At 65.5% G+C, this 56,564-nt stretch carries 47 protein-coding genes; 19 read left to right on the top strand and 28 right to left on the bottom strand.

The window, feature by feature from the left end; all coding sequences use genetic code 11:
- From AB4Z48_RS33945 to aspA, 4 genes are all read right to left on the bottom strand, one after another.
- The coding region (locus tag AB4Z48_RS33945; protein WP_441622186.1) for a biotin/lipoyl-containing protein at positions 1-820 on the bottom strand (820 nt) is incomplete at its 3' end.
- Positions 821-840: 20 nt separating this feature from the next.
- On the bottom strand, positions 841-3,534 hold the full coding sequence (gene aceE / locus AB4Z48_RS33940; protein ID WP_441622185.1) for a pyruvate dehydrogenase (acetyl-transferring), homodimeric type: 2,694 nt from the start codon (positions 3,532-3,534) through the stop codon (positions 841-843).
- A gap of 188 nt (positions 3,535-3,722) precedes the next feature.
- Complete coding sequence (locus AB4Z48_RS33935; RefSeq protein WP_441622183.1) at positions 3,723-5,063, bottom strand: dicarboxylate/amino acid:cation symporter; 1,341 nt, start codon at positions 5,061-5,063, stop codon at positions 3,723-3,725.
- A 119-nt stretch (positions 5,064-5,182) separates the two neighbouring features.
- Positions 5,183-6,610, bottom strand: a complete 1,428-nt coding sequence (aspA, locus tag AB4Z48_RS33930) for an aspartate ammonia-lyase (RefSeq protein ID WP_441622181.1) — start codon at positions 6,608-6,610, stop codon at positions 5,183-5,185.
- Between the two features lie 337 nt (positions 6,611-6,947).
- Between aspA and AB4Z48_RS33925 the strand changes: the two genes are divergently transcribed.
- On the top strand, positions 6,948-8,069 hold the full coding sequence (locus AB4Z48_RS33925) for an asparaginase (RefSeq protein ID WP_441622179.1): 1,122 nt from the start codon (positions 6,948-6,950) through the stop codon (positions 8,067-8,069).
- A gap of 202 nt (positions 8,070-8,271) precedes the next feature.
- On the top strand, positions 8,272-9,234 hold the full coding sequence (locus AB4Z48_RS33920) for a LysR substrate-binding domain-containing protein (protein WP_441622177.1): 963 nt from the start codon (positions 8,272-8,274) through the stop codon (positions 9,232-9,234).
- Positions 9,235-9,299: 65 nt separating this feature from the next.
- Here AB4Z48_RS33920 and AB4Z48_RS33915 read toward each other — a convergent pair whose 3' ends face one another.
- The 3 genes from AB4Z48_RS33915 to AB4Z48_RS33905 form a co-directional block, all read right to left on the bottom strand.
- Positions 9,300-9,584 (bottom strand): DUF883 family protein, encoded by a 285-nt coding sequence (locus AB4Z48_RS33915; RefSeq protein ID WP_441622175.1) that lies wholly within the window; start codon positions 9,582-9,584, stop codon positions 9,300-9,302.
- A gap of 180 nt (positions 9,585-9,764) precedes the next feature.
- Positions 9,765-11,216 carry an NAD-dependent succinate-semialdehyde dehydrogenase gene (locus AB4Z48_RS33910; RefSeq protein ID WP_441622173.1) on the bottom strand — a complete coding sequence of 484 codons (1,452 nt, stop codon included), beginning with the start codon at positions 11,214-11,216 and terminating at the stop codon, positions 9,765-9,767.
- 23 nt (positions 11,217-11,239) lie between these two features.
- Positions 11,240-12,514, bottom strand: a complete 1,275-nt coding sequence (locus AB4Z48_RS33905) for a 4-aminobutyrate--2-oxoglutarate transaminase (RefSeq protein WP_441622172.1) — start codon at positions 12,512-12,514, stop codon at positions 11,240-11,242.
- A gap of 167 nt (positions 12,515-12,681) precedes the next feature.
- On the opposite strand from AB4Z48_RS33905, the gene pdxR (AB4Z48_RS33900) reads away from it, so the two are divergent.
- Together pdxR (AB4Z48_RS33900) and AB4Z48_RS33895 are read left to right on the top strand one after the other, a co-directional pair.
- Positions 12,682-14,184, top strand: a complete 1,503-nt coding sequence (gene pdxR / locus AB4Z48_RS33900) for a MocR-like pyridoxine biosynthesis transcription factor PdxR (protein ID WP_441622170.1) — start codon at positions 12,682-12,684, stop codon at positions 14,182-14,184.
- Positions 14,185-14,669: 485 nt separating this feature from the next.
- Positions 14,670-15,713 carry a rod shape-determining protein gene (locus AB4Z48_RS33895; protein ID WP_441622168.1) on the top strand — a complete coding sequence of 348 codons (1,044 nt, stop codon included), beginning with the start codon at positions 14,670-14,672 and terminating at the stop codon, positions 15,711-15,713.
- Between the two features lie 102 nt (positions 15,714-15,815).
- On the opposite strand, the gene ggt is transcribed toward AB4Z48_RS33895, so the two are convergent.
- Together ggt and AB4Z48_RS33885 are read right to left on the bottom strand one after the other, a co-directional pair.
- Positions 15,816-17,681 carry a gamma-glutamyltransferase gene (gene ggt, locus AB4Z48_RS33890; protein WP_441622166.1) on the bottom strand — a complete coding sequence of 622 codons (1,866 nt, stop codon included), beginning with the start codon at positions 17,679-17,681 and terminating at the stop codon, positions 15,816-15,818.
- A gap of 29 nt (positions 17,682-17,710) precedes the next feature.
- A complete protein-coding gene (locus AB4Z48_RS33885; protein ID WP_441622164.1) occupies positions 17,711-18,559 on the bottom strand; it encodes a MurR/RpiR family transcriptional regulator in 849 nt (282 codons plus the stop codon).
- Between the two features lie 306 nt (positions 18,560-18,865).
- Here AB4Z48_RS33885 and pdxR (AB4Z48_RS33880) point away from each other — a divergent pair, with 306 nt between their 5' ends.
- The 3 genes from pdxR (AB4Z48_RS33880) (at position 18,866) to AB4Z48_RS33870 (ending at position 22,033) form a co-directional block, all read left to right on the top strand.
- Complete coding sequence (pdxR, locus tag AB4Z48_RS33880; protein ID WP_441622162.1) at positions 18,866-20,368, top strand: MocR-like pyridoxine biosynthesis transcription factor PdxR; 1,503 nt, start codon at positions 18,866-18,868, stop codon at positions 20,366-20,368.
- A gap of 406 nt (positions 20,369-20,774) precedes the next feature.
- Positions 20,775-21,671, top strand: coding sequence for an alpha/beta hydrolase (locus tag AB4Z48_RS33875; protein WP_441622161.1), 897 nt, complete (start codon positions 20,775-20,777; stop codon positions 21,669-21,671).
- Positions 21,672-21,712: 41 nt separating this feature from the next.
- Positions 21,713-22,033: a hypothetical protein gene (locus tag AB4Z48_RS33870; RefSeq protein ID WP_441622158.1), complete on the top strand. Its 321-nt coding sequence runs from the start codon at positions 21,713-21,715 to the stop codon at positions 22,031-22,033.
- A gap of 41 nt (positions 22,034-22,074) precedes the next feature.
- Here AB4Z48_RS33870 and AB4Z48_RS33865 read toward each other — a convergent pair whose 3' ends face one another.
- The 4 genes from AB4Z48_RS33865 to AB4Z48_RS33850 all read right to left on the bottom strand — a co-directional run bounded on the left by AB4Z48_RS33865 (position 22,075) and on the right by AB4Z48_RS33850 (position 27,451).
- On the bottom strand, positions 22,075-23,064 hold the full coding sequence (locus tag AB4Z48_RS33865; protein ID WP_441622190.1) for an SLAC1 anion channel family protein: 990 nt from the start codon (positions 23,062-23,064) through the stop codon (positions 22,075-22,077).
- Between the two features lie 243 nt (positions 23,065-23,307).
- The gene (locus AB4Z48_RS33860) at positions 23,308-24,318 is read right to left on the bottom strand and encodes a GlxA family transcriptional regulator (protein WP_441622156.1); all 1,011 of its coding nucleotides are present in this window, start codon (positions 24,316-24,318) and stop codon (positions 23,308-23,310) included.
- A 135-nt stretch (positions 24,319-24,453) separates the two neighbouring features.
- A complete protein-coding gene (locus AB4Z48_RS33855; RefSeq protein ID WP_441622154.1) occupies positions 24,454-26,415 on the bottom strand; it encodes a hypothetical protein in 1,962 nt (653 codons plus the stop codon).
- Positions 26,357-27,451, bottom strand: a complete 1,095-nt coding sequence (locus tag AB4Z48_RS33850) for an AAA family ATPase (RefSeq protein WP_441622152.1) — start codon at positions 27,449-27,451, stop codon at positions 26,357-26,359. Before AB4Z48_RS33850 ends, AB4Z48_RS33855 begins: the two co-directional genes overlap by 59 nt.
- A 499-nt stretch (positions 27,452-27,950) precedes the next feature.
- Between AB4Z48_RS33850 and AB4Z48_RS33845 the strand changes: the two genes are divergently transcribed.
- The 3 genes from AB4Z48_RS33845 to AB4Z48_RS33835 all read left to right on the top strand — a co-directional run bounded on the left by AB4Z48_RS33845 (position 27,951) and on the right by AB4Z48_RS33835 (position 30,667).
- Positions 27,951-28,799: a helix-turn-helix domain-containing protein gene (locus AB4Z48_RS33845; RefSeq protein ID WP_441622150.1), complete on the top strand. Its 849-nt coding sequence runs from the start codon at positions 27,951-27,953 to the stop codon at positions 28,797-28,799.
- A 247-nt stretch (positions 28,800-29,046) separates the two neighbouring features.
- Entirely contained in the window at positions 29,047-29,367 is a 321-nt protein-coding gene (locus AB4Z48_RS33840; RefSeq protein ID WP_441622148.1) for a helix-turn-helix domain-containing protein, read from the top strand.
- A complete protein-coding gene (locus tag AB4Z48_RS33835) occupies positions 29,360-30,667 on the top strand; it encodes a HipA domain-containing protein (protein ID WP_441622146.1) in 1,308 nt (435 codons plus the stop codon). The genes AB4Z48_RS33840 and AB4Z48_RS33835 overlap by 8 nt, the downstream gene beginning before the upstream one ends.
- Before the next feature lie 265 nt (positions 30,668-30,932).
- Here the strand turns inward: AB4Z48_RS33835 and AB4Z48_RS33830 are convergent, their stop codons facing one another.
- Positions 30,933-31,850: a LysR family transcriptional regulator gene (locus AB4Z48_RS33830; RefSeq protein ID WP_441622144.1), complete on the bottom strand. Its 918-nt coding sequence runs from the start codon at positions 31,848-31,850 to the stop codon at positions 30,933-30,935.
- Positions 31,851-31,964: 114 nt separating this feature from the next.
- On the opposite strand from AB4Z48_RS33830, the gene AB4Z48_RS33825 reads away from it, so the two are divergent.
- From AB4Z48_RS33825 to AB4Z48_RS33810, 4 genes are read left to right on the top strand one after another with little or no spacing between them, the layout of a single operon-like run.
- Positions 31,965-32,849, top strand: a complete 885-nt coding sequence (locus AB4Z48_RS33825) for a TauD/TfdA dioxygenase family protein (protein WP_441622142.1) — start codon at positions 31,965-31,967, stop codon at positions 32,847-32,849.
- A gap of 11 nt (positions 32,850-32,860) precedes the next feature.
- The gene (locus AB4Z48_RS33820) at positions 32,861-34,015 is read left to right on the top strand and encodes a mandelate racemase/muconate lactonizing enzyme family protein (RefSeq protein ID WP_441622140.1); all 1,155 of its coding nucleotides are present in this window, start codon (positions 32,861-32,863) and stop codon (positions 34,013-34,015) included.
- Between the two features lie 59 nt (positions 34,016-34,074).
- Positions 34,075-35,061, top strand: a complete 987-nt coding sequence (locus AB4Z48_RS33815; protein WP_441622138.1) for a Bug family tripartite tricarboxylate transporter substrate binding protein — start codon at positions 34,075-34,077, stop codon at positions 35,059-35,061.
- 39 nt (positions 35,062-35,100) lie between these two features.
- Positions 35,101-36,093: a Bug family tripartite tricarboxylate transporter substrate binding protein gene (locus tag AB4Z48_RS33810; RefSeq protein ID WP_441622137.1), complete on the top strand. Its 993-nt coding sequence runs from the start codon at positions 35,101-35,103 to the stop codon at positions 36,091-36,093.
- 64 nt (positions 36,094-36,157) lie between these two features.
- Here AB4Z48_RS33810 and AB4Z48_RS33805 read toward each other — a convergent pair whose 3' ends face one another.
- The gene (locus AB4Z48_RS33805) at positions 36,158-36,385 is read right to left on the bottom strand and encodes a hypothetical protein (RefSeq protein WP_441622136.1); all 228 of its coding nucleotides are present in this window, start codon (positions 36,383-36,385) and stop codon (positions 36,158-36,160) included.
- Between the two features lie 665 nt (positions 36,386-37,050).
- Between AB4Z48_RS33805 and AB4Z48_RS33800 the strand changes: the two genes are divergently transcribed.
- Positions 37,051-38,316 (top strand): amidohydrolase, encoded by a 1,266-nt coding sequence (locus AB4Z48_RS33800; protein ID WP_441622135.1) that lies wholly within the window; start codon positions 37,051-37,053, stop codon positions 38,314-38,316.
- Positions 38,313-38,942 carry a trimeric intracellular cation channel family protein gene (locus AB4Z48_RS33795; RefSeq protein WP_441622133.1) on the top strand — a complete coding sequence of 210 codons (630 nt, stop codon included), beginning with the start codon at positions 38,313-38,315 and terminating at the stop codon, positions 38,940-38,942. Before AB4Z48_RS33800 ends, AB4Z48_RS33795 begins: the two co-directional genes overlap by 4 nt.
- A 98-nt stretch (positions 38,943-39,040) precedes the next feature.
- On the opposite strand, the gene AB4Z48_RS33790 is transcribed toward AB4Z48_RS33795, so the two are convergent.
- On the bottom strand, positions 39,041-39,502 hold the full coding sequence (locus tag AB4Z48_RS33790; RefSeq protein ID WP_441622131.1) for a DUF6130 family protein: 462 nt from the start codon (positions 39,500-39,502) through the stop codon (positions 39,041-39,043).
- Positions 39,503-39,947: 445 nt separating this feature from the next.
- Entirely contained in the window at positions 39,948-40,412 is a 465-nt protein-coding gene (locus AB4Z48_RS33785) for a RidA family protein (protein ID WP_441622129.1), read from the bottom strand.
- A 481-nt stretch (positions 40,413-40,893) separates the two neighbouring features.
- Here AB4Z48_RS33785 and AB4Z48_RS33780 point away from each other — a divergent pair, with 481 nt between their 5' ends.
- A complete protein-coding gene (locus AB4Z48_RS33780) occupies positions 40,894-41,343 on the top strand; it encodes an organic hydroperoxide resistance protein (protein WP_441622127.1) in 450 nt (149 codons plus the stop codon).
- Positions 41,344-41,454: 111 nt separating this feature from the next.
- On the opposite strand, the gene AB4Z48_RS33775 is transcribed toward AB4Z48_RS33780, so the two are convergent.
- The 4 genes from AB4Z48_RS33775 to AB4Z48_RS33760 all read right to left on the bottom strand — a co-directional run bounded on the left by AB4Z48_RS33775 (position 41,455) and on the right by AB4Z48_RS33760 (position 47,114).
- Positions 41,455-43,650 carry an acetate--CoA ligase family protein gene (locus tag AB4Z48_RS33775; protein WP_441622125.1) on the bottom strand — a complete coding sequence of 732 codons (2,196 nt, stop codon included), beginning with the start codon at positions 43,648-43,650 and terminating at the stop codon, positions 41,455-41,457.
- Positions 43,651-43,688: 38 nt separating this feature from the next.
- Positions 43,689-44,687, bottom strand: coding sequence for a Bug family tripartite tricarboxylate transporter substrate binding protein (locus AB4Z48_RS33770; RefSeq protein WP_441622123.1), 999 nt, complete (start codon positions 44,685-44,687; stop codon positions 43,689-43,691).
- Positions 44,688-44,775: 88 nt separating this feature from the next.
- Positions 44,776-45,885, bottom strand: a complete 1,110-nt coding sequence (locus AB4Z48_RS33765) for an NAD(P)H-dependent flavin oxidoreductase (RefSeq protein ID WP_441622121.1) — start codon at positions 45,883-45,885, stop codon at positions 44,776-44,778.
- Positions 45,885-47,114, bottom strand: coding sequence for an acyl-CoA dehydrogenase family protein (locus tag AB4Z48_RS33760; RefSeq protein ID WP_441622119.1), 1,230 nt, complete (start codon positions 47,112-47,114; stop codon positions 45,885-45,887). Before AB4Z48_RS33760 ends, AB4Z48_RS33765 begins: the two co-directional genes overlap by 1 nt.
- 150 nt (positions 47,115-47,264) lie before the next feature.
- Between AB4Z48_RS33760 and AB4Z48_RS33755 the strand changes: the two genes are divergently transcribed.
- A complete protein-coding gene (locus AB4Z48_RS33755; protein WP_441622117.1) occupies positions 47,265-48,224 on the top strand; it encodes a LysR family transcriptional regulator in 960 nt (319 codons plus the stop codon).
- 237 nt (positions 48,225-48,461) lie between these two features.
- Here AB4Z48_RS33755 and AB4Z48_RS33750 read toward each other — a convergent pair whose 3' ends face one another.
- The 7 genes from AB4Z48_RS33750 to AB4Z48_RS33720 all read right to left on the bottom strand — a co-directional run bounded on the left by AB4Z48_RS33750 (position 48,462) and on the right by AB4Z48_RS33720 (position 55,895).
- Entirely contained in the window at positions 48,462-50,312 is a 1,851-nt protein-coding gene (locus tag AB4Z48_RS33750; RefSeq protein ID WP_441622115.1) for a family 2A encapsulin nanocompartment cargo protein cysteine desulfurase, read from the bottom strand.
- Positions 50,287-51,219, bottom strand: a complete 933-nt coding sequence (locus tag AB4Z48_RS33745) for a family 2A encapsulin nanocompartment shell protein (protein ID WP_441622113.1) — start codon at positions 51,217-51,219, stop codon at positions 50,287-50,289. Before AB4Z48_RS33745 ends, AB4Z48_RS33750 begins: the two co-directional genes overlap by 26 nt.
- A 121-nt stretch (positions 51,220-51,340) precedes the next feature.
- Positions 51,341-51,604 carry a helix-turn-helix domain-containing protein gene (locus AB4Z48_RS33740; protein ID WP_441622111.1) on the bottom strand — a complete coding sequence of 88 codons (264 nt, stop codon included), beginning with the start codon at positions 51,602-51,604 and terminating at the stop codon, positions 51,341-51,343.
- A complete protein-coding gene (epsC, locus tag AB4Z48_RS33735; RefSeq protein WP_441622109.1) occupies positions 51,601-52,536 on the bottom strand; it encodes a serine O-acetyltransferase EpsC in 936 nt (311 codons plus the stop codon). The genes AB4Z48_RS33740 and epsC overlap by 4 nt, the downstream gene beginning before the upstream one ends.
- A 35-nt stretch (positions 52,537-52,571) precedes the next feature.
- Positions 52,572-53,039: a rhodanese-like domain-containing protein gene (locus AB4Z48_RS33730; RefSeq protein ID WP_441622107.1), complete on the bottom strand. Its 468-nt coding sequence runs from the start codon at positions 53,037-53,039 to the stop codon at positions 52,572-52,574.
- A 618-nt stretch (positions 53,040-53,657) separates the two neighbouring features.
- On the bottom strand, positions 53,658-55,475 hold the full coding sequence (locus AB4Z48_RS33725) for an alkaline phosphatase D family protein (protein WP_441622105.1): 1,818 nt from the start codon (positions 55,473-55,475) through the stop codon (positions 53,658-53,660).
- 132 nt (positions 55,476-55,607) lie between these two features.
- Positions 55,608-55,895, bottom strand: a complete 288-nt coding sequence (locus AB4Z48_RS33720; protein WP_441622103.1) for a DUF3303 domain-containing protein — start codon at positions 55,893-55,895, stop codon at positions 55,608-55,610.
- A 510-nt stretch (positions 55,896-56,405) separates the two neighbouring features.
- Between AB4Z48_RS33720 and AB4Z48_RS33715 the strand changes: the two genes are divergently transcribed.
- Positions 56,406-56,564, top strand: a 159-nt coding sequence (locus AB4Z48_RS33715; RefSeq protein ID WP_441622188.1) for a biotin carboxylase N-terminal domain-containing protein, incomplete at its 3' end; no start/stop codon positions are given.

The raw sequence follows: 56,564 nt of genomic DNA, 5'->3' as shown, positions 1-56,564 counted from the left end.
GGCGGGCGAAGGCCTCTACGTCGGCGCGCAGGATGCGGCCGTGCTCGCCGCTGCCGCGCACCTTGCCCAGGTCCACGCCGGTCTCGCGGGCGAGCTTGCGCACCGCCGGGCTGGCGTAGGCAAGGGCAAAAGCGGCTTCGTCGACGCCACCGGATGCGGCAGCGGCGGTGGTAGTGGCAGCGGTAGCGGCGCCAGCGGGCGCGGCAGTAGCTGCAAGCGCGGCTGCCACGGCGGGGGCTGCGCCCGTCGCCGCCGGCGCATCGCCGGTGGCCAGCGCCATGATGATGCTGCCTTCGCTGACGGTATCGCCCACCTCCACGCGGATCTCCCGCACCACGCCGCCCAGCGGGGCCGGCACGTCCATGGTGGCCTTGTCGGACTCCAGCGACAGCAGCGCATCCTCGGCCTTCACGGTATCGCCGACCTTGACGAAGATCTCGATCACCGGGATGTCCTTGAAGTCGCCGATGTCGGGAATGCGCACTTCGGCCAGCCCGGCCGGCGCGCTGACCGGGGCGGGCGGCGCGCTCACGCTGGGCTTGGCCGCTTCCGCCGGCGCGGCGGCGGCAGTGCCGGCCCCGGCGCCTTCGAATTGCATCAGCACGCTGCCTTCGCTGACGGCATCGCCCAGCTTGACGTGGATCTGCTTGACCACGCCGCCGTGCGGCGCGGGCACTTCCATGGTGGCCTTGTCCGACTCCAGCGAGACGAGCGGGTCCTCGGCCTTGACCAGGTCTCCCACCTTGACGAACAGCTCGATCACCGGCACGTCCTTGAAGTCGCCGATGTCGGGCACCTTGATTTCAATGGCTTGGTTCATTGTCTTTATTCCTTCGCCTCTCAGACCGTCCACGGCGCTGCGCGCTCGCTATCCACCCCGTATCTGGCAATGGCCTCGGCCACCACCGCGGGCTTGATCGCGCCGTCATCGCTCAGCGCCTTGAGCGCGGCCACGGCCACGTGGTAGCGGTCCACCTCGAAGAAGCTGCGCAGCTTGGCGCGGTAGTCGCTGCGGCCAAAGCCATCGGTGCCGAGCACCACGTAGCGGCGCCCGGCGGCGTGCACGTATTCGCGCACCTGGTCGGCGTAGTTGCGCATGTAGTCGGTGGAGGCGATCACCGGGCCGTCATGGCCCGCCAGGCTCGCCTCGACCCAGCTCTTGCGGCGCGGCTCGGTGGGGTGCAGCAGGTTCCAGCGTTCCGTGGCCATGCCGTCGCGGCGCAGCTCGTTGTAGCTGGGGGCGCTCCAGATGTCGGCGGTGACGTTGAAGTCCGCCTTCAGCAGTTCGGCCGCCGCGATCACCTCGCGCAGGATGGTGCCGCTGCCCATCAGTTGCACGCGCAGCCCGCCCTTGCCGGCCTTGCCGCCGTCCTTGAGCAGGTACAGGCCCTTGAGGATGCCTTCCTCGGTGCCGGCGCCGGCGCCCGCTTCGGCCAGCCCCGGGTGCGTGTAGTTCTCGTTCATCAGGGTGATGTAGTAGTACACATCCTCCTGCTGCTCGTACATGCGGCGCATGCCCTCGCGCACGATGGTCACCACTTCATAGGCGAAGGTAGGGTCGTAGGAGACACAGTTCGGGATGGTGCCGGCGATGATGTGGCTATGGCCGTCCTCGTGCTGCAAGCCTTCGCCGTTGAGCGTGGTGCGCCCGGCGGTGCCGCCCAGCAGGAAGCCGCGCGCGCGGATATCGCCCGCCAGCCACGCCAGGTCGCCCACCCGCTGCAGCCCGAACATCGAGTAGTAGATGTAGAACGGGATCATCGGCACGTTGCTCGTGCTGTACGAGGTCGCGGCCACAATCCAGCTGGACATCGCGCCGCCTTCGTTGATCCCTTCCTGCAACACCTGGCCGTCCTTGGACTCGCGGTAGTACATCAGCTGGTCGGCATCCTGCGGCTTGTAGAGCTGGCCGACCGACGAATAGATGCCGAGCTGGCGGAACATGCCTTCCATGCCGAAGGTGCGCGATTCATCGGGCACGATGGGCACCACATGCTTGCCAATGGCCTTGTCCCTGACCAGCGTGCCCAGCATCTGCACGAAGGCCATGGTGGTGGAGATCTCGCGCTCGCCGGTGCTGTCCAGCAGGCGCTGGAAATTGGACAGCGGCGGGATCTCCAGCGAGGCGGACTTGCTGCGGCGTGCCGGCAGGTAGCCGCCCAGCGCCGCGCGCCGGGCGCGCAGGTACTGCATCTCCGGGCTGTCCTCGGCCGGCTTGATAAAGGGCACGTCGGCCAGCTGGTCGTCGCTGACCGGAATCTGGAAGCGGTCGCGGAAGCCGCGCAGGGCGTCCTGCGTCATCTTCTTGGCCTGGTGGGCAATCATCTGGCCTTCGCCGGATTCGCCCATGCCATAGCCCTTGACCGTCTTGGCCAGGATCAGCGTCGGCTCGCCGGTGTGCTTCACGGCCGCCGCGTAGGCGGCAAACACCTTCTCGGGATCGTGGCCGCCGCGCGTGAGGCCCCAGATTTCCTCGTCGCTCATGTCGGCGACCAGCGCCTTGAGCTCCTCGTACTTGCCAAAGAAGTGCTCGCGCACATAGGCGCCGCTCTTGCTCTTGAAATCCTGGTACTCGCCGTCGACGCATTCTTCCATGCGCTTTAGCAGCAGGCCGCTCTTGTCCCTGGCCAGCAGCTTGTCCCAGCCTCCACCCCAGACCACCTTGATCACGTTCCAGCCGGCGCCGCGGAAGACCGATTCCAGCTCCTGGATGATCTTGCCGTTGCCGCGCACCGGGCCGTCCAGCCGTTGCAGGTTGCAGTTGATGACAAAGATCAGGTTGTCCAGCCGCTCGCGGCCGGCCAGCGAGATCGCGCCCAGCGATTCGGGTTCGTCCATCTCGCCGTCGCCCATGAAGGCCCAGACCTTGCGCGCCGCCGTGTCCGCCAGGCCGCGGCCTTGCAGGTACTTGAGGAAGCGCGCCTGGTAGATCGACATCAGCGGCCCCAGGCCCATCGACACGGTGGGGAACTGCCAGAAGTCCGGCATCAGCCAGGGGTGCGGGTAGGAGGACAGCCCGGTGCCGCCGGTCTCCTGGCGGTAGCCCAGCAACTGCTGCTCGGTGAGCCGCCCTTCGACAAAGGCGCGGGCATAGATGCCCGGCGCGCTGTGGCCCTGGATGTAGAGCAGGTCGCCGCCATGGGTGTCGGTGGGCGCGTGCCAGAAGTGGCCAAAGCCAATGTCGTAGAGCGTGGCCGCCGACTGGAAGCTGGCGATGTGGCCACCCAGCTCCGACGATTCCTTGTTGGCGCGCAGGATGATCGCCATGGCGTTCCAGCGGATGATCGAGCGCAGGCGATGCTCGATGGCGCGGTCGCCGGTCGATTGCGCTTCGTCCTTGGGGGCGATGGTGTTGCGGTAGCCCGTGGTCAGGGAGCGCGGCACATAGAGGCCATCGCGTCGCGCCTCGTCCACCAGCGTATTGACCAGCTGGTTGGCGCGCTCGGCTCCGCGGTGCTGGGTCACCGCTTGCAAGGACTCAAGCCATTCCGCGGTCTCGATAGGATCGAGATCGCCCGCTTCTCGTGCGCTCATAGTGTCTCCACGTGTTCTGTTTTGGTTGTGTCAGGTGCTGCAGTGGCAGAGCTATTCAGCAAGAGATGTGCCACGGCAAGCGCGGGGATGCGGGTTACGCAAGTGATTGATTGGAAAGGAATCCCGCCGTGGCAGTCCGGCTGCCCGGTCGGGAATCCATATTCAGGCGGGGTGATCGTTATGAGATTTCATGCGGGGGTGTCAGGGAATACCCGCGCCTGGACGGCCCGGGGTTGTAGCGACGGCGCCTCGGTAATGTCCTCGGCCTCCAGGGCCCCCGCGGCATCGGGGTCCTGCGCGGCGCCAAGCTCACCTTCCCATTTGGCAACGACGGCCGTGGCGATGCTGTTGCCGATGACGTTGGTGGCGGTGCGGCCCATGTCGAGGAACTGGTCGATGCCCAGGATCAGCAGCAGGCCGGCTTCCGGCAGGTTGAACATCGGCAGGGTCGCCGCCACCACCACGATGGAGGCACGGGGCACGCCGGCAATGCCTTTGCTGGTGACCATGAGCACCAGCAGCATGGTGATCTGCTGGGTCAGGCTCATCTGGATGTTGTAGGCCTGGGCGATGAACAGCGCGGCGAATGCCTGGTACATCATCGAGCCGTCGAGGTTGAACGAGTAGCCCAGCGGCAGCACGAAGCCGGTCACCTTGTTGGGCACCCCGAACTTCTCCATCTGCTCCATGGTCTTGGGGTAGGCCGCCTCGCTGCTGGCGGTGGAGAACGCCAGGATCGTCGGCTCGCGGATCAGCTTGAGCAGCGTGAACACCCGGGTGCCCAGGAACAGGTAGCCCGCCGCGGTCAGCACCAGCCACAGCACCAGCAAGCCCAGGTAGAAGCCGCCGATGAACTTGCCGTAGGTAAACAGCACGCCAATGCCCTGCACCGTGATGGCGGCGGCGACGGCGGCAAACACGCCGAGCGGCGCGAAGCGCATCACGAAGTCGGTGACGCGCAGCATGATCGCCACCAGTTCCTCGATCGACGCCACCAGGTGATGGCCCACCTTGCCCTTGAACGACGCAATGGCAAAGCCGAAGAACAGCGAGAACACCAGGATCTGCAGGATCTCGTTCTGCGCCATCGCCTCGAACACGCTCTTGGGGAAGACGTGCGTGATGAAGTCCTTCAGGTTCAGCGTGGAGGTCTTGAGGTTGGTGGCCGCGCCGATTTCGGGCAGTGGCAGGTTCAGTGCATGCCCGGGCTGCAGCAGGTCCACGAAGAACATGCCGAGCAGCAGCGATATCAGCGACGCGGTGATGAACCAGCCGAGCGCCTTGATGCCGATGCGGCCCACGGCGCTGGCGTCTTTCATGCCGGCGATGCCCGCCACCAGCGTGCCAAACACCAGCGGCGCGATGATCATCTTGATCAGCCGCAGGAAGACGTCGGTGACGATGGAGAAGTAGCTGGCAATCTCCTTGGCCATGGCCGCATCGGGCACGAGGCGGTTGCAGAGATAGCCGGTGACGATGCCCAGGACCATGGCGATCATGATCCGGGTTGTGAGCTTGTTTGCCTTCATTGTGCGTTGTCTCCAGCAGTTGCGGCCAGATCCTGGTCTGACCGTCGGAATCGGGGCAGGGCGGGGGCGGTGGGGCCGGTGGGGCCTTGCCTGGCGCCGGACACGCCTTGCCCCCCGGATCAGCGCGCGCGGGGCGCCAGGCTCAGCTGGGTCGGCTGCGTCAGCACTTCCGGGCGCAGGATCTGGTCCAGTTCCTCCCGGGTCAGCAAGCCCTTTTGCAGCACGATCTCGTACACGCTGCCGCCGGTGGCATGGGCCTCCTGCGCCACGGCGGTGGCGTTGGCATAGCCGATGTACGGGTTCAGGGCGGTCACGATGCCGATGGAGTTCTCGACCGTGGCCCGCAGGCGCTCTTCGTTGGCGGTGATGCCGTTGACGCAGCGTTCGGCCAGCGTCAGGCAGCCGTTGCGCAGATGGCTCACGCTCTTGAACAGGCTGTGCGCGATGATCGGCTCGAAGGCGTTGAGTTGCAGCTGGCCGGCTTCGGCCGCGAAGCTGACCGTGATGTCGTTGCCGATGACCTCGAACGCGATCTGGTTGACCACCTCCGGGATGACGGGGTTCACCTTGCCGGGCATGATGCTGGAGCCTGCCTGCATGGCCGGCAGGTTGATCTCGCCCAGCCCGGCGCGCGGGCCGCTGGACAGCAGCCGCAGGTCGTTGCAGGTCTTGGAGAGCTTGACCGCCACGCGCTTGAGCACGCCGGAGAGCTGCACAAAGGCGCCGCAATCCTGCGTGGCCTCGATCAGGTTCGGCGCGGTCATCAGCGGAATGCCGGTGATCTCCTTGAGCCGCTTGAGGATCAGCGGCGCGTAGTCCGGGTGCGCGGTGATGCCCGTGCCGATGGCGGTGGCGCCCATGTTGATCTCGCAGATCAGCAGGGCCGCTTCGCGCAGCCGCTCCTCGTCCTCGCCGAGCATCACGGCGTAGGTGCTGAACTCCTGGCCCAGCGTCATCGGCACGGCGTCCTGCAACTGGGTGCGGCCCATCTTCAGGACATGCCTGAACTCTTCGGCCTTGCGCTCGAAGGCGCGCCGCAGCACACCCATGGCATCCACCAGGCCCAGGATGCCGAACCAGGTGGCGACCTTGAGCGCCGACGGGTAGACGTCGTTGGTGCTCTGGCCGATGTTGACCTGCTCGTTCGGGTGCAGGTACTGGTACTCGCCCTTGTTGTGTCCCAGCAGTTCGAGCGCGCGGTTGGCGATGACCTCGTTCGCGTTCATGTTGGTCGAGGTGCCCGCGCCGCCCTGGATCACGTCGACGACGAACTGGTCGTGCAGCTTGCCCCCGAGCAGTTCCGCGCAGGCCGCCACGATGGCGTCGCAGCGGGGCTCGTCGAGCAGGCCCAGTTCATGGTTGGCCAGCGCGGCCGCCTGCTTGATGTAGGCCAGGGCCTTGATGAGCTCGGGGTAGATGGAGATGGGGGTGCCGGTGATCGGAAAGTTCTCTACCGCGCGCAGGGTGTGCACACCGTAGTAGACGTCCGCCGGGACCTCGCGATCGCCCAGCAGGTCATGTTCGGTTCTAAAGGTTCGAGCGGTCATTGCATTGCGCCTCGCAAATTTGCATCAGGGAGGACCCGACTCTAGATAAACCGCCGACAGGTGGCGACTATGATGCGAATTTGTCATGGCATGGCGCGAAATACTCATGCGGCACGCTATCGGCAAGGCGCCACGAGGGGCTGGAGAGCGGCAGGCGGGCCGGGATCGCCGGACGATGATTTTTCCGCATATTTCGCTGCGAATTTTGCATCGACGTATCAGGGCTTATACGGATCCGGGCGCTTTTTGGTTGCCGTATCATCGCCCGCTCATCACCTGTCGTCACCATTTGGCGGGCACTCGCCGAGCGCCTGATATCCACCGCATGGAGAAAACCATGAAGCGTTTTGCACGTCTTAATACTCTCAGCGCCTTGCTGCTTGCCGCCAGCCTGACCACCGGCGTTGCCCATGCCCAGCTTGCTCCCTCCGCCCCTGCCGCCGGCGCGCCGGCACAGGCCAGCGAAGCCCGCAAGGCCAATATCGTGATCATCGGCACCGGCGGCACCATCGCTGGCGCCGGTGCCGCCGCCACCAATACCGCCGCCTACCAGTCGGCGGTGGTGCCGGTGGACAAGATCATCGCCTCGGTGCCCGAGATCTCGAAGATCGCCAACGTCAAGGGCGAGCAGGTCTTCCAGATCGGCTCGGAGAGCTTCAACAACGAGCGCCTGCTCAAGCTTGGCAAGCGCGTCTCGGAGCTGCTCAAGCAGCCGGACGTGGATGGCATCGTGATCACCCACGGCACCGACACCATCGAGGAAACCGCTTACTTCCTCAACCTCACGCTCAAGAGCGACAAGCCGGTGGTGGTGGTGGGATCGATGCGTCCGGGCACGGCGCTGGGCGCGGACGGCGCGCTTAACCTGTACGACGCGGTGCTGGTGGCGTCCAGCCCGGAATCGCGTGGCAAGGGCACGCTGGCCGTGCTGAACGACGAGATCCACACCGGGCGCGACGTCACCAAGACCAATACCTTCAAGATCGAGACCTTCCGCTCGCCGTTCGGCCCGCTGGGCTACGTGGTGGAAGGCCGCACGCTGTACTACCGCCTGGCGGCGCGCCCGCACACCATGCAGACCGAATGGGACATCGACAAGATCGACAAGCTGCCTGAAGTTGCCGTGGTGTACGCCTACGGCAACGTCAATCCGGCCAGCATCGATGCGGCGGTGAAGAACGGCGCCAAGGCCATCGTCTATGCGGCCACCGGCAATGGCAGCGTGGGCGACTACATGGTCGAGCCGCTCAAGGCCGCGCGCGCCAAGGGCGTGCAGATCGTGCGTGCCTCGCGCACCGGCAGCGGCGTGGTGGTCCGCAACGCCGAGCAGCCGGACGATAAGTACGACTGGCTGGTGACGGACGACCAGCTGCCGCAGAAGGCCCGCATCCTGATGGCGCTGGCACTGACCAAGACCAACGACACCAAGGAACTGCAGAAGATCTTCTGGAAGTACTAAGCGGGTAGAAGGCGTGCACCAGTCGAGTACCCGGTACCTTGCGCTTGTCCGCGCGAGGCCGGGGAGGGATGTTGCAATTTCAGCATAATGCCGCGCAAAATTTGCATCGTGCTACCGGGCTTCCACCGATTTGTGCAGTGCCGCGTTGCCGTATGATGTGCCATAGACAGCGCGTCCCCCCTGATGTTGAGTACATTCCATTATGGAAACCAAGTGGCTTGAAGACTTCCTGTGCTTGGCTGAAACGCGCAGTTTTTCGCGCGCGGCAAGCGACCGGCATATCACCCAGTCGGCGTTCAGCCGACGCATCATGGCCCTTGAGGAGTGGCTTGGCGTCAGCCTGGTTGACCGCAGCGTGCATCCGGCAACGCTGACCACGGCAGGCTGGCTGTTCCGCCGGCTGGCCGCCGACCTGTTGCGTGACGCTTATGCCGCACGCGCGCTGCTGAGCAGCCGTCAGCCGCTTGCCGAGAGTGGCCAGGTTATCCGCTTCGCGGTGGCGCACACCCTGGTCTTTACCTTCTTCCCAAACTGGCTCAAGTGCCTGCACGAGCGTTTCGGCTCGTTGAGTGCCTGCGTGCATGCGGTGAACGTGCCGGAGGGCGTGCAGCAACTGGTGGATGACGATTGCGACATCCTGCTGGGCTACCACCATCAGCAACTGCCGATCCTGCTTGACCCGAACGGCTTCCCGTTCCTGATGCTGGGCGTCGAGCGGATCCTGCCGTTCTCGGCACCGGACAAGCAAGGGCAGCCGATCTTCCGGCTGCCCGGCACGAGCGCCAATCGCTTGCCTTTCATGGCCTATTCATCCGGCGCGTTCCTTGGCAACGTGGTCGAGATGATCCTGCTCAATGCGCCGGAGCCCTACGGGCTGCAGCGCTGCTTCGAGACCCATATGTCGGAGGCCCTGAAGGCCATGGTCGTGGCCGGGCACGGGGTGGGCTGGTTGCCGRAGAGCTGCGTCAGCGACGAGCTGAAAGAGGGCAAGCTGGTGGTGGCAGGGCCTGCCGCGTGGGCGACCAGCCTCGACATCCGCCTGTACCGTTCGGTGGCCAGTCCGAAGCCGCTGGTCGAAGAGTTGTGGTCCGCTATCAGCCAGGTGCCGGACCCGCAATTGATGATGCAAAAAACCGCGGAATCGAGCGACTGCGGAATGCTGTAAGGCCGGGTCCCGGGCCGCGGTGGTTGGCGACCCGGGCGGCTACCTTGGCGATTGGCCTCGGGGATCTATCGTCGGTCGATCAGCCAGCCGATCAGCACGCCGACAGCGGCCGCCACGCCGATGGCCGTCCACGGGCTTTCATGCACATAGTCGTCCGCGACGCGCGCCGTGTGGCGGCTCTTTTCCACGACGACGTATTGCACATCGGCGATTTTCTTCTTTGCCTTCTTCAGGCGTTCCTGCACCTTGCCCGGCTCGTCCGCGGCCGGCTTGCCGGGGGCATTGGTGGCATTGGTGGCAGGCACCAACAGGCTATCGACTTCACGCAGCGCGCTACCGGTATTCGACATTTCTTTCTCCTCGTTGAATGGCTACCGCAATGAAAGACCTTATCGCGTTAAAAGGTCCGGCTCATTGGGTCTGGCTAGCATAAGGAACATCCGGCGCGTAAATAAGAGCCAATCGGGATTTGTTGATGGAACCGCCTCCCGGCGGTCCACGCAGGCCTGTGCGTTGCTCGCGCCGGTAGATCAGCCGAGTTCCATGCAGAGGTATTTCATCTCCAGGTACTCGTCGATGCCGTAGCTGGAGCCTTCGCGGCCGAGGCCGGATTGCTTGACGCCACCGAACGGTGCCACCTCATTGGAGATCAGCCCCGTATTGATGCCGACCATGCCGTACTCCAGCGCCTCGGCCACGCGCCACACGCGGGCCATGTCCTTGGAGAAGAAGTAAGCGGCAAGACCGGACTCGGTGTCGTTGGCCATGGCGATGACTTCCTGGTCGTCCTTGAAGCGGAACAAGGGCGCCAACGGGCCAAACGTTTCCTCGCGCGCGACGCGCATGGCAGCGGTGGCATCAGCCACCACCGTGGGCTCGAAGAAGGTGCCACCAAGCGCATGGCGCTTGCCGCCCGTCAGCACCCGTGCGCCATGGACGAGCGCATCGGCGATATGGCTTTCCACCTTGGCGACGGCGTTGGCATCGATCAGCGGCCCTTGCGTGACGCCGCTGTCGATGCCGTGCCCGGGACGCAGGGCGCTCACCGCGCGCACCAGCCGGCTGGCCACCTCCTCGTACACGTTGTCGTGCACATAGATGCGGTTGGCGCAGACGCAGGTCTGGCCGCTGTTGCGGAATTTCGAAGCCAGGATGCCGTCCACCGCGCGGTCGAGATCGGCGTCCTCGAACACGATCAGCGGCGCATTGCCGCCGAGTTCGAGCGAGAGTTTCTTGACCGTGCCGGCGCATTGCGCCATCAGCAGTTTGCCGATGGCGGTGGAGCCGGTGAAACTCAGCTTGCGCACGGCCGGGCTCTCGCACAAGACGCCGCCGATCTGGACCGGGTCGCCGGTGACGACCTGCAGCACGCCGCGGGGCACGCCGGCTTCTTCGGCCAGCGCGGCCAGCGCCAGCGCCGTCAGCGGGGTCTGTTCGGCGGGCTTCACGATCATGGTGCAGCCCGCGGCCAGCGCCGGGCCGGCCTTGCGCGTGATCATGGCGGCGGGGAAGTTCCAGGGCGTGATCGCCGCGCACACACCTATCGGCTGGCGCAGCACCAGCAGCTTCTGGCCGGCGCGCGGGCTGGACAGTACGTCACCGTCCACCCGCTTGGCTTCTTCGCCGAACCATTCGAGGAAGGAGGCCGCGTAGGCGACTTCGCCACGCGCTTCGGCCAGCGGCTTGCCCTGCTCGGCGGTCATCAGTTGCGCCAGGTCTTCCTGGTGCGCCAGCATCAGGTCGGCCCAGCGGCGCAGCACCGCGGCGCGGGCCTTGCCGGTCAGCTCGCGCCACGCCGGCAGCGCGCGCGCGGCGGCCTCCACGGCTTGCCGGGTTTCGGCGGCGCCGCAGCCCGGGACGGTGCCGACCACATCGTGGGTGGCCGGGTTGCGCACCACCAATACGGCGGCGCCGGCGGCGCCGGTCCATTCGCCATCGATCAGGCAGGCGCTGCGCAGCAGCTCGGGTCGTTGCAATTTCAAGGTGTCTCCCACGGTGTCTCCCTTTATGCGGTGATGCCGGCCAGCACCTTCGTCAGCACCACCAGTGCGGCGTCGAACTGGGCTTGCGGGATGGTGAGGGGGTAGAGGAAGCGGATGGTGTTGCCGTACGTGCCGCAGGTCAGCAGGATCAGCCCTGCCTCCATGGCGCGCTGCTGCACCCGCTTGGCCAGCTCAGCGCTGGGCTGCCCGGTGGCCGGATCGTAGAACTCCACCGCGATCATGGAGCCAAGCCCGCGGACGTCGGCAATCACCGGGCAGGTGTGGCTCGCGTACTGCAGCACGGCCTTCAGTTGCTCACCGAGCGCGGTGGCGCGGTCGCATAGATGCTCTTCTTCAATGGCGTCGATCACCGCGTGGGCGGCGGCCACCGCCAGCGGGTTGCCGGCGTAGGTGCCACCCAGGCCGCCGGGCAGCGGCGCATCCATGATGGCGGCGCGGCCGCACACGGCCGACAGCGGCATGCCGCCCGCCAGGCTCTTGGCCATGGTGATGAGGTCGGGCGCCACCGGGTAGTGCGACATGGCAAAGAGCTTGCCGGTGCGGCCGAAACCGGTCTGCACCTCATCGGCGATCAGCAGGATGCCGTGCTTGTCGCACAGCGCGCGCAGCTTCTGCATGAAGTCCACCGGCGCCGGGTGGAAGCCGCCTTCGCCCTGGACCGGCTCGATGATGATGGCCGCCACGCGCTGCGGGTCGATATCCGTCTTGAACAGCGACTCCAGCGCCTGGATGGATTGCTCGGTGCTCACGCCATGCAGGTCGCACGGGAACGGCGCGTGATAGATGTCGGACGGGAACGGCCCGAACCCGACCTTGTACGGCGCCACCTTGCCGGTCAGTGCCATGCCAAGCAGGGTGCGGCCATGGAAGCCGCCCGAGAACGCGATGACGCCAGGGCGCCCGGTATGCGCGCGGGCGATCTTGACCGCGTTTTCCACGGCCTCCGCGCCGGTGGTGAAGAGGGCGGTCTTCTTCAGGCCATCGATCGGCACCAGGGCGTTGATGCGCTCGGCCAGCGCCACGTAGCTCTCGTAGGGCACGATCTGGTACGCGGTATGCGTGAAGCGCTCGAGCTGCGCGATCACCGCCTGCATCACGCGCGGATGGCGGTGGCCGGTATTGAGCACGGCAATGCCACAGGCAAAGTCGGTGTACTGGCGGCCTTCCACATCCCAGAGCGTGGCGTTTTCCGCCCGGTCTGCATAGAAGTCGCACATCACGCCGACGCCGCGGGGGGTGGCAAGGGCGCGGCGCTGATTCAGTTCGAGGTTCTTCATGGGCTCTCCGTGTTGCTTGGTATGGCCCGGGCGGCGCTTGCCGGCCGGGCGCGGTTCTCGCGGGTTTTCGCTGGCTGTCGATCGATCGCGATCGCAACGATGCAGTGCATTTCAACTTCCTTTGGCACTACAATCCAGTACCGCATTCCCATATCTGATGGTGCCAATTGAGATCGATCTGTGGCGACTTGCTGCTTCAGCGCCTGGGTCCGGACGGTCCCGCAGCCCTTGCGAAACCGCTGAATCGCAGTCTTTACGAGTGCATCCGCGGCGCCATCCTCGATGGCAGCCTGGGGCCCGAGACCCGTCTGCCGCCATCGCGTGACCTTGCCTCCGAGCTCGGCATGTCGAGAAATACCGTGATGTTTGCGTACGAGCAGTTGCTGGCCGAGGGCTATGTGCATGCCCGTACCGGCAGCGGCACCTTCGTGGCGGCCACCGCGCCGGAGGCCTATCTCAATGCCAAGGCCAGCCAGGCCAGCAGCGCGCAGGCCCGGGCCATGCCGGGCCTGTCGCCGCGCGGCGTGGAATTGCTGGCCAATGCCTCGGCGTCGCCATCGCAGTGGGGCGCCTTCATGCCGGGCGTGCCGGATGTGACGCGTTTCCCGCACCAGCGCTATGCGCAGATCGCCGCCCGCCTGTGGCGCAATCCGCCGCCCGAGCGGCTCAGCTATTGCCATGGCGGTGGCTTGCCCGCCTTGCGCGAAGCCGTGGCGGCCCATCTGCGGGTGGCGCGATCGGTGCAATGCGACGCCGCCCAGGTGCTGATTACCGAAGGCATTCACCAGGGCATCGACCTGCTGGTCCGCATGCTCGGCATGTCTGGCGAGCACGCCTGGGTGGAGGAGCCCAGCTACTGGGGGATTCGCGGCTTGCTGCAGATGAACGGCATCCACATGATGCCGATCCCGGTCGATGAGGAAGGGCTGACGATTCCGGCGGGGAAGGACGCAGGCCAGCCGCCGCGCTTTATCTTTGTCACGCCATCGCACCAGTATCCGCTCGGCGCCGTCATGAGCCTGACGCGGCGGCGCGCGCTGCTCGAATACGCCCGGCGCCAGGGCAGCTGGATCGTCGAGGACGACTATGACAGCGAGTTCCGTTTCTCCGGCCAGCCAATCCCGTCGCTGCAAGGCATGGAGCCGGATGCGCCGGTGATCTATATCGGCACGTTCAGCAAGACGCTGTTCCCCGGGCTGCGCATGGGCTACATGGTATTGCCGCGCGCGCTGGCCGGCGCCTTCCAGACCGCGCATTCCGAGCTGTACCGCGCCGGCCACCTGATGACGCAAGCCACCGTGGCCGAGTTCATGCAGGCGGGCGACTATGCCGCGCATATCCGCCGCATGCGGCTGCTCTACGGCCGCCGCCGCGCCATCCTGGCCGGGTTGATCGAGCGCTATCTGGGACCCGAAGCGCTGCACCGCTACGGCAGCAATGCCGGCTTGCACCTGGTTCTCTGCCTGCCGGACAGCGCGGACGATGTGGCCATTGCGGAGCAGGCCGGGCGCCGGGGCATCCTGGTGCGGCCGCTGTCTCGGTATTTCCTGGGCAGTGCGGTGCAGCGGGGGTTGTTGCTCGGGTATGCGTGCGTGCCGGAGGAGCAGATAGGGCCGGCGTTCGAGGTATTGCTGGGTTGCTTGCGGGACGTCCGGCTGCTGTCGCACTGAGCAAGACGAGGAGGGCGGCCCCCGGTCCGGTCCCTGGCGTCACGGCTTGCGGACGCCGTTTTTAAGCAGGAAGACTTTGCCGCAAGGTATCATTCGTTCCCGGTTAGCATCCGGTGGGCATCTGGTTTGCGCCCGGCTCACGCGCTAGCGTGGCGCAAGTACGGCACGCGCCACTCCCCGAGCCAGGGATGTTCCGCTTGCGTCTCGCCAGGATTTTTTTGTGATCCGGGCGCGGTTTCAACGATGTAGCCTGTCCGGCGGTTGCCTGGTGGCCGGTTTCGCCACCAAGCCGCACGGATGTGGCCACCACCGGGTTTTGCCGCCCATATAAAAGTGACGGAGCGCCGGCCACCGCCGAAGGCCGCTCCGCGCGACGCGCGACGCATGAAGGCTTCCTGCATGCGTCGCTATCCATAGCCTGCTTGTCGCCAGAACTGGCGCCCGCCGGTTCGCATGCTTGCGAACCACCAGATAAAAGTTCCCTGATGTTTGGATTCCTCCGTAGCTACTTCTCCAGCGATCTCGCGATCGACCTTGGCACCGCCAACACCCTGATCTACATGCGCGACAAGGGCATCGTCCTCGATGAGCCCTCGGTGGTCGCGATTCGCCAGCAGGGTGGCCCCAATCCCCGCAAGACCATCGAGGCGGTGGGCAAGGAAGCCAAGCAGATGCTGGGCAAGGTACCTGGAAATATCGAGGCCATCCGCCCGATGAAAGATGGCGTGATCGCCGACTTCCGGGTCACCGAGCAGATGCTCAAGCAGTTCATCAAGATGGTGCACGACACCAAGCTGCTGCGGCCTTCGCCCCGCATGATCATCTGCGTGCCGTGCGGCTCGACCCAGGTCGAGCGCCGCGCCATCCGCGAATCCGCGCTGGCCGCCGGCGCCAGCCAGGTCTACCTGATCGAGGAACCCATGGCGGCCGCGCTCGGCGCGGGGCTGCCCGTGTCGGAGCCGTCCGGCTCGATGGTGGTGGATGTCGGCGGCGGCACCACCGAGGTCGGCGTGATCTCGCTGGGCGGCATGGTCTACAAGGGTTCCATTCGCGTGGGCGGCGACAGGTTCGACGAGGCCATCGTCAACTACATCCGGCGCAACTACGGCATGTTGATCGGCGAGCAGACCGCCGAGGCCATCAAGAAGACAATCGGCTCGGCTTTCCCGGGTGCCGAAATCCGCGAAATGGAAGTCAAGGGCCGCAACCTGTCCGAAGGCATCCCGCGCGCGTTCACGGTGTCGTCCAACGAAATCCTGGAAGCGCTGACCGAACCACTCAATCAGATCGTGTCGGCGGTCAAGATCGCGCTGGAGCAGACCCCGCCGGAACTCGGCGCCGATATTGCCGAGCGCGGCATGATGCTCACCGGTGGCGGCGCGCTGCTGAGCGACCTGGATCGCCTGCTGGCCGAGGAAACCGGCCTGCCGGTCGTGGTGGCCGATGACCCGCTGACCTGCGTGGTGCGGGGCGCGGGCATGGCGCTCGAACGCATGGACAAGCTCGGCAGCTTCTTCTCCTACGAGTAAGGGCTGGCCGGTCGCAACGAAGAAGGCCGGCCCTCGGGCCGGCCTTGCGCGTCGCAGTCCCGGCGCTTCGAAAGCGCCGAAAGCACCATCGAGCAACCGCGCTTAATCCCCCAGTGCCACCCCCTCGCGGCGCGGGTCGGCGCCGCCGGCCCATGCCCAGGTGCCATCGGGGCGCTGGCGGCGCATGATGGCCTGCGTGCCGCTGGTCATCTCGATCTGCGCGACCTCATGCCCGCGGTCTTTCAGGCCTTGCACCAGGGCCGGGCTGACCAGGCCGGCTTCCAGCTCCGTCGGTCCGTTGCGGCTGCCGAAGTTGGGCATGTTGATGGCCGCCTGCACGTCCATGTTCCAGTCCAGCAGGCCCACCAGCGTCTTGGACACGTACTCGATGATCTGCGAGCCGCCGGGCGAACCCACGGTTGCGACCAGCTTGCCGGTCTCGCGGTCGAACACCAGCGTGGGCGCCATCGACGAGCGCGGGCGCTTGCCGGGCTGCACGCGGTTGGCGACCGCCTTGCCGTTCTCGCTTGGCACGAACGAGAAATCGGTGAGCTGGTTGTTCAGCACGAAGCCGCGCACCATCAGATGCGAGCCGAAATAGCTCTCGACGGTGGTGGTCATGGAAATCGCGCCGCCGGTGTCATCCACCGCGACGATCTGCGACGTGGACACGCGCGGCGGCGAGCGGTCCGGCGCCAGCGCGAGTGTGGCGCCGGGTGGCACGCCGGCCTCCGCCTTGTCCATGCTCTCGTCGCCGATCAGGCTCGCGCGGCTTGCCAGGTAGTCACGGCTCAGCAGCCCCGCCACATTGACGGGCACGAAATCCGAGTCCGCCACATAGAGGCCGCGGTCCGCATAGGCCAGGCGCCCGGCCTCGGAAAGCGCGTGCACAGCGTCGATGCCCGGCTCGACGCCGGCAGGCGTGGCTACCTGTTTGGGCCGCAGCGCGGCGAGCGCGTATTTCGGATCTTTCGCCGCGAGCGCCTGCAAGGTGCCGAGCATCTGCGCGATCGCGATGCCGCCCGACGATGGCGGCGGCATGCCGCAGACCTTCCAGCGCTTGTAGTCGCTGCAGATGGGCGCGCGCTCCCTGGCGCGGTAATCCTTCAGGTCAGCCAGCGAGAGTGAGCCCGGGTTGGCACTCCCGTTGACCTGCTTGACGATCTCGCTGGCAATCGGGCCGGTATAAAGCACGTCTGGCCCGCGCTGCGCGATCTCGCGCAGTGTGTTGGCCAGCGCCGGATTCTTCAGTATGGTGCCGACCGGCCTGGGTTTGCCGTCCGGTGTCAGGAAGTAGGCTGCCATCTCGGGCGAGGCCGGGAGGAACTTGTCGGCGGCGATCTGCGTATAAAGGCGCGGCGAAATCGGGAAACCCTGCTCTGCCAGCGCGATGGCCGGCTCGAACAGCTTGGCCCAGGGCAGCTTGCCATGCTGGCGGTGAGCCAGTTCCAGCGCGCGCAGCACGCCAGGCGTGCCCACCGAACGCCCGCCGATCTGCCCTTCGCTGAAGCTCATGGGCTTGCCGTCGGGGCGCATGAAGAGGTTTTCGCCGGCACCGGCGGGCGCGGTCTCGCGGCCGTCGTAAGCCTGCACGCGCTTGCCGTCCCAGTACATGATGAAGGCGCCACCGCCGATGCCGGTGGCCTGCGGCTCGACCAGCGTCAGCACAGCCTGCATGGCGATGGCCGCATCGATGGCCGTGCCGCCCGCGCGCAGGATCTTGCGGCCGGCTTCGGTGGCCAGGGGATTGGCAGCCGCGGCCATATGCTTGTCGGCGTAAGTGGTGGTCATGCCCGGCCGGTAGCCGGACGAGACTTCCGGCGCCGCGGGCAAGGCCGTTGCCGCGGGAGCGGTTGTGGCCGGCGGCGCCGAGGACACCCCGGTTTGCGTCGAACATGCGCTTAGCAGGGCGAGCGCCAAGGCCAGCGGGCTGCCCCGGCGCATCAATGAAAACTGCTGAGTGGCCATTTCATCATTCTCCTGAAAGGAAAGGCATTCTAGAAATCGATGCTTGCACCCTCGGGGGTGGCAGAGCGGCGTACGGCCTCGATGGCTTCAAGCCGGCGTTTTGCCTCCTCGGGAAAGCGGGCAATGAGCGCGGCAATCAAGGTCTCGCATTGCGCCAGCGCGGGCACCTTCGTATCGAACGGTGAGCCGGTCTGTACAAAGCTGCTTAGCGTGGCCGTGGCGAAGCCGGCGATCGGCGACTTCCACTCGTCGGTAAGCAGGATGATCCTTGCGCCCAGGCGATGCGCCGCGGCGGCAAAGTCGATCACGCTTTTCTGATAGCGGCGATAGTCGAAGACGACCAGCGCATCGTCTGGCCCGATGTCGACCAGTGCCTCGTTCGCCCGCTCCAGGGCAGGCTCGACGAGACGGACCTTGGGACGGATATGCGTCAGGTGCGACGCGAGCCGCGAGGCCAGGAACAAGCTCGATCGTCCGCCGGTGCAGAACACGGCGGACCGCGCATTGCCGAGCAATTCGACGGCGGTGTCGAAGTCCTCCGGCGAAGCGTGCTGCGCCACGCGCTCGACCGACATCGCCAGGCTTGCCAGCGAACCCCGCTGGAAATCGTCTCCGAGTGCTGTGTTGCCTGGCGCGCCGAGCCGGGAGAGCGGCGAATTCATGGCCTCGTCGACCTCCGCCAGGAGCGCTCGCTGAAATGACGGGTAACCGTCGAATCCCAGCTTCACGACCAGCCGGTACACCGTCGGATCGCTGACCCCGGCTTGACCCGCGAGGTTCGAGATGGACGTCAGCGCGGCACTCGGGTAGCTGGCGAGCAGCGTTTCCACCACCTTCAGCTCCGACGTGGTGAAGCCGGCGGCCTGGTCCGCCAGCATTTCCCTGATTGATAACCTGGCCAAGCCGCTCTCCGGAAGGGACTGCCTTGCCACCATGCAGTGGGGCAGTGTTGCGTAATAAACGTTACAGCGCGTGAAACAAATCGGAGAATATCATTGGGCAGTTCGGCAAAGACCGAGTAAAAACCCTCAGTTTCGCCTGGCGGACGCTGCGTGTATTGTTTGTTGGTGAAACACTCGGCTCAGTTCTCAGCTTTTCTTGTAGCGTACGTTACAGACGTCCAGCACGCACCAAGATGTCACTAGCCAAGAGTCAGGACTCAACGAGCAGAGGGAGCGAAGACTTTGAAAGAGACGCCACTGATCGACTGGCTTCTCGGGCGCAGTCACTGGGCGCAACCCGACCGATCGGGCCTCCCCTTGAACCGGCAGTTGTTTGACGACATCCGCGGCGCGATCCTGGCCGGCCAGTTGTCGGCCGGTACGCGCCTGCCGCCGACGCGCGAGGTTGCCAAAGGCCTGAGCATCGCCCGCAACACCGTCCTGTATGCGTATGAGCGCCTCACCGAAGAGGGCTATACGCTGACACAGGGCGGCAGTGGCACCTACGTCGGCAAGGCACCGCCCGATCCCGCGCTGCGCGAGAGTGTGTTCGGCTTGAGCCAGGCGAGCGAGATCGCGCCGCCGCGCGAGGAATCGCGCCTGTCCGCAAGAGCCCGCGAACTGCTCGATGGCGCCGGCGCATCGGACCGGCAGGTGGGCTCGTTCGTGCTGGGCATTCCGGATGTCAGGCAGTTTCCACGGGCGACATGGCAGCGCCTGATCACCCAGGTCTGGAAAACCGCCTGCCAGGAACAACTGGGCTATGGCACGCGGCACGGCTGCCCGCCGCTCAAGCGCGCGCTGGCGCAATACCTGGCGCTCGCACGCGGCGTCGACTGCTCGCCCGAGCAGATCGTGGTGACGCAGGGCAGCCACCAGGCCATCGACCTGTGCGCCCGCTTGCTCGCCGATCCGGGCGATGTGGTGTGGGTGGAAGACCCAGGCTACTGGGGCGCGCGCAGCGTGTTTCGCGCCGCCGGCCTGAAGGTCGAGGCGGTGCCGGTGGACGCGCAGGGCATGCAGCCCCCGGTTGCGCCGCAGACCGCGCCCAGGCTCATCTTCGTCACCCCGTCGCACCAGTACCCCAGCGGCGTGGTAATGAGCCTGGCACGCCGTCGCTTGCTCACGGAGCTGGCGCATCGCTACGGCGCCTGGATCATCGAGGACGACTACGACAGCGAGTTCCGTTACCACGGCGCGCCCCAGCCATCGCTGCAGGGCCTCGATCCCCATCGCAACACCATCTATGTGGGCAGCTTCTCCAAGGTGCTGTACCCCGGCCTGCGGCTCGGCTTCCTGATCCTGCCGCCGTCACTGGTGGATGCCTTCGCCGTAGCACACTCCGAGTTGTATCGCGGCGGGCAGCTGCAGATCCAGACCGCGCTGGCACTGTTTATCGCGGACGGGCACTACGCCGCCCATATCCGGCGCATGCGCAAGATCTATGGCGAGCGCCAGGCGCTTCTCACGCGGGAATTGCAGCGACGGCTTGACGGCGAGATCGATATCGTCGGCACCGACACCGGGCTGCACCTGACCGTCCTCCTGCGCCGCGCGGAGGATCACCTGGTATCGCGCGCCGCGCTTGCCCACGGGATCGTGGCGCGCCCGCTGTCGTCCTACTACGCGGACCCCCGGCGCTCGCAGAACGGCCTGGTGCTGGGCTACGGTGGGGTCAGCGAGGAGGAGATCGCTCCGGCGGTGGCCAGGCTGGCGGCGGCCATCGAATCGGTCGGCGGGGCCTGAGGCGGGTGGCCAAGACGCGGCGGGCTGCCTCGGCACGCGTTGCGCCGGATCGCAGAAGAACTGCCTCGCGGCCAGCGCCGCGGCAGATAAAGTGCGCTTGCCTCATGCCGCCGTCGTCGTCGTCGCCAAAGCTGGAGGGTCACGGCGCGTGGCGCTCTTCAATCGCGCACAGTCGTGCCGCGCAGTAGGAGAAAGCCGCGATGACCTCATACCCATTGGAGGGAGGGGCCGTTGCCGTAGAGAGTGCAGGCAGGGCGTAGAGGCGGAAAAGCGCCATGCTTGTGTCAAAGGCGGCCAACGAGGCGGCCAGCGAGGCGGGCTGGCCGAAGCTGCTGCCGACTTGGCAGACGGCCTGGGCGATGCCTGTCTATGCTCGGTTCATCGTCTGACACGCATGGAGTATGGCATGGCCTCGCAGCAACGGGAGGAGATCATTCAGCGCCTCTGGGACGACAGGGCACGACTGCCGGAGGATGCCTCGTTGTCGCACATGCGCGAGCACGCCGATGCCCTGTACGACGCGCTTCCCATTCCGGCTGGCGTCCGCTTTGTCGAGGGCAGCGATGTTCCCGGACTGTGGACCATCTCGCCGGGCTCGGCGAGCAATCAGGCGATCCTCTATCTCCACGGCGGAGGGTACGTCCTTCATACCCCTTGCCAGTACCGGACGATGACTGCCGCGCTATCGCGCGAAACGCATCGTGATGTCTTTGCGCTCGATTATCACCGGGCGCCAGAGCATCCTTTCCCACACGCTTTGCACGCTGCATACGAGGCTTACAAGTGGTTGCATGACCGGCTCGGCGAAGATCCCGCTATTGTCCTGGCGGGCGATTCGGCAGGAGGCGGACTTGCCGTGGCGCTGATGCTGATGTGCAAGCTTCACGACATGCCACTGCCCAAGGGGGCTTTCCTGATGTCTCCGTGGACGGACCTGACGCTCAGCGGCGACACGATCCGCACCAAGGCGCTCGTGGACGCGCGCATCTCGCTGGACGCCCTGCGATTCTTTGCGCGAAGCTACCTGCAGGAAGAACACGATCCGCGGCATCCACTGGCGTCGCCGGTGTTTGGTGACCTTGGTGGCTTGCCACCGATACTGATTCACGTGGGCGGAGACGAGATCTTGCTGGACGATGCGACGCGGCTTGCCGCGCGTGCGGCAGTGGCTGGCGTCGACATCGGGCTCCGGGCGTGGCCCGCCATGTTCCACGCCTGGCACATGTGGCATGGCATCTTGCCCGAAGCGCGTCAGGCCTTGCAGGAAGGCGCCGACTTTATCCGCGGGCGCTTCGCGGCTTGAGTGGGAGGACGGCAATGCAAAACGCTGGGATATCTCCACCCATGGAGGTCGCTATTCGCATCGACCCCGCGTCGCTGGCGCGCGTTAGCACCGTGCGCGTTAGCAGGACTGGCCGGTTCCGGCGGACGCAGGAGGCAATGACGCGCATCGGCCTGGCGTTCGCCTTGGACAACATGATCGCCTTGCCACTGCAATGCGATGCGGACGATTGCCTGGCGCGCATCCAGGTCATGTCGTCATCCGCGGTCAGCTGCGCCCTTGCGATCAAGTCCGCGCTGCTGTTCCTAGGGGTGGCAGCGGAACTGGTTTCTCCGCTTGCCGGATTCCACGAGGTATCTGCCCATGACAGAACGCAGTCGTAAACGGGGCCCACGGGGGGCCCGTTCAGCGCAAAGGGTGCGCGTCAACCCACCAGCAGCCGGTGCGTGAACAGCCTGTACAGCGTCCGTACCAGCAGCACGAGGATCACGGTGCTGAGCAGGAAGAGGATAAGACCGGCCAGGGACGTGAGCACCCACGTGTCGGCGTAGAGGGCATATTTCAGGGCGGCATTGGCCAGGGCCGCCATGGGGAAGCTGATTGCCCACCACGACGCCGCGAACGGAATGGAGCGGCGGAACACCTTGAACGACAGCGCGATGAACAGGAACAAGCCGAAGTAGAACAGCAGGCCCGCGAACATGTCGACGTGCCCGGTGATGTTGACATAGGCAAGGAAACCCACTTCGAAGGGCGCGATCATGATCATCAGCGAGGGGACCATGCCGCTGGGAAGCGGCTCGTGATGGACCACGCGGGAAAAGATCATGGTGAAGAACACCAGTGCCACCATCGTGCCCACGGCAATGGCAAACATGTTGACTTCATGCGCCCACGCCATCGGCATGGTGCCGCCGGCGACGGCGATGTCCAGCGTCGCGACACCCGGAATCAGCCATGCCGGCGCGGCGTGCGCCGGATCCTCGCTGCCACGGAGCAGGCGACCGGCAATGACGAACGTGAACGCGATGGTGAGGACGGTGCCGATCGTCCAGACAATCTGTCCGAGGCCTTCGCTGTAGGTGCCGACGATCGACGACAGCAGCAGGATGGCAATGGTCACGGTGCCGAAGAAGTTGCCGGCGATCGGATGGTTGAACTCCGCCTTCACGGCTGCGGGATAGAGCCGCCACTTGGCGAGGTAGCCGGCGGTGAGCGCCAGGAAAGTGGCCATGGCCACGACGCCGACAGCGTCGGCGACGAACAGGTCGGCACCAAAGACCTTATGGGCACCGCGCCATGCCAGGGACAGGCCGGACAGGCCCATGACGGCACCGAACAGGTTGACGTGAAGATGCTTGACCGAGCTGCGCTGATGATGCGTGGGGGCTACGGTCGTGGAGGCGATATTCATGATGTCCTCTGCGTCCTTGAACATCCGGCCACCTCGTGTGATGGGGCGGCCCGGGATTGCGTTGAAAGGATTATGGAAGCGGGATTGGAAGTCCGAAAGGAGGGCGATGTGTCAGTTTCAGCCAACGTGGTGGACTTGGGAGCCACAAGACGAATCCGTCTCGCCCAGGAAGAAGACGGCCCGACCGGGGGCCGCGCGAAGGACGAAAGCCATCGAGGTCACGTGGGAGCTATCTGCCAATGGTCACCACGGCTGGGCTGACGCGGGCGGTCCAACTGACCGGAACAGCGCAGCGGGGGCGCTGCTGCGGTGAAGTTGCCGATAGGCGATCGGGCTCAGGGAAAGGCGGCGCACAAATGCGCGGCGCAGTCCGTTCTGCCCGTTGAAACCGCATTGGTAGGCGATCCTCTTGAGAGGCGTGCCACTCTGCACCAGCAGGCGCCTCGCCATGTCCACGCGGGCGAGCTCGACAAAGTCGGCTGGCGTTGTCAGCGTCTCGCGCTTGAACAGTCGCGAGAAGTTGCGCACGCTCATGCCCGCCCGTTGGGCGAGCGCCTCCACGGTCAGGTCGCGTGCCACGTCGTCGAGGATCCATTCCTGGATATCGCGCATCGCATTCTGCTCGCTGGATTGGACCGCAAGCTGGAGACTCAGTTGGGGTTGCGCCCCGGCGCGCTTAAGGTACATCACAAGCTCTTGCGCCACCTGCAATGCCAGGCCGTTGCCGAAATCTTCCTCGACCATGGCGAGCGCCAGATCCATGCCCGCCGTGACGCCGGCCGAGGTGTAGACCGGGCCGTCCTTCACATAAATATGGTCCGGCTCGATACGGATGTCCGGATAAGCCATCGCGAGGCGCGCGCAGGTTCGCCAGTGCGTGGTCGCGCGTCGGCCTGCCAGCAGGCGCGCCCGCGCCAGCAGGAAGGCGCCAGCGTAGAACGAGCCCAGGCGCCTGACCTGGGTAGCCTGCCGGGCCAGCCAATCGATCAGCGGGCCGTCCTCCTCGTACGCTGCGATATGCGGCCCGCCGGCCACCAGCAGCGTATCGATGTCGTGCCGCGCTTGCTCGAGCGAGGCGTCGGGCAGGAAGCGTACGCCGTTTGACGCGGCGATCGGTGCCGTGTCTGGTGATAGCAGTTGCAGCGTGTATGCGCCGGGATCGCCGAGTTGACGGCAAGCCTCGCTGAATACGTCCATTGGGCCCGCGAGGTCGAGCATCTGGACCCCGGGCAGTGCAAGAAGGGCAATGTGCATGGCGACGACTCCTGCCGCATTGCGCCCATCTTTTGACAGCGTTGCGGCGCTGGTTCGAGGTCGTAGAAGGATAGGGGGCAGGGGCGCGTACCGTCTGCCAGAAACAGGCGATCCCTGTCAAAATCCGCTGACGCATCAACCCTGCAGGAGACCGGCGCCATTTGCGTGGCCTGCGAGTGGCCTGCCGAGCAAGGCGGCCGCCTCGGCGAGGTCGGATGTGCGCCACCCCTCCGTAAAGCGCTCGTAGCACGCCGCCAGCCGTGCCAAGGCGGCGGACGTCTCGGACGCTGCCGGCGCGGCTGCCGTCAATCTCGCCAGACTGAGTGCGGCGCGCAACTCCCACGACCTTGCGGACATGGTTTGCGCGGCCTCGATGGCATTGATCAGGCATTCGCGTGCCTCCCGGGGGGAGGCGCCGGCATCGGCAGTCGCGTCGGTCGCGTGTCTGCCCAGCAAGTCGCCCTTCAGCCGCAGCAACTCAGGTAGCCATGCGCGTTCCTCGCCAGACATCGCGCGCTCCAGTCCTTCGTCTACCACGGCCAGGCCGTGATAAATCTCCCCGGCTGCCAGGCAGGCCTCCGCATGCAGGCAGACGATGCCGGAGATGCCGATGGGGGCGAGCGCCTGGCGCTCGCGGATCGCCTGCTCCATGGCATCGAGATCGCGCACGTTGCCGGAGTTCAACGTGCGCACCCAGCCCTGGATCAGGTGACCCTGGGTGTGCCAGAAGCGGAAGCCGTGTGCCTCGCCGATGTCGATTTCGGCAGCCGCCGCGTTGGCGGCAGACTCGGTTTCGCGTCGCATCACGCAGGTGATGCCGAGCCAGTTCAGCGCATTGGCATGCACGAACGGCAAGCCGGTAGCCAGTGCCAGCGTCAGACCTTGCCGGGCCATGGCCAGGGCCTGGTCGGGATATCCAAGCATCCAAAGCGCCCAGGCACGCCCGCCGTGGGCGACCACCGCCGCATCATGGCCCGACAGCGGCTGGCGCAGCCGGGCGCTGGCGCTGTCGTATGCATGGTCGATTTCCGCGAGACAGGTCAGGGCCGATGCCAGCTCCCCCCGGTAGAGGTGCACGAGCCCCTTCGGCCAGAGCGAGTCGGCCAGTAGTGCGGCGTCTTGCTGGTGTCGCGCCGATGCCTCCAGTTCCAGCGCGTACGACTGCGCGCGAGCAAACTGGCAGCGGGCGAGCGCGGCGACGGCCAGGCCATGTCGCACCCTGTCGAGCTGCGCGGGCATGTCCAGACGGTCGATCAGTACGCGCGCCCGCAAGTAGGCAATCTCGAAGTCGGGACTGGCAATGCCGGCGGTCGCGATCAGCGATGGGCCCATCCCGACCTGGATGCGCAATTCATGGGCGTCGCGCTCTGCACTGGCTTGCGTCTGCTCCAGCAGGGACAGTCCCCGGCGGAAGTGCCGCACCGCCTCCGGATGCGCAGGGCGCGCAGAGGCGCGCTCGGCCGCGAGCGTGTAGTAATGCGCGGCACGCGCATAGTTGCCGGTCCGCTCGAGGTGGATGGCCAGTTCGGCGGCCACCTCTTCGACCTGTTCACCGTAGCGGCTCTCGAGATAGCCTGCGATGCGTCGGTGCCAGATCTCCCGCTGGGCCGCCGAACTCCGGTGCAAGCCAATCTGTTGATACAAGGCATGCAGGAAGGCATAGTGCGAGAGGGTAACGCCGGTCGCCTCCTCATCGGTCTCGACCCGGCGCAGATAGCGCTGCACGCGCGCCAGGTTGTCGCAACGGGCGGCGACATCCAATTCGTCGGTCGCCAGCGCGTAGGCGAGGGCCCCACTGTCAAAGTCGATTCCGATCACGCTCGCGGCCTCGATCATCCGTTGCGAGTCGGCATCGAGGCGATCCATGTCGGCTTCGATCAGCTCGCGCAGGCTCTCTGGAACGTGCGCCGTCACTTCCTCGACCGGCACCGCCAGCATCCAGCGGCCAGCCACGTGCCGCACCCGTTCGCGGGCGACCAGATCATTGATCAGCGCGGCAAGGAACAGGGGATTGCCGTCCGCGCAGCAATGCAGTGCTTCAGCCAGGGTCCCGGCCAGGGCAGGATCCGCAAACCGGTGTTCGAGAAGCTGCTTCACGGCGGCGCGGTCCAGGCCACCCGGGCGGAGCACCGTGCAATTGTCGAGCCTGTCGAGTGCGTGCGCGACGTGGCGGATGGGGTGCTCCGTGGCCAGAACGTCGGCGGGCCGATATGTGCCGATATGTGCCGACAAGAAGCAGGCGGGCCGGCGCCCGCCCGCGCGCCAGCAGGGAGACCAGATCGACCGTGGAGTAATCGCTCCACTGAAGGTCTTCCAGGGCAACGACAAGCAACGTGCTACGGGCGATCACCTCCAGCACCGTGACGAGTTCCCGCAGCATGCGGGCCTGTGTCGTTCCTGCCGTGCGCTGCTGCAAGGCGGACCGCTGGGTCTCGGTCACCAGACCCCCGAGTTGCATCAGCCAGCTTGGTGCATGCTCGGCAAGCAGTTCGGGCAGCCTGTTGTGGTACCCGTCGCGGCAGATGGTGTCCAGGGCCTGCAACAAGGGCAGATATGGCTCGCCTTGCCCATAAAGTTCAATGCACTGGCCGAAGGCGACGACCGCTCCGGGCACGCGCTGGCACTCGGAAAGGAAGCTGTCGAGAAGGACGGTCTTGCCGATGCCGGGTTCGCCGGTGATGAAAACGATCTGCCTCGCGCCCCCAAGGCATCGTTCGAGGCAGGCGTGCAATGCGGCGCGCTCGCGTTCCCGGCCGACCAGCCCTGGAGCGGGCGATTCGCAAACCTCCGGCATGGGTGCACCCGCAGCGGCGGCCTGGACGGCTGTGACTGGGGCGATGAAGCGGTAACCGCGGCGGGGAACTGTCTCGATGAAGGCGGGCGTCGCCGCATTGTCACCCAGTACCTGTCGTAGTTCGCGGATATAGCCCCGCAGCAGGCTTTCACTGACGTGGCAGTGACCCCAGACATTGCGGTGCAGTTCCTCGTGAGTGACGAGGCGGTCCGGATGTTCGAGCAGGTAGGCCAGCATGGCGAACGTCTTGGGCCGGACCTGCAGGAGAGTGGTCCCCCGCCACAGTCGCTCGTCCCCGAGATCGACACGGAATGGCGCAAACGTATAACCCGTAGCCACGATGTCAGCCTCTCACGGAAATGCCACCCAGAACTCACGCATCTTCCACGCGTTCATGTTAGGCGCTCCACGGTCACGCTTCTACGCTGGAATGGAGCCGGTGGTTGATCTGTCGGCGGCGCGGTGGTGCCATGCTGCGATGCGGCAAGCGTGGGCACGCCAGAGGGCATGGAGGAAGTCATGAGTACGGCATGGACAGATTCGCGCCGCGATCGCGGCACTGGCACGGCATGGATGCGCGCGGTACGGCGCATGGCGGTGCGGCACCGCATCGATGGCGCGTGGCGATGCGGTGGCCTGCACCGGATTGCCGCGCTACTGAAGGCGGCCAGGCATGTGCATGCCCCATCCGCATGTCGTGGCAGCCGGATTCGCCATGTACGCTAGTACATTGCGGGCCGGGGGACAGTCAGGGCAAGAGACTGCTTGTGTCGCGGACCATCGAACGAGAGCGCTTAGCTCACCGGCACTGACGGTCGTTGTGCCCGGCACGTCGCGCATGGAGAGCGGCGAAGAAAAGACGCACGGTGCCATCGAGATCGCCATCCCCCTTGCCGGAACCTGCGTCGAGATCCGGTATCAGACGGCTGCCGGACGAACCGCGAGGGCAAGCGTGGGCGGACATCATGTGTCGGTGATCCCGGCGGAGCAGCCGCACGCGGTCTCGTGGAAACGGAATGCCGGCCTGATCGCCCTTTTTCTGTCGCCCGACGTCATGGCGGATGTCGCCGAGACGCGCGGCCTGCGTCACTGGATGGTGTGGGAGAGCTATACGGCGCTTGACATGTTCCTGCGCAGAATCGGCGACTCGCTGCGCGCGGACATTGCCTGCGGGCATCCAGTGCCTTTGCTGTATCTCGACGCAATGGCGCAGGTGCTGGCCGTGCATTTGCTCCAGATGTACGGTTCCGCGCGGAGGGTGCCGGCATGCGCCGATGGCTTGCCCAGGCACGTCTTGAGCCGCGTGATCGACTACATCCAGGCCAATCTGGCCGGTGATGTCAGCCTGGCAGAACTCGCCGGCGTCGCGGCTGTCAGCCCGTCGCATTTCTCGCGACAGTTCAGGCTGGCGACGGGCCTGAGTCCACATCAATACCTGACGCAATGCCGCGTTGAGCGCGTCAGAGAGTTGCTTCTTTGTGGGACGCAGGGGCTCGCCGAGATTGCGCTCGAAGTCGGGTTCGTCAGTCAGAGTCACATGACCTCGGTATTCCGCAAGGCCACCGCCATGACGCCCGCAATTTTTCGCGATGGCACGCGCGATGCCCGGTCGGCGGGAGCACGTGCACGCAAGCCTGTAGCCATGCGGGCAGYGGGTGATCCGGCACATCTGGCCATGCCTGTTTAGTTCGCCGACAAGACAGGTAGTTGCGTTTGTGCTGCTGACTCACCGGACAGCTAGGGGACGCAAACACATGTATTACTAGGATCACTTGCAGAAGCCGGGCGCCCTGGCCGCTTGTGTCACAAAATCTATGTAATTCTATAGATTTTAGCGTGCAGGTGGCGGGCTCTCGAATTATCTGTGCGTTTTAGAAGATTTTTGGCTGGCATCAGGTCGCTGGTGTAAAATCTTTTAAACTGCGGAGATTTTCATGCAAGTGAGAGTGCAAAGTGCCTCCGACATTGGTGCGCTGGTCCGTGCGGCGCGGAAATCTGGCGGCATACGCCAGGACGACGCCGCGGGCAGTATCGGCGTGAGCGAGACGTTCATGGTGCGCGTCGAGAACGGCGCGGAGGGCATCCAATGGGGCAAGTTGTTCCAGGTGCTTGAGGGGTTGGGGATTCACATGCAACTTGATCTCCCCAACGTGACGTCAGAAGCCGTGCAGGTTGAGCGCGTCAAGCTTGCGAACAGGCAGAGCCGTGCGAGTCGATTGAGGGCGGCCCGCGCAGATGAGGGCAGCCATGGCTGAGCGCAGCCTTCTCGCAAGCATCAACGGCCAGAAGGTGGGAAGACTCGATGGGAGTCAGGACATCTGGTCGTTTCAATATGACGAGGCCTGGCTCTCCAATGCGGAAGCCTTCCAACTGAGTCCCGCGCTACCATTGCAGACGCATCGTCAAATCGACGGCGGAACGAACCGGGCGATACAGTGGTTCTTCGACAACCTGTTGCCGGAGGAGGCTCAGCGCTCGCTGATGGCACGCGATGCGGGGATCAAGAATGAAGCTGATGCCTTCGCGCTATTGGCGTATTACGGTTCCGAGTCCGCAGGTTCGCTGACGCTTTTGGGGCAAGGAAAGGATCCAGCGGAACCCGAGCTTCGTGCGTTACCGGATGATGTGCTGGAAGGACGCATTCGTGCGTTGCCACGGGTTCCCCTCACTCACGATGCCCTGAAGAAGATGTCGCTGGCCGGCGCTCAGCACAAGCTTGCCATCGTCGTGCGCGACGCAGCGCTGCTTGAACCGGGCGGTAATGCACCCTCAACCCACATTCTCAAGCCGGACCATCAGGATGCTGACGACTACCCGCATTCTGTCATCAACGAATGGTTCGTGATGTCACTCGCCGCTCAGCTCGGGCTGGCGGTGCCCACGGTGAGCCGGCGGTATGTCCCTTCGCCTGTCTATCTCATTCGCCGGTTTGATCGACAGGAGAAAGAAGGGAACTGGGGGCGGCTGCATAGCATTGATGCCTGCCAGATGCTCAATCTCTCGCGTACGTTCAAGTATGATCAAGGGAGCATTGAGTCGCTGTCACGCCTGGCAAACATGTGCCGATCCCCAGCGCTCGAAAGGCCCCGGCTCTTTGACTGGCTCGTGTTCAACCTGTTAGTCGGAAATGCCGATGCCCACTTGAAGAACCTGAGTTTTCTCGTGTCGGCCAATGGTATCGCGCTAGCTCCGTTCTACGATTTGTTGAGTGAAACGGTCTATTCCACGCGCGCTTTCGACAAGCAACTCTGGCCCGATGTCAGGCTTGCTTGGCCGATTCAGGGGAGGGAGTTTTTTCGCGACATCGACCGCACCGTGATGATCGAAGCTGGCAGGGAACTCGGTTTGACGGCCCGGACGGCTGAGCGCCGGCTCGACGTCCAGCTTCGGTCAATCATGCCGGCAGCGGCGGCGCTCCATGCCCGCGCTGAAGACGAGAACGCTGAACTGTTGAAGCAGCGGCCGGATCTCGCGGCAACCTTCGGCGGCGAAATGCGGTGCCTGCGGGCAATCCAGCACAACATCATTGCCGACATGACTCGGCAACTTGCTTGATCCTCGCAATTCCGGAGGCCACTTCCCCCACCCGCTTGACGCAGAAGGAGATGCGAAACGTTGTCGCGTTCCTGCGCAGCCTATCGGGTCCCGTCATCCTCCGTGGAGCGTCCTGCCCGATAAGACCCGAGAGGGTTGCCTGGTCATTTCGACCGCGCTGCACTCGGGAAGACGGACGCAGGCCCGCCTACCCGGCATCGACTGCTATAAGGTCGACTACGCCGCCGGCGCGCTTCGAAAGAGGGCTCCATTCCACGCGCTCTGCTCAACGGGTATTCCTGCCGCGATTTGCACTAGCGTGCCGCTGTGCAAACTCGGCGCAGAGTTCAAGGAAGCCAGTCGCCGCGGGCGAGGGTGTTCGTCCCTTCAGCGTGAGCGCGGAAATGGTCCGCTGGATCTCGGGTTTGACCACGCGCCGAATGGTCACTTGACCGACCCGGACCAGCGGCAGCAGCGACAGCGGCAGGATTCCCACAGCCAGTCCGTTCGCCACGAAGCCGATAACCGTGCTGGCGTGCTCGACCTCAAACGCTGGCTTCAGCGGATGCCCCTGTTGCAGGTAGGTCGCCTCCATCAGGTGGCGCACGCTGCTGGTGCCCGTCAGCGACACCAGCCGATGCGGCTGCAGCTGCTGCCAGGTGACCGTGCGCGAGCGCGCGAGCGGGTGCTGGTCATGGCACAGGAGCACCAGGCTGTCCTGGAACAACTCGCGCTGGGTCAGGTCATGCTCGCTGCCAGTCGCGGGCGCCAGCGCAAGATCGACCACCCCTTGCCGCACCATCTCCAGCGCCACGTCGGACAGCACGTCGTGCACCTGCACGACCACGGCCGGGTGCACGGCTTCGAAGGCGACGATGACTTCCGGCAGGAACGCCGCCGCCAGCGACGGCGAGGCGGCAATGGCGAGCCGGCCGCGCTTGCCCTCGACGAAATCGCGGATGCCGGCGAACGCGCTGTCAAAATTCTCGAACAGGCCTTCCACGGCGCCGAGCAGTTCGGTGCCCACGGGGGTCAGGGCCACGTGGCGGGTGGTACGGTCGAAAAGCTGCGCGCTAACCTTTTCTTCGAGCTTGCGCACAGTCGCGCTCAGTGCCGGTTGCGACAAGTGCACCTGGCGGGCCGCCTCGCTGAAGCTCAGGGTATGCCCGACCGCCAGGAATGCTTCGAGCTGTCGCAGTGTCACGCGGGATGTCATCGATATATAGCTCCGTTGGATAAATCTATCACATAATGAAATTGGACGGATAAATGCGCGGGCCCTACTGTGGAGTCATTCCTCCCCTCAAAGGACACCGCGATGAACAACGCAGCACTCGCCCTCAGCACCATCGAAGTCATGCCGTCCGGGAAGGCGTTGGGCGCCGACATCATCGGCGTCGATCTCCGCGCCGGGCTTTCCCCTGAACAGATCGACGAGGTGCGCCAAGCCTGGGCCGACCACCTGGTGCTGCGTTTCCGTGGCAATGGCGAGCTGTCGTTGCAGCAACTGGCCGATTTCTCGCGCCTGTTCGGCGAACTGGATCGTGCGCCGGTAGCCAGCCAGAAAATGGGCAAGGACTTCGACTGGCAGCATCCCGAGATCACCGTGATTTCCAATGTCCTGGTGGATGGCAAGCCGGTGGGCGGCCTGGGCTCATACGAGGCCGTGTGGCATTCGGACATGACCTACAATCCGACCCCTCCAAAAGGGAGCGCCCTGTATGCGGTGGAGATCCCGCCCAGCGGAGGCGACACCCATTTCGCCAACATGTACATGGCCTACGATACGCTGCCGGCCGAGCTGAAGGCGCGTGCCGGCCAGCTCCAGTGCGTGCACGACGCCAGCCGCAACAGTGCCGGCGAACTGCGCCGGGGCTTTGCCGACACCACCGATCCGCGCCATACCATCGGCGCCGTGCATCCGGTGGTGCGGACCCATCCGGTCACTGGCAAGCGCTGCCTGTTCCTGGGCCGCCGCCGCAATGCCTGCCTGCCGGGCGTGCCGCTCGAGGAAAGCGAAGCCTTGCTCGATGCGCTATGGGCGCATGCGACCAGGCCGGAGTTCGTGTGGGTCCAGCAGTGGCAGCTGGGCGACGTCATCCTGTGGGACAACCGCTGCACCATGCACCGGCGCGACAGCTTCGACCCGAGCACGCGCCGCCTGATGTACCGTACTCAAATCACCGGCGAAGCCGTGGTATGAGGGGAGCAGCCATGAACGCTATCCCCGGCGCCCCGGAGCGTACCGCGCAGGGCCTCGACGACGCACCGGTTTCTTCGGCCACGATCGACGAGGTCATCGTGCGCCATCTCGAGTTTCCGTTGAAGACGCCTTACCGTCTGTCCTCCGGCGACCTGACGCTGTTCGACCCCATCGTCATCGAGATCCGCGACAGCGAAGGGCGCAGCGGCTGGGGCGAGGCGCTGATCATCCCGGGCTACACCCATGAATCGATGGAAGTCGCCTGGCAGGTCGCCAGCACGCTGGCCGAGCGGATAGTGGGGCTGGGCTTCACTTCCGCCGCAGCTCTTTCCATGGCCTGGCTGCTCCCCAACCCCGGCGTGGTCAGCGCCATCCTGGCAGCCCTCGACATGCTCGGCGGCGAGCCCATGCTGCGGCCCGCGCACGATGTCACCGTGCCGCTGCTGGCGCCGTGCCAGGCGCACGATGCCGCGCAGATCCGGGAAGAGGTCGACAGCCTGGTCGAACAAGGGTTTCGCACGCTGAAGGTCAAGGTGGGATATGCCTGGCAAGACGACCTCGATCGCCTGCAGATCATCCAGGACGCCGTGGGCGACCGCGCCACGCTTCGCCTTGATGCCAATCGCGGCTTCAGCCGCGCGCATGGCATCGCCTTTGCGCAACGGCTGCATCCCGGTGGCATCGAGTTGCTGGAGCAGCCATGTGGCGCGGAGGATTGGGATGACAACGCCGCGGTGGCTGCGGTATCGACGGTGCCGTTGATGCTCGACGAGTCGATCTACGGGCCTGAGCACATCGAGCGCGCGGCCACCATCGCCAACGTCGGCTTCGTCAAACTCAAGCTCAAGAAAGTGGGTAGCGCCGGGATGCTGCGCGATGCGCTGAACCGCATCCGCGAGCTTGGCATGACACCGGTGATGGGCGATGGCGTGTCGATCGAGATCGGCTGCTGGATGGAGGCCTGTGTCGCGGCGCGCACCATCGACAACGCCGGAGAAATGAACGGCTTCCTCAAGGTGCGCGAGCGTCTGTTCGCTAATCCGCTGGTGTTCCAGCACGGCGCCATCCGCATTCCCGCGGGCTACTGGCCGGAGGTGGATCGCCACGTGCTGGCCGTCCATACGCGGGACAGCAAGCCGTTTCGGGCTGCGCGCCGCTACCGTTAGTGCAACGCAACTGGCGTAGTGCCGCACAGACGGCACGCGCCAAGCGTCAGGAGACAACCATGATTCTGAGCCAATGCCGTCGCGCGGCAGCATGCGGCCTGAGCGCCCTGATACTCGCGGCGGGCGCAGCGCCGGCCATCGCCGGCACCTTCCCCGAGCGCCCCGTCAAGCTGGTGGTGGCCGGCCCGCCATCCGGCGGCACGGATTTCCTGGCGCGTCTGCTGGCCGAACGCCTGACGGCGCTCTGGAAGCAGCCGGTGGTGGTGGAGAACCGCGCCGGCGCCTCCGGTCTGATCGGCACCCGCTACGTCCAGTCCGCGGCGCCCGACGGCTACACGCTGATCCTCGGCCACGCAGCCACGCACGCCATCGTGCCGGCCATGCATCACCCCAGCCCCTACGATCCCGTCAAGGACTTCACGCCGATCAGCCTGGTGGCGACCGCGCCCGAAGTGTTGGTGGTGTCGGCCAGCTCGCCGATCCGGTCGCTGAAGGAACTGCTGGCCGCTGCCAAAGCCAGGCCGGGTTCCATCACCTATGGCTCGCCCGGCATCGGGCTGCCGCAGCACCTGCTGGGGCACCGCATGGCGCAGCTGGCCGGCGTGGACATGCGCCATGTGCCATATCGCGGCAGCAACCCTGCACTGACCGACCTGATCGGCGGCCAGATCAGCGCCATGGTGGTGACCAGCGGGGCCGTGGTGCCGTTCATCAAGGAAGGGCGGGTCCGGGCCCTGGCGGTGAATTCCCCGCAGCGCTCGCCGCTGCTGCCCGATGTCCCTACCTTTGGCGAACAGGGCATGCCCGAGCTGCAACAGATTGGATGGTTCGGGGTATTTGCTCCGGCGAAGCTCCCGGCAGAGCTTGTGGGCGTGCTCAATGCGGGCATTGTGCAAGTTCTTGCCGCGCCGGACGTGCGCACGAAGATCAAGGCACTATATGTAGATCCCGAAGGCGATACGCCGGAGCAGTTCGCCGCCTTCCACCGCGAAGAGGTGCGCAAATGGGCGCAGATTGTCCAGCAGTGCGGTGTACGGGCGGAATAGCGTCGGGCGCACAGCCCGGGTAACGGGATGGAGACAACCATGAAGCATGCAATATCGTGGGTGGCGGCATTGGTTACGTCGTTCGCCACTGTGCCGCTGCTGGCGCAACCGGTGCCGGCGCAGGCCGATGCCGGCTACCCGAGCAAGCCCATCCAGCTGGTGGTGGCTTATCCGCCGGGCGGCGGCACGGACATCCTGGCCCGCGTGGTCGGGGCCGAACTGCAGAAGGCACTGGGACAGCCGGTCGTGGTGGTCAATCGCGGCGGCGCGTCCGGCGCGATCGGCACCGAGTTTGCCGCGCGCGCCGCGCCCGACGGCTATACCCTGCTGCTGGCCACGGCCAACGTCACGATCTCGCCGGCGGTCGATGCCAGGACGCGCTTCAACCCGACTCGCGATTTCGTGCCGGTGACGCTGCTGTCGGATTCACCGTTCGTGCTGGTATCGAATGCCAGCTTTGCACCGAAGACGATCGCCGAGTTGCTGGCCTATTCGAAGGCGCATCCCGGGGCGGTCAACTACGCGTCGACGGGAGTGGGCTCGCCGCAGCAACTGGCGACTGAACTGCTCAAGAAGAAAGCGGGGCTCGACTGGACACACGTGCCGTACCAGGGTGGCGGGCCGGCCATGGCCGACCTGATGGCAGGCCAGGTGCAGGTCATGTTCAGCAACGTGCTGCCGGTGCTGCCCTACATCAGAAGCGGCAAGGTGAGGGCGCTTGCCGTGACTACGCAGGAGCCGCTACCGGCGCTGTCAAAGGTCCCGACCATGATCCAGGAAGGGCAGCAGGACTTCGTGGTCAGCTTCTGGTCCGGCGTGATGGCGCCAGCCGGCACGCCTGGCGCCATCGTTGCCAAGCTGAACGATGCCTTGCTCAAGATCATGCAGCTTCCCGCGGTGCGCGAGCGGCTCGCGCGCGAGGGCAGCATCGTGACACCGATGACCAGCGCGAAGTTCGCCGAGTTCATCGCGGAGGATGCCGCACGTTGGCGGCAAGTCGCCCAGGTCACCGGCGTGCGCGCGGAGCGCTGAGTCGCTTCGCTGTGTCGTTTATCCGGAGCGGCGGCGCGGGCGTACGTCCTGACAGCCGGGACAGCTAGGCCCTGATCACCGCGACGCTGAACGCGCCGTGGTCCAGCGCATCCGCAATGGCATCGCAGGCGTGCTGGAAAAAACCGTAATAGGTGCCGCGCCCGTTTACCACGATCCGGAACAGGATGAATGTCCGGCGGGGTTCGGGATCGGCTTCCGATCTATTCCGGGGTATGGAAGGGGTGCCCTTCGCAAGGTCATGACCGGCATTGAAAGTCGCAATCCAATGCATTGTGCCTCCTCGAACGGGAACCCCTGCTTACTCTGCCAAGACACCGTGATATCCGTACCGCGCGCACGTGTCTTGACGCCGTGAAGTCTGATGTATCGGTTGTAGCCTTCCCCCTTCACCCCCGTCGCTGCGTGAATCGCGATGAATCAGTCCCCTGAGAAAATCATACTCTCAGGCACGTACCGAACCATTATCCAGATGGATTAGTGCGCCGCAGCGCCGATCTCACGTCTTCTCGTATTGCAAGGGCAGCCGCCAGCCTGAAGAATGAGCTAATGGATGAGGGGAGCTGAAATCCTGGACTCTGCCGCGCATTCTTCTCCGAATTCGTCACCGATCTTGTAGCAAGGCGTTCCGTAATATCGAAACCTGTCTATCGGCGTCCAGGTAATTCAAGAACTCGTGCGTCTCCGAACTCAGGCGGGACCTTGAACACATTTGAGCGGGTCGCGTCCAGTCCGCGACATGGTCCATCGCGAACCTTGAACTGGTGCACCGTGGACTTTCGCTGGCTGGTACCGGTGAGTGGCGACGGCATGGATGTATTGCGGCTGGTACATAGCCCGCATCGCAGCATTCTCATCAGCCGACGGAGCACATCTCGGAGCGGCACTCATGGCGGTGAGATCACGCATACACTGAAGAACTACGTCGGGAGATTCTCCATGAACGCACTCGTCCAGGCCTTGGCAAGCAGCAGTGACAAGTTGCGGTCGGAACTCGAGACGATCTACAAGGATCTCCATCAGCATCCGGAACTTTCCATGCAAGAGGTCCGCACCGCCAAGGTCGCGGCGGACTATATCGAAGCACTCGGTTACCAGGTGGCGCGCGGGGTGGGCATGACCGGTGTCGTCGGCGTGTTGCGCAACGGGCCGGGCGCGACGGTGATGCTCCGCGCGGACATGGATGCGTTGCCCATGGCCGAAAATACCGGCTTGCCTTAYGCGAGTACAGTCAAGGCCACAGATGACGAGGGCGTGGTGGTCGACGTGGCCCACTCCTGCGGGCATGACATGCACGTGACGTGGCTGCTAGGCGCTTCCCGCATCCTTGCAGAGCACCGGGACGCCTGGAAGGGTACGGTCATGGTGGTATTTCAGCCGGGGGAAGAGGTGGCGGCCGGCGCCAGCAGCATGGTCAAGGACTGGCAGGAGGCAAGCTTGCCCAGGCCGGACATCATTTTGGGTCAGCATGTCATGGTGGGCGCGAGCGGCACGGTGAGTTACCGCCCCGGGATTATCCTGTCGGCGGGCGATAGCCTGAAGATCAGGCTATTCGGTCGCGGCTCCCACGGTTCTCAGCCTCAGACTGCCATCGACCCGGTCATCATGGCCGCCTCCACAACGCTGCGCCTGCAGACCATCGTCTCGCGTGAGATCTCGCCCATGGAAAATGCGGTGCTGACCATTGGGGCGCTGCAAGCGGGGACCAAGGAAAACATCATTCCAGACGAAGCCACGATAAAGCTCAATATGCGCACGTTCGATGAAGACGTGCGCGAGTACATGCTGGCGTCTATCAGGCGGATTTGCTGTGCCGAGTGCGATGCGTCGAATGCCGAGCGGGCCCCCGAGTTCACCACGCTCAGTTCGTATCCGCTTACCGAAAACGATGTTGCCGCCACGGGTAGCGTCGCTGACCTTTTCAAGGCTCAGTTTGGCGACAATGCCTACGAAGCATCACCGGCATCGGCCAGTGAAGACTTCAGCGTCTTTGGTCGCACCTGGAACGTGCCATACGTGTTCTGGTTTGTCGGCGGGACCGACCCGGACGTTTATGCGCAAGCCAAGGCGGCCAAGCAGATCAACAAGATACCGAGCAATCATTCCCCCAAGTTTGCACCGGTCATTCATCCTACGCTGGAGACGGGCATGCAGGCGTTGCTTACGGCGGCCTCTGCCTGGCTTTGCGCATCTCAAGGGGCATGATGGAACACGGTCTTTTTGTCTCGGTTGACCTGTTCGGCACCTTCGCATTCGCAGTCAGCGGCGCACTCGCAGCCGAGCAAAGGCGTCTCGACCTGTTTGGCATTGTAGCCATCAGCTATCTGACAGCTTGTGGCGGTGGCGTCGTTCGAGACCTGTGCCTTGGTTCTTTGCCACCGGCCGGCATCTCGGATTGGCGTTACCTTGCCACCTCGGGATTAGCCTCGATCRTGGCGATCTGGGCGCGTCCCATCATTGACCACCTTAAGCATCCAATCGTCTTCTTTGACTCGCTGGGCCTGGGTTTCTTCGCGGTCATTGGTGCACACAAGGCGCTGCAGTTTGGCCACAACATCGAAGTTGCCATCATTCTCGGCATGGTGACTGCTGTCGGCGGTGGATTAGCACGGGATGTGGTCCTCAATCGCGTGCCGATCATCCTGCATAAGGAGATCTATGCGCTCGCGGCCCTGATCGGCGCATCCATCCAGGTTCTGGGACAAGTCATGGAGTGGAGGGTGGCAGTCACCCCTTGGTTCGCTGCGTCGATATGCTTTGCGATCCGCCTTCTCGCATTGCGCTATTCTTGGAGTCTGCCTGTGGTCCGCCGAGGCAACGTAGCGCAATAGGTGCATGACGGTGCATCGTCCGCTGCGCGTCCGGTCGATGCACGCGCGCCCGCCCCGGTGAGTGTCCCGCCCTGGAGGCGTTCGCTTTACAAAACGCGTCAATGCTGGTGCGCAGACGAGGCTTTCAGATCTGGCACCGTGACGGCGACGACTTCGGCAGCCAGGATCTTGTGGGTCGGGTCGGCCAGTTCGAGGCGAAGCTTGTGCGGCCCCGGCGAGAGCCCGACGACGATGATCGGGTCCTCGCTCGTATGCGCCCACGTGCCATGAGCGTCGTCTACCGTCACGTGCAGATGCCCGACGCGGGGCGAGATGTCGACGGCGGGCTTGCCGAATACCGGCATGACACGGAAGTTCTCGGTCCGGAACTGGACGATGACCACGCCGCGTGCGAGCGGTTCGGCAAGTGGCGCGTACGGTATCAGCTTGGGTGCGGGTTCGTTGCTAAGCGGAAGAATGGCTGGTGGGCGAATGGCTTCCTGTGCCGTTTGCGCCGATGCACTGATGCAGCATGCTGTCGCGATGATGGCGGCCGAAAGGTATGTCCAGGTGGGGCGCATGACGTTGTCCTTTTTCGCAGATGGGTTGCCTTGGCGCGGGAGCCGGTCAGGGGCATTCCGCGCGACAGGGGCATTCCGCGCGAGATCAAGGCTGCCTGGCCTTGCCGCCCGGCCAACGTCGATCCATTCACCCCTTCCTCAAGGGACGCAAGCAACTACGCATGATGGCTGACAGGCAGGACCGGGACGAGGAGAATCTGGCAAGAGCACTGAACCTTCGCGTTCAGATTGTTAGATCAGACCCTCGCCAGCGAATTCCATATGGGCCAGCGGGCCAGATGGCCCGCATTACGGTAACCAAGAACGGTAACCAAGAAGTTCTTATGTGGACAGGAGGAAACCTCAGCGTGTCCAGCCGGCTCGACGGCCAAGCCTTCAAGGCGAGGAAGTCGGCCAGAAGCGGCGTGGCGCACGGCGGCAAGCCACGATCTCCAACCATGGGGGGTCAGGCTGGCCGGATCTGGGCAATCACCACCAGAATCACCGCCGCATTGCCGGGCTGCTGGAAGTGGGAGTAGGCGGCCCGCGCATGGCCGGCCTTTTCGCCGAGCACGTCGGCGAAAAAATCGGACGCGCCATCCAGCACCGCCGGCTGCTGCAGCCATCCCTCGGCGCTGGTCACGTGACCTTCGAGGCGGACGATATGGTCCAGCCGCTCGAAGCCGCCCAGATGCGCGTGGATCTGGGCCAGCACATTGAGCGCGGCAAGCTTCGCGGCGCGCTGGCCTTCCTCGAGGGTCAGGTCCTTGCCGACTTGGCCCTGCCAGACCACCTTGCCATCAGCCAGCGGCAACTGCCCGGAAATGAAGAGTAGGTCTCCTGCCTGGCTGACAGCCGTGTAGCTGCCCAGTGGCTGGGGCGGATTGGGCAGTGTCAGCCCATGTGCTGCGAGGCGTTCCTGAACGGACATGATGGCTCCTGATGGGGTTCGGTTGCTTATGGCATGACTTTAGGCGGTGGGCCTCACCTGATAAAGGCATCGGTCGGAACAGGATTTGCTACATGGGGGAACAAGTGGACARCGCGTAATCCGGCCAGAATGGCGCCATTCACGCTATTGGGAAATGAAAAGGATCCTGTGCGGACTCGTGTCGGATGCATCACGATACCAAGCCCGCGACGAGATGCGCGGAGATGCGCGTCACCCTGGTGGCCAACGGTTGTCTCGACGGAGCCGGCGGTCAGTTTTTGAAACGGTGTGGAAAGCGCCACCTCGCCCCTCCGTTTTGTATTCCTCTGTATCAGACCGCGGCCGGGATACACACGCTCAAGAATCTGCCTGCGTATCGCTACACCGCTGATACATCGATCTTCTTAAATGCTCCCTGTATGCCCTCCGGCTCGGCAATTGTCCGATTCGGTTATTTCAAATCACTGACAAGGAGTCAAAGATGAGCAAGATCGAAAAAGCTGTCTACACCGGCACGAGCGAGATCGAGAAAGTTCTCTACACCGGCAAGACCCATACCGCCGGTGGACGCGATGGCGCGGCCCGCAGCGATGACGGTCGTCTGGATATCAAGCTCACGCGCCCGGGCAGCGCAGGTAGCGGAACCAATCCCGAGCAACTGTTCGCAGCGGGCTGGTCTGCCTGCTTCATCGGTGCGCTCGGCAAGGCTGCCCAGGCCGGGGGAGTCACGCTACCGGCCGATGTGGCTGTTGACGCCGAGGTCGATCTTGGCATGACCGGGGAAGCCTACTTCCTGCAGGCTCGCCTGACTGTCAGCCTGCCTGGCTTCGACCGCGAGACCGCGCTTTCGCTGGCGCAGGATGCGCATCAGCGTTGCCCGTACTCGAAGGCCACACACGGCAATATCAATGTCGTGATCGACGTGGTCTGACGGCGCAAGGCCTGCCCGCGTGGCAGGCAGGCCTGCGATCCACCCGATGATCTGATCCAGCGAGCGTGCGGACATCGACACGCTGCGAGGGGCGTTGGCTTGGAGGCGGCGCTACAGGCCGGCAGCGGCAGCGGCAGCGGCGACGGCACGCGGTGCGCGCGCCTCGACGTCCCATGCCACCGCCCGCGTCTGCATCAACGGCTTGGCCAGCGCATCGCCGGCCCTAACCCCTTCGCCGGCTTTCAGGACGAACAGCGGATTGATGTCGATTTCCTGCACGACATTGCGAAGATCGATGGCCAGCGCCGACAAATGCATGAGCGTGTCGACCAGCGCGTCGAGGTCCGCCTTTGGGCGGCCCCGGGCGCCATCCAGGATCGCGAAGGCCCGCAGTTCACGCACCATTTGTTCCGCTTCCGACCGCACGATGGGCGCGAGGCGAAAACTCACATCCTTCATCACCTCGGCGTAGATACCACCGAAGCCCACCATGACGGCGGGTCCGAACAGCGGATCGTTGTTGACGCCGAGGATGAGTTCGTTCGCGCCGCTGACCATCTCCTGCACCAGCACGCCGTCGAGCACCGCTTGCGGCGCATAGGCCTGCGCATTGCGCATGATCTCGTCGAAGGCAGCCGAGACGGTGTCGCTGCCCTGCATGCCCACGCGCACGCCGCCGGCCTCGGTCTTGTGCGGAATGTCGGTCGACTGGACCTTCATGACCACCGGACCGCCCAGGTCAGCGGCGAGGCGAACCGCGTCCGATGCACTGGTCGCCAGTTGCTCTTGCGTGCCGCGGATGCCATAGGCGCTCAATACCTGCTTGGCCTCGTATTCGGTCAGGTCCGTGCCGCGGCCGGCGATGGCGCGGCACACCTCAGGCCGATGAATGAGGAGCGGCTTCTCGCTGGCCAGCGTCTCGATGCGCATGCGCGCCTGTGCGAAAGCCCACAATGCGCCGGCACCACGCGCACAGCGCACCGGGGATTGGTAGCGCGGAATACCGGCGCGATCCAGGATGTCATAGGCCTCCTGCACGCTGGCCGGATCGGCATTCCACGCGACGAGGATCGGAATGTCGCGCTCCCGCGAGACGCGGACGATCTCGCGAGCCAGCTCGACAGCGAGCTTGCCGCTGGCGGCGGCGAGCGCAAGGCCGATCAGATCCACGTTCGGATCGTCTGCAAGTTTCTCGAGCGTGACTTTGAGGAGGTTGGCGTCGGCCAGCAGACTCGCCGTCACGTCCAGTGGATTTGCCACCGCTGCAAACGAAGGAAGCACCTGCTTGAGCGCACTCACGGTCGATGCTTCGAGCGCGGGCAACTGCAATCCACCGTTGGTCGCGCCGTCCGCCATCGCAATGCCGGCGCCACCGGAAATCGTGACGACCGCGAGCCGGTTGCCCTTGGGAAAGCGCCGTGGCAACAGGGCCTTGGCGCAGTCCGCCAGATCGCCGACATCGTTCACTTCGATGATCCCGCTCTGCCGGAATGCGGCGCGGTACAGCGCCATGGCACCGCCGAGGTTGGCGGTGTGCGATGCAGCCGCCCTGGCGCCAGCTTCAGACGTGCCGACTTTCCAGATGAGCATCGGCTTGCCGGCACGCAGCGCGCGCTGGCCGATGCCCACGAGCCTGTGCGCATCCTGGAAGCCCTCGACATAGCCGGCGATCACGTGGGTTTCGGGGTCGTCGATCATCGCGTCCATGAAGTCGAGCGAGGTCGTCACGGATTCGTTGCCGGTCGAGACGTAGTGCCGGAAGCCAATGCCTTCCTGGCTCGCCAGCATCACGATCGAATTGCCGAAGGCGCCGCTCTGCGAGGTGAGGCTGAGATTGCCGGCTGGGTAGGTCAGGCCGTAGGGCGCGCCGAAGCCGACATGGATGCCATCGCTGACGTTCATATAGCCCTGGCAGTTCGGGCCGATTACGTGCATGCCGAATTCGCGGGCCGTGGCAGCGATGTTGCGCCGCGCCTGCGCGCCTTCCTCACCCGTCTCGGCGAAGCCGGAAGAGAGGATCACCGCGAATCGGCAGCCCTTGCGGCCAAGATCGGCCAGCGCGCTGGCGACGCGCTTGGCCGCCACGGCGATCACCGCGACGTCGGGCGCGATGGGCAGCGATGCGACATCCGGATAGCACGGATACCCGCCCACTTCTGCATAGCGCGGATTGACGGGCAGGATCCGGCCCGTGTAGCCCTTGGCCTTGAGATGCGCGATCGGCTGTCCGCTGATGGATGCCAGGTCCTGCGAGGCGCCGATGACGGTAACGGAGCGTGGGTTGAAGAAATGCTTGAAAGTGGACATGAGGTGTTCCTGGCGTACTTCCGGATGGGTCGCGTGCTTCATGCGTCCACCTTGATGTCCCGGGCCTTGATCAGCGCCGCCCAGCGCGTGGTTTCGGCCTGCAGGAGCTTGTCGAACTGCTTCGCGTCGAGCGCGAGGATCTCCGCGTCGAGCGCCGCGAGCTTGTTGCGCACATCGGCGGTGCCCATGGCCGCCTGCAATGCAGAGCCGAGGTAGTCGACGATGGCCGGCGCGGTGCGTGCGTGGACGGCGAGCCCGTACCACGACTGCACCAGCGCGTCCGGATAGCCCGCCTCGGCAATGGTCGGGATGTCGGGCAGCGAGCGCGTCCGCCTGGTGGCATTGACGGCAAGCGGCCGCACGCGCTTGGACTGGATCAGCGGCAGGATCAGGTTCTGCGACACCAGCGCAAACTGCAGTTGCCCGCGCCCCAGGTCCAGCACCGAAGGCGGCTGGCCCTTGTAGCCGACATTGGTGACCCGCAGGCCGGTCGATTCAAAGAACAGCTCCTGCGCGAGATGCAACGAGTTGCCCGCGCCCGGCACCGGGACATTGACCTCGCCCGGCCGCGCCTTGGCCCATGCCGCGAATTCCTTCAACGTCTTCACCGGCACGTCGTTGTGGACCACGAAGACCGAGGGCACCGCCGCCACCGCGCCGATGGCGCGGAAGTTCTGCACGCGGATGCCGGAGTCGGGATACAGCGTCTGGGCCACCGCCAGCACCGGGGTCACGCCCAGCAGCGTGTACCCGTCCGCCGGCGCGCGGCCGGCGAACTCGATGCCGATGCGGCCGTCGGCGCCCGGCCGGTTTTCCACCACCACGCGCTGCGGCAGGTCCAGCGACATCCGGTCGAGCGCCGCGCGCAGCGTGATGTCGACCACGCCTCCCACCGGATACGGCACGATCGCGCGCACCGGCCGGTCGGGGTAGTTGCCCGGTCCCGTGGCGGCCCGGGCCAGTGCCGGCAGCCAGCCGGGGGCGGCCAGCGCCAGGGTGGTTTGCAACGCAGTCCGTGCGAATGCTCGGCGATCCATGTTGTCTCCTTGTTCTGGCCCCGGCTTTCGTGCCGGGTGCCTTTATTCCAGGTATAGCTGCCTCTGCTGCCTCTGCCGCCTCTGCCGGTCAGCCCGGCAGGTAGCTGCGCAGGCGCTCCAGCGACTGCTGCGTCTCGCGTACCAGCCGCTCCATGATGGTCGCCACCGGCTCGACTTCCCGCACCCAGGCGACACTCTGGCCCGCCGCCTCGTACATCAGCGGCGCGATCTCGTGCTCTTCCACCGCCGCCAGCAGGCGCCCGGTCAGCGCCTGCTGGTAAGGCATGTCGAGCGGCTCGGGGGCGCCGGGCGCCGCCCACGCGTCGGAGAACGCGCTGCGCACCACCCGGCAAGGCTTGCCGCTGTGCGCGCGCGTGATGACGGTGTCTTCGCTGCCCGCGGCCAGCAGCCGCTCGGTCAGCGCGGCCGGCAGCCGGTGCTCGGTGCTGCCCAGCCACACCGTGCCGAGCCATGCGCCTTGCGCACCCATCGCCAGTGCCGCGGCGACCTGGCTGCCTTCGCCGACGCCGCCGGCGGCAAGCACCGGCCGGCCTTCCGCCGCCGCGATGATCTGCGGCACCAGCGTGAAGGTGCCGGTGGTCCCGGTATGCCCGCCCGCGTCATAGCCCTGCGCGACCAGCACATCGACGCCGGCCGCGATGGCCTTGCGTGCATGCTTGATGGCGCCGACCAGCGCCATCGTGGTCTTGCCGGCACGCCGCACCCTGGCAAGGGTGTCGACGGGCGTGCCGACACCGGCCGCGAAGACTTCTACCGCGCTCTCGGCCACTGCCTCGACCTGCTCCTCGAACAAGGCCTGCGAGCGCACATACTGCGAGAAGAAGTTGCCTTGCGAGGCCGGCGGCACATCGAAGCGCTCGAACAGGCTGTCGACAAACTGGCGATGCCCGTCCGGAATGGCCGCCGCCACGTCATCGGGGGTGGAGACGCCCGGCAGCGCGGTCGGCAGCAGCAGGTCCACGCCGACGGGAACGCCGGGACACAGCGCGCGCAGGTCGCGCAGCTTTTGCGCGAGTTCGTTGGGGCCGTCGCGCGCGGCGGCATAGACGCCGAGTCCGCCCGCATTGGAGATCGCCGCGGCCACTTCGATGCTGTGCGCCAGTCCGAAGATCGGGTAGCGGATGCCGAGCCGGCGGCACAGCGCGTTGGCCAGGGGATTGTGGCTGGTCTCGGTCATCAGTGCGCTCCGAACAGGTCCGGGTCAAAGTCGAGGCAGGGGTGCTGCGGCATCGCCGCTGCCGTCTTCATCACGTACCTGCCGATCAGGTTCTTGTGGACTTCGCTGGTGCCCTCGCCGATCTGGTTCATCTTGGCATCGCGCAGGAAGCGTTCGATCGGATAGGCATTCAGGTAGCTGTTGCCGCCGAGCAGCTGCGCGCAGTCCACCACCACGCGCATGCACAGGTCGGTGCTGTGCATCTTGGCGATCGAGGCGTGGATCGACGTTTCGGGGTCCTCGCGGTCGTAGCGCTGCGCCGCGCTGTACACCAGGCAGCGCGCGGCTTCGATGCGCGCTGCCATGTCGGCCAGCATCCACTGGATGCCCTGGTGCTCGCCCACTGCCTTGCCCGACACTTGCCGATGCCCGGCGTACTGCGCCGCGATCTGCAGCGCGCCGGCCATCCGCCCCAGTGCAATCGCCGCATGGCCGATCCGGGCGCGCACCAGCGTGTCCTGCGCCAGCGCCATGCCCTGTCCCTCTTCGCCGAGGCGATGCGACGCCGGCACGAACACGTCGTCCAGACGCACCTCCGCGATCGGCACGCCATGCCAGCCGAGCTTGGGGATGATGGCCGAGACGCTGAGCCCTTCGGCTTCGCGCGGCACCAGGAACGCAGTCAGCCCTTTGCTGCCGCCGGGCCCGTCGGCGAGCGATGCCACCACCACAAACATGTCGGCCACCGTGGCGCGGGTAATGAACTTCTTCACCCCCGACAACCGGTAGCCGCCGGGGTGCCGGCTGGCGACGGTGCGCAGCCGAGCGAGGTCCGAGCCCGCGCCGGGCTCGGTCAGCGCGAACGCGGATTGCTTGTCGCCGCGGGCCAGCAGCGGCACCGTCTGCGCGCACAGCTCGGGCGAGCCGCCCGCGACGATCGGGCGCGACGACAGGTCCGTGCCCGTCACGAGCGAGGCCGCGGTGCTGCAGACCCGGGCGATTTCTTCGATGATCCTGACGCGCAGCAGCATCGATGCCGCCGTGCCGCCAAATTCCCGGGGGAATGCCGTGGCGATGACGCCGCTTTCGGCCAGCGCGCGGAAGGTGTCCCAGGCGAAGTCGTCATTGCGGTTTGCCGCATTGGCCTTCGGGCCGATGGTTTCCTGGACCAGCGCCTGGACTCGGGCCAGCGTATCGGTTTGCGCCGCGTCGAGCGGCGCCAGCGGATGGCGTTCGGCGGATAGGGGCATGGGTCGGTGTCTCCTCGTGTGGGTCAGTGTGGTCAGTGTGGTCGGTGCTCGTCGGTGTCCATTGCTTGTAACGATAGAGAGGCGGTATCCTCCGATCAATGCCGGCAGGAGAAAGCAGGTATCTCGCCGGAAGATAGCGGGAGCCAAGGCATGCAAACGGAAGCAGGGCAGGACCTCACACTCAAGGCGCTGGCGACCTTCGTGGCGGTGGCGCGCACGGGCAGCGTTTCGGGGGCAGCGGCGCAGCTCGGGCTGGCGCAGTCGGCCATCAGCAGGCAGGTGGCCGAACTGGAGCGGATGTTCGGCGGCGCGCTGTTCTACCGCACCGGGCGCGGCGTACGGCCGACCACGCTGGCCGCGCAGGTGCTCGCCGACGCCGAGCCGCTGCTGGCCGGCGCCCGGCAACTGGTGGAGTCGGCGCGGGGCGAGGCGGGCAACGTCGGCGGGATGGTCACGCTCGGGCTGGTGCCGGCGGTGGCGCCGCTGCTGTCGAGCCGGCTCTACGCCGCCGTGCAGGAGCGCCTGCCGGCGGTCCGGCTGCGCATCGTGGAGGGCTACAGCGGGGAGATCGAGACCCGGCTGACGCAGGGCAGCATCGACCTTGCGGTGCTCAACCGCTACCGCGCCGAAGGCCGGAACAGCTACCGGCGCCTGCTCGACACGCCGCTGATGCTGGTGGGCCGGCGCGCGGCCTTGCAGGCGCACTGGCGCACGGTGGGCGGCAGGCCGGCGTCGATCACGGCGCGCCAGCTCGGCGGCGTGCCGCTGGTGCTGCCGGTGCCCCCCAACGCCATCCGCAACCTGCTCGACGAGCTGGCCATCGCCCATCGCATCCCGCTCAATGTCTGCATGGAGGCCAGCTCATCGGTGGTCATCAAGCGCATCATGTTTGACCACGCCGCGTTCTCCGTGCTGCCCTACCACGCGGTCGCAGCCGAGCTGGAGAGCGGTGACTTCGATGGCGTGCCGCTGTCGGACCGCGCCTTGCGGCAATCGGTCGTGCTGGCCACCAGCAGCCAGCGCCCGTTTACGGCTGCCGCGCGGCAGGTGGCGCAGATGATCCCGGGGATTGCGGATGCGTTGATCCGCGAAGGCATGTGGCGGCGATAGGTGGTGGTCGCGGCGAAGCACAGGCGCCGCTCTTGCGTGCGTGGGCGCTTCCATCACCGCGGCCGGATCACCGGGTTGGACGAATCGGGCGAACTGTGCGGGCGAACTGTCCGGGCGAACTGTGCGGGCGGCAGGAATGGAAAGTAGGGATCGCCGGGAGCGATTGCTCATGGCGAAAACGCCCTCGCCAGCCGGCAAGGCCGGCGGGCGAGGGCGGGGACCAGATGGCCGCGTCCGTCAGCGCCGGCCGGCAAGTCGGCGGATCACCGAAATGAAGTGATCGACTTCCCCGGTCGTATTGTAGAAAGCCAGTGACGGGCGCACCGTGGCCTCGACGCCGAAGCGACGCAGGATGGGCTGGGCGCAGTGATGGCCTGAACGCACCGCAATGCCTTCTTCATTGAGCGCGCGGCCGACTTCCTCGGTCTCATACCCCTTGAGCACGAAGGACAGCACGCTGGCCTTGTCCCGCGCGGTGCCGATCAGCCGCACCCCCGGGACAGGCGCCAGCAGCCGGGTGGTATATTCGAGCAGGTCATGCTCGTAGCGGGCGATACTGTCGATGCCGACGCGTTCCACATAATCCAGCGCGGCACCGAGGCCGACCGCATCGGCGATATTGCCGGTGCCTGCCTCGAAGCGATTGGGTGGCGGCTGGAACTCGGTGCGCTCGAAGGTGACGTCGGCGATCATGTTGCCGCCGCCTTGCCAGGGTGGCATGTGCTCCAGGATCTCGCGCTTGCCATAGACCACGCCGATGCCGGTGGGGCCGAAGATCTTGTGCCCCGAGAACACGAAGAAGTCGGCATCGATGGCCTGCACGTCCACGCGCATGTGCGAGACCGACTGCGCGCCGTCGACCAGCGCCCTGGCGCCGGCAAGGTGCGCCAGTTCGACGATTTCCCGGACCGGCACCACCGTGCCCAGCGCATTGGAGACCTGCGTCACCGCCACGATGCGGGTGCGGTGGTTGAGCAGGCGCCGGTACTCGTCCAGCCGTACCTGGCCGGAATCATCCACCGGTATGACCCGCAGCCTGGCCCCGACCTGCGCGGCAAGTTGCTGCCACGGCACGATGTTGGCGTGATGCTCCAGGTGCGAGACGATGATCTCGTCGCCTTCGCCTACATGGCTCACCCCCCAGGTCTTGGCGATCAGGTTGATCGCCTCGGTGGCGCCGCGCACGAAGATGATCTCGTCGGGCGAGGCGGCGCCGATAAAGCGCTGCACCTTGCTGCGCGCGGCCTCGTAGGCATCGGTGGCGCGCGCCGCCAGCGCATGCGCGGCGCGGTGGATATTCGAGTTCTCGTGCGCATAGAAATGCGAGATGCGCTCGATCACCTGGCGCGGCTTGTGGGTGGTGGCGGCATTGTCGAACCACACCAGCGGGCGGCCATTGACGCGTTCCTGCAGGATCGGGAAGTCGCGGCGCACGGCGTGCACGTCGAACGGCGCGCCCGACGGCGCCGCCGCCCACGGCAAGGCGTCGCCGTGGCCAACGCCTTGCGGTACCAGGCGCGGCACACCGCTCGCGTCGGGCAGTGCGATGCGGTCCAGGCTGCCCGGGCCGCTGCGTGACGCAAGCCCCGCAGTGTCGAGGAAATAATAGGCGCTCGCCGCCTGCCCCGGCCGCGGCGAAGCATCGGCGACCGGTGGCACCCCCAGCGCGGTGCCGCCGAAGCGGCTTTCCAGCGCGGGCGCCGCGTTGGTCACGGTATCGGGCAGGCCGTTCTGCGCGGCCGCGCTAGGCAGCAGCGCTGGCGCGCGGTTGCCCAGCGACAGCACATGGGTTGGCGCCGCCGGCGCCAGGTTGGCGCCTGGCACCTTGCCTTGGGGAATGGCGGCGCCAGGCACGCCGGTGCCCGTGCCGCCCGGGCCCGCCAGCGGCGAGCCGGCAGGCGCGGGATTGCCGGCCACGGCCAGCGCTGGGGCAAGCTCGGGCGCAAGTTCCGCCGGCTTGCCCGGCAAGGCCGAGAAGAAGGCCCCGGCCAGCCGCGCCAGCACGGCAGGATCGGGCAGGCCCGCGGGCACCTGCGGTGCTGCCGGAACGCTTGCGCCCGGATTACTTGTAGGTGTCAGGGTAGTCATGGTACTTGCCGATTTCCACGTCATCGAGAACCGCCAGCGCGTCCGGCGCATGCACCGCGAGCGAGCAGTACAGGGAGATCAGATAGGAGGCGATGGCCTGGTCGTTGATGCCCATGAAGCGCACCGACAAGCCCGGGCCCTGTTCGCCCGCCACGCCGGGCTGGTACAGGCCGACCACGCCCTGGCGCTTGTCGCCCACGCGCAGCAGCAGGATCTTGCTCTTGCCGTCGGCCACCGGCACCTTGTCCGACGGAATCAGCGGAATGCCGCGCCAGGTGATGAACTGCGAGCCGAACAGGCTGACCGTGGGCGGCGGCACGCCACGGCGCGTGCATTCGCGCCCGAAGGCGGTGATCGCCAGCGGATGCGCGAGGAAGAACGCGGGCTCCTTCCACACCTTGCCGAGCAACTCGTCGAGATCGTCCGGCGTGGGCGCGCCGGTCAGCGGGAAGATCCGCTGCTCTTCGGCCACGTTGGCCAGCAGGCCGTAGTCCGGGTTGTTGATCAGTTCGCTTTCCTGGTGCTCCTTGATGGTCTCGATGGTCAGGCGCAGTTGTTCCTTGACCTGGTCGTGCGGGCTGCTGTACAGGTCCGACACGCGCGTATGCACGTCGAGCACGGTGCTGACCGCGTTCAGGAAATACTCGCGGGGCTGCTCTTCGTAGTCGACGAAGGTGCGGGGCAGGCGGCCCTCGCTGTCACGCTGGGTGCAGGCCACCTGTACGGTTTCAGGGTTCTGCACCTTGTTCAGGCGATAGATGCCCGCCTCGACCGGGACCCATTGCAGGAAATGCGTCAGCCAGCGAGGCGTGATGGACGCGAGTTGGGGAACGGTCTTGGTCGCGTTGGCTAGTTGCCGTGCTGCGTTATCGCCGAGCGCGGTCTGGCTGCCTGCTGATGCCGACATGTAAAACTCCTGGTTGATATGAGAAAAACAGGGAAGGTTATGAGCAGGGCGATTATCAAAGCCGTCATGGCCGCCTTCAACAGGCTATAGACGGCAAACTGCCCCGCCTGGTGACATACCGCTAGCGTGTACCGCCGGCACTGGCCTGGCGCCGCAGCTCCGGCTCCGCGCCATGGCTGGCGCCAAGCAGCCAGGCGATAGGCACCCCCAGCGCCAGCGCGAGCTTCTCCACCGTGACGATCGATGCGATCACGCTGCCACGCTCGATCTCGCCCACGTAGGAGCGGTTCAGGCTGGCATGCTCGGCCAGTGTTTCCTGCGACCAGCCTTGGACTTCGCGCAACTCGCGCACGGTGCTGCCCAGCGTACGGACAAGGTCGTTCATGGCAGGGCAGCCTCCGCAAAGGGTCGGGCAGGCTCGCCCTCGCTGCGCGATACCGCCTGCGTGACATGCGCACCGGGCGCGACATCCTGCGTGACCCAGACATTGCCACCAATGACCGCGCCGCGGCCCAGCGTGATGCGGCCAAGGATGGTCGCGCCGGCGTAGATCACCACATCGTCCTCGACGATCGGATGGCGCGGCAGGCCTTTTTCCAGGTGGCCCTTGGCATCGCGCGGAAAACGCTTGGCGCCGAGCGTGACGGCCTGGTACAGGCGCACCCGTTCGCCGATGATGGCGGTTTCGCCGATCACCACGCCGGTACCGTGATCGATGAAGAAGCCGCTGCCGATGCGCGCGCCCGGATGGATATCGATGCCGGTTTCGGCGTGCGCCAGCTCGGCCACGATGCGGGCCAGCAGTGGCAGGCCGAGCTGGTACAACACATGGGCAAGGCGGTGATGGATCATCGCCAGCACGCCGGGGTAGCACAGCAAGACTTCATCGACGCTGCCGGCGGCCGGGTCGCCGTGGTAGGCCGCCAGCACGTCGCTGTCGAGCAGGATGCGGATCTGCGGCAGGCTGGCGGCAAAGTCCCGCACCGCGGCCAGCGCGCGGGTCTCGAGCTCGGGCGGGCCGTGCTCGGCGTGACGGGCGGTGTAGCGAAGCTCCAGGCGCGCCTGGGTCAGCAGCGCATGCAGCGCCGCGTCGAGCGAATGTCCGATATAGAGATCCTCGCTCTCCTGGCGCAGGTCCGGCGGCCCGAGGCGCATCGGAAAGAGCGCGCCCTTCAGGGCCACCACGATCTGGGCCAGTGCTTCGCGTGAGGGCAGGTCTCGCCCGCCCGGCTCGAGCAAGCGTTGCTGGCCCTCGCGCCATTGCCGGCGAACCTGCTGCAAGGCCTGGACGATTTCGTCTACGTCAAAGTTCGCCATTGCTGACAACTCCTTTTGTTGCGCCAGTCAGGCGACTACTGCTGCGACCATGGCAGGCCGTGAAAGCGCCAGCCGCCCAGGCCGCCGCGCCGCTGTTGTTCGTCGAGATCGCCCTCAAAGCCTTCCTGCACGTTGTAGACCTGGGCCAGTCCGGCCTTGGTGGCCGCCTCGGCGGCGAGCGCTGAGCGATTGCCGCTGCGGCATAGCAACAGCACCACCGCGTCCTTGCCGGTCTTGGCTTCGAGTTCGCGCACGAAGCGGGGGTTGCGGGTCAGGCTGGTGCCGGTCGCCCAGGGCACGTGCAGGCTGCCGGGTACATGGCCGACAAAGGTTCGCTCTTCCTGCGAGCGCACATCGACCAGCAGCGCGTGGCCGGCGTTGAGCAGCTCCCACGCCTGTCGCGGCGAGATGGTGCCGGCGTAGGGCAGGCCGGCGGAGCGGGCAAGCTCGTGGGCAGTTTGCAGCGCGGGATGCGCGATTCGTTCTTCCAGTGCAGTCGTCATAGCGTTCTCCTCCTTCAGGTCTTCACCCCCGCCAGCATTGCGCCGGCTTGCTTGCACAGCGCACGGTTGCAGGGCGATGGCAACTGTCTATAGCCACCAGGCACACTATGAAAGGACGCAACAGGAATGAAAACGAAGAAATCCGCATTTCTAAAGACGCCCCGGACCTTCCGGTTCTGACTAGCGCCGAGCCGATGGGATGGAAAGCGGAAAGGAGCGCGCCGCCCGGCAGGGCATGCGGCGATATGCGCAACGAGCTGGATCAGGCGTCGTCGGTTGTTGATCAGGCTGCCCTGAGATCTGGGCGAGACAGCCCAGCTGCGTACAGCCGCGACCATTGGGATGGCCTCGCGATGTCGATGCCTGCCAGGCGAGGCAGGGCTTGTGCGTCTGGATCGATCACCAAGTTTATGAAGCAAGCCGCGTCGGACCAACGAATGATTGAGCCTATGCATATGCCGCAGGGATTGCCGCGGGTAGCGGTCCATTGGCGCATATAGCGCATGGCGATTGTCCTTCTTGCTTGTTCGCCGGGAGAAGAACCCTGAGCCGGCATCCACGTCTCCCGCGCCACCACCGGCCGGTCTTCGCATCGCGCGCCGGGCTAGACAGATCGCGCTATCGGCTCGTTATCGGCTCGTTTTTCGGCTCGTTCGCCAGGGTCTCTATCCGTACCTTGGTCGAGTCCTTGAGAACCGTCAATCTGGTGCGATGGAGTAGCGCATGGTCTGGCGCAGAGCCGTCACTGTTCAGCCGCTTCACCTTGTTGAATACGACAGAGAAGCTTTCCTGGGTGACGGTCGCCGATGCGTATCCTTGTGCGTCGTGATCGACGTACTGGAGATCGGGGTTGTTGGCCTTGAGGAAAGCGTCGAACGCCGCTGGCGTGGCGACGAGTGGAGCGAGCGGCGTGCCGCTCCATGCTGCCTTGACGTAGGTGTAGAACGACGTGCTGCTGATGCCGGCGCAGACGAAATCAACCAACACCGGCGTGCCGGCCTCGGGGGTCGGCCCGCCGCGCACGACGCCGCACTGGAAGGCGTGCAAATCCCCCGTGATGGCGATGACGTTGCGGATCGAGGCCTGTTCCAGGTAGGCGAGCAGGTCGTGCTTGTCCGTGGGGTAGCCGTCCCACGAATCGCAATTGATGACGAAGCGGTCCTCCGATGCGCCATTCGCGGTGCGCAAGGCCGCCCACAGCCGGTTCAGCATGACCTCGTTGCCCCACACCTTCCATGTGGCGCGCGACGTCTTCAGCTTGTCCTTCCACCACTGGGTTTGCGCCGGGCCCAGCATCGACGGAGCGCGGCCAAGCCGCGCCGTAGCCAATGCTTCGAAGCGTTGCAGCACCTCAGGCTTCACGAAGTAGCGCGATCCGACTGCGTCGTCGCCGTGAACGGGATCGTGTCCGCGAGCCTCGGCTATCGCCCGTGCGCTGATCACCTGGCCGTCGCGGTACAGCCGCTCGTCGGTCATGATCAGTTGCATCAGCGAGCCAAAGCTGAAATCGCGATAGATGCGGATGTTGCGATATGACGCATCCTCCGGAGCGAACTCCACATCGCTCCAGTCGATCGGCATATATTCGGCCCACGCCCGGGTGGCGTTGCGCCGGCGTTGCGTCTCCTGCTTGCCCTCATTGGTGTAAGCCTGATGATCCTGCCAGCCATCGTCAGAGAATTCGTGATCATCCCAGATTGCAATGATCGGGAACCGGCGATGAACGTCCTGCAGTCGCGGGTCGGTCCGGTACGTTCGATATAGCGCGCGATAGTCGGCCAGCGTATGGGCGTAGACGCCGCCGCCCGGCATCGGCTGCCCATCGGGCAGGTTCAACGGCGGGTGCGCAGGTTCCGCAGGGCTGGCCGCTTGCGCACCCACCGTCTCATAGATGTAGTCGCCGACGTGCACGACGAAGTCGAGATCCGTCTCGGCCGCCATCAGCGTCATCGCCTGCCAGTGGTTGACGCCCCAGTCCTGGCACGTGAGCCACGCGAAGCGGACCCGGGTGTTGGCATCGGCCGGGCCGGGCGCCGTCAGCGCCGTGCCGGTGCCGGTCACGTCATCGCCGGCGACGAATCGGTAGTGGTACAGGGTCTTCGGCGACAACCCGATGATTTTCGCCCGAACGGTATGGTCGAAGCGGCGCAATGCGCTCAGCCGTACACTTGCGACGGTCGTTGCAAAGTCCGGCCGTGTCGACACGTCGAGTCGCACCGGCACCACGTCAACGTCGCCCTGCGCGGCGACGCAGCGGGTCCAGAACACCACCGACGCGTCCCGCGGGTCGCCGCTGGCAATGCCCTGCGGGAACAGGTATCGGCCCTTGCGCGCCGACGCGACGCCCGGCGGCCCGGACCCGCAAGCCGTGAGCGCACCGGATGCAACGGCGATGGCAAAGAAGGCCGACGACTTCAGAAAATGACGGCGTTTCATCCAACCTCCGTTACGCGCCGGACCCGGCACGGTACGCTCGGACTACAGGCGCATCCGGAACCGGTGACCGTCCGCGCGTCGAGCGGGACCTGCCACAGGCGCCGGGCAACGTTCTACTGGCCCTCGCCCGTGTCACATCGGCTTTGCTGCCGTCCGGAAGACCTCGCTGAGGTCGGCATCTTCCAGTACTGGCGTGACCTCAAGCTTCATCAGGTCGCTCCACAGGTAGGCGAATTCAGTCAGAAGCTTCACATCGTTTGTCTCGAGCAGGTCGAAGCCGCCGCTCAGGTCTGCCCTGGTCCATCTGCCCAGCAAGGTGACGCCCGCCGGCGGGAGCCCGCCGGTCTTCTGGAATCGCCCGATTATGTCCTCCCGGACTCGCGTATCCGGGGCCCAAGTGAATGTCAGCATGAACTTCATGGATGGCCTCCTTTGCTGTTTGGCCGATTGAAGCCTGTTATACGGGCGCTGCCTGAGCTTGGATGCAATGACAGAAACGGCCTTGGACGGGCGGCGTCATGGTGACGGCCTCGCCCGCCTAGCACTATTGTAGAAAGAGCAGAAATAGCCAGCGCGAAATCACCAAGAGCAAGTTCTGGTGCCGGACAAGCGGCCGCCATCGCCTGCGCGATGGCGGCGAGAGCGTGCTGCACAACAGCCAACGGGATCAGCTTCTTCGTGCCGGGCATCGGTTTTCAAATCTGAACTTCAGGATTTCAAAAGTGAAATAGATGCGGTGGATCTGCTTCTTAATGTTCAGCAAAATCAAGGAGATGCCAGTTTTTTGGCGTGTTGGCCCGGTTCCTGCGAGTAGGGGGGCTGCCATCAAGGGCCCTCTGAAAATTTCGTGGTGTGGACGGCTTGACCTGAAGCGCTTTCTCTCCGACTTTCCGTTGCCATGCGTTGTGGCAACACCGTTTCCTGATGCTCATGGACTACGCCCCGATCAAATCCCTGCTGATTGCCAACCGTTCCGAGATCTCCATCCGCGTGATGCGCGCGGCTGCCGAGATGAATATCCGGACCGTGGCGATCTATTCGAAGGAAGACCGCCTCGCGCTCCATCGCTTCAAGGCCGATGAGAGCTAC

The organism is Cupriavidus sp. 2TAF22 (assembly GCF_052115045.1).
Classification (GTDB): Bacteria; Pseudomonadota; Gammaproteobacteria; order Burkholderiales; family Burkholderiaceae; genus Cupriavidus.
The sequence above is the reverse complement of the archived record's forward strand: the minus strand, read 5'-3'. Positions and strand labels throughout refer to the sequence as shown.

What these genes read in the sequence shown, in the direction of transcription:
- AB4Z48_RS33825 (WP_441622142.1), top strand. Translation starts at nt 31,965, where the DNA reads ATGAACAACGCAGCACTCGCCCTCAGCACCATCGAAGTCATGCCGTCC.
- AB4Z48_RS33875 (WP_441622161.1), top strand. Translation starts at nt 20,775, where the DNA reads ATGGCCTCGCAGCAACGGGAGGAGATCATTCAGCGCCTCTGGGACGAC.
- AB4Z48_RS33785 (WP_441622129.1), bottom strand. Translation starts at nt 40,412, where the DNA reads ATGTCCGTTCAGGAACGCCTCGCAGCACATGGGCTGACACTGCCCAAT.
- ggt (WP_441622166.1), bottom strand. Translation starts at nt 17,681, where the DNA reads ATGGCCACTCAGCAGTTTTCATTGATGCGCCGGGGCAGCCCGCTGGCC.
- AB4Z48_RS33835 (WP_441622146.1), top strand. Translation starts at nt 29,360, where the DNA reads ATGGCTGAGCGCAGCCTTCTCGCAAGCATCAACGGCCAGAAGGTGGGA.
- AB4Z48_RS33885 (WP_441622164.1), bottom strand. Translation starts at nt 18,559, where the DNA reads ATGCTGGCGGACCAGGCCGCCGGCTTCACCACGTCGGAGCTGAAGGTG.
- AB4Z48_RS33780 (WP_441622127.1), top strand. Translation starts at nt 40,894, where the DNA reads ATGAGCAAGATCGAAAAAGCTGTCTACACCGGCACGAGCGAGATCGAG.
- AB4Z48_RS33870 (WP_441622158.1), top strand. Translation starts at nt 21,713, where the DNA reads ATGGAGGTCGCTATTCGCATCGACCCCGCGTCGCTGGCGCGCGTTAGC.
- AB4Z48_RS33915 (WP_441622175.1), bottom strand. Translation starts at nt 9,584, where the DNA reads ATGTCGAATACCGGTAGCGCGCTGCGTGAAGTCGATAGCCTGTTGGTG.
- AB4Z48_RS33840 (WP_441622148.1), top strand. Translation starts at nt 29,047, where the DNA reads ATGCAAGTGAGAGTGCAAAGTGCCTCCGACATTGGTGCGCTGGTCCGT.
- AB4Z48_RS33725 (WP_441622105.1), bottom strand. Translation starts at nt 55,475, where the DNA reads ATGAAACGCCGTCATTTTCTGAAGTCGTCGGCCTTCTTTGCCATCGCC.
- AB4Z48_RS33745 (WP_441622113.1), bottom strand. Translation starts at nt 51,219, where the DNA reads ATGTCGGCATCAGCAGGCAGCCAGACCGCGCTCGGCGATAACGCAGCA.
- AB4Z48_RS33895 (WP_441622168.1), top strand. Translation starts at nt 14,670, where the DNA reads ATGTTTGGATTCCTCCGTAGCTACTTCTCCAGCGATCTCGCGATCGAC.
- AB4Z48_RS33815 (WP_441622138.1), top strand. Translation starts at nt 34,075, where the DNA reads ATGATTCTGAGCCAATGCCGTCGCGCGGCAGCATGCGGCCTGAGCGCC.
- AB4Z48_RS33790 (WP_441622131.1), bottom strand. Translation starts at nt 39,502, where the DNA reads ATGCGCCCCACCTGGACATACCTTTCGGCCGCCATCATCGCGACAGCA.
- AB4Z48_RS33820 (WP_441622140.1), top strand. Translation starts at nt 32,861, where the DNA reads ATGAACGCTATCCCCGGCGCCCCGGAGCGTACCGCGCAGGGCCTCGAC.
- AB4Z48_RS33775 (WP_441622125.1), bottom strand. Translation starts at nt 43,650, where the DNA reads ATGTCCACTTTCAAGCATTTCTTCAACCCACGCTCCGTTACCGTCATC.
- AB4Z48_RS33755 (WP_441622117.1), top strand. Translation starts at nt 47,265, where the DNA reads ATGCAAACGGAAGCAGGGCAGGACCTCACACTCAAGGCGCTGGCGACC.
- AB4Z48_RS33935 (WP_441622183.1), bottom strand. Translation starts at nt 5,063, where the DNA reads ATGAAGGCAAACAAGCTCACAACCCGGATCATGATCGCCATGGTCCTG.
- AB4Z48_RS33720 (WP_441622103.1), bottom strand. Translation starts at nt 55,895, where the DNA reads ATGAAGTTCATGCTGACATTCACTTGGGCCCCGGATACGCGAGTCCGG.
- AB4Z48_RS33770 (WP_441622123.1), bottom strand. Translation starts at nt 44,687, where the DNA reads ATGGATCGCCGAGCATTCGCACGGACTGCGTTGCAAACCACCCTGGCG.
- aspA (WP_441622181.1), bottom strand. Translation starts at nt 6,610, where the DNA reads ATGACCGCTCGAACCTTTAGAACCGAACATGACCTGCTGGGCGATCGC.
- AB4Z48_RS33865 (WP_441622190.1), bottom strand. Translation starts at nt 23,064, where the DNA reads ATGAATATCGCCTCCACGACCGTAGCCCCCACGCATCATCAGCGCAGC.
- AB4Z48_RS33750 (WP_441622115.1), bottom strand. Translation starts at nt 50,312, where the DNA reads ATGACTACCCTGACACCTACAAGTAATCCGGGCGCAAGCGTTCCGGCA.
- epsC (WP_441622109.1), bottom strand. Translation starts at nt 52,536, where the DNA reads ATGGCGAACTTTGACGTAGACGAAATCGTCCAGGCCTTGCAGCAGGTT.
- AB4Z48_RS33925 (WP_441622179.1), top strand. Translation starts at nt 6,948, where the DNA reads ATGAAGCGTTTTGCACGTCTTAATACTCTCAGCGCCTTGCTGCTTGCC.
- AB4Z48_RS33805 (WP_441622136.1), bottom strand. Translation starts at nt 36,385, where the DNA reads ATGCATTGGATTGCGACTTTCAATGCCGGTCATGACCTTGCGAAGGGC.
- AB4Z48_RS33905 (WP_441622172.1), bottom strand. Translation starts at nt 12,514, where the DNA reads ATGAAGAACCTCGAACTGAATCAGCGCCGCGCCCTTGCCACCCCCCGC.
- AB4Z48_RS33810 (WP_441622137.1), top strand. Translation starts at nt 35,101, where the DNA reads ATGAAGCATGCAATATCGTGGGTGGCGGCATTGGTTACGTCGTTCGCC.
- AB4Z48_RS33860 (WP_441622156.1), bottom strand. Translation starts at nt 24,318, where the DNA reads ATGCACATTGCCCTTCTTGCACTGCCCGGGGTCCAGATGCTCGACCTC.
- AB4Z48_RS33740 (WP_441622111.1), bottom strand. Translation starts at nt 51,604, where the DNA reads ATGAACGACCTTGTCCGTACGCTGGGCAGCACCGTGCGCGAGTTGCGC.
- AB4Z48_RS33765 (WP_441622121.1), bottom strand. Translation starts at nt 45,885, where the DNA reads ATGACCGAGACCAGCCACAATCCCCTGGCCAACGCGCTGTGCCGCCGG.
- AB4Z48_RS33760 (WP_441622119.1), bottom strand. Translation starts at nt 47,114, where the DNA reads ATGCCCCTATCCGCCGAACGCCATCCGCTGGCGCCGCTCGACGCGGCG.
- AB4Z48_RS33730 (WP_441622107.1), bottom strand. Translation starts at nt 53,039, where the DNA reads ATGACGACTGCACTGGAAGAACGAATCGCGCATCCCGCGCTGCAAACT.
- aceE (WP_441622185.1), bottom strand. Translation starts at nt 3,534, where the DNA reads ATGAGCGCACGAGAAGCGGGCGATCTCGATCCTATCGAGACCGCGGAA.